The organism is Candidatus Clostridium helianthi (assembly GCF_045310795.1).
GTDB classification, from domain to species: domain Bacteria; phylum Bacillota; class Clostridia; order Clostridiales; family Clostridiaceae; genus Clostridium; species Clostridium helianthi.
Map to the genome: position 1 here is coordinate 173,014 of NZ_JBJIAB010000002.1, position 57,671 is coordinate 230,684.

49 protein-coding genes (1 of these 49 running past the window's edge) are annotated in these 57,671 nt (G+C 29.8%); 6 read left to right on the top strand and 43 right to left on the bottom strand.

Annotation, left to right across the window (positions count from 1 at the left end; genetic code table 11):
• The 7 genes from ACJDTP_RS02400 to ACJDTP_RS02430 form a co-directional block, all read right to left on the bottom strand.
• Positions 1-979: the 5' portion of a PTS transporter subunit EIIC gene (locus ACJDTP_RS02400; protein ID WP_406760390.1), read on the bottom strand. 617 nt of this gene lie to the left of the window's left edge; the window shows 979 of its 1,596 coding nt (coding positions 1-979); its start codon is at positions 977-979; its stop codon lies off the left edge, out of view.
• Positions 980-1,218: 239 nt separating this feature from the next.
• Positions 1,219-1,944, bottom strand: coding sequence for a MurR/RpiR family transcriptional regulator (locus tag ACJDTP_RS02405; protein ID WP_077838603.1), 726 nt, complete (start codon positions 1,942-1,944; stop codon positions 1,219-1,221).
• Between the two features lie 184 nt (positions 1,945-2,128).
• Complete coding sequence (locus tag ACJDTP_RS02410; protein WP_406760391.1) at positions 2,129-3,892, bottom strand: sensor domain-containing diguanylate cyclase/phosphohydrolase; 1,764 nt, start codon at positions 3,890-3,892, stop codon at positions 2,129-2,131.
• Positions 3,893-4,192: 300 nt separating this feature from the next.
• Positions 4,193-5,380, bottom strand: a complete 1,188-nt coding sequence (locus tag ACJDTP_RS02415; RefSeq protein ID WP_406760392.1) for an amidohydrolase — start codon at positions 5,378-5,380, stop codon at positions 4,193-4,195.
• Between the two features lie 50 nt (positions 5,381-5,430).
• Positions 5,431-6,459, bottom strand: a complete 1,029-nt coding sequence (locus tag ACJDTP_RS02420) for a CPBP family intramembrane glutamic endopeptidase (protein ID WP_406760393.1) — start codon at positions 6,457-6,459, stop codon at positions 5,431-5,433.
• Between the two features lie 23 nt (positions 6,460-6,482).
• Complete coding sequence (locus ACJDTP_RS02425) at positions 6,483-7,280, bottom strand: carbon-nitrogen family hydrolase (RefSeq protein ID WP_023975961.1); 798 nt, start codon at positions 7,278-7,280, stop codon at positions 6,483-6,485.
• A gap of 100 nt (positions 7,281-7,380) precedes the next feature.
• Positions 7,381-7,725, bottom strand: a complete 345-nt coding sequence (locus tag ACJDTP_RS02430) for a phenylpyruvate tautomerase MIF-related protein (protein WP_406760394.1) — start codon at positions 7,723-7,725, stop codon at positions 7,381-7,383.
• Positions 7,726-8,272: 547 nt separating this feature from the next.
• Between ACJDTP_RS02430 and ACJDTP_RS02435 the strand changes: the two genes are divergently transcribed.
• The 3 genes from ACJDTP_RS02435 (at position 8,273) to ACJDTP_RS02445 (ending at position 12,037) form a co-directional block, all read left to right on the top strand.
• Entirely contained in the window at positions 8,273-8,662 is a 390-nt protein-coding gene (locus ACJDTP_RS02435; RefSeq protein WP_406760395.1) for a response regulator, read from the top strand.
• Between the two features lie 98 nt (positions 8,663-8,760).
• Positions 8,761-11,631, top strand: coding sequence for an ATP-binding protein (locus tag ACJDTP_RS02440; protein ID WP_406760396.1), 2,871 nt, complete (start codon positions 8,761-8,763; stop codon positions 11,629-11,631).
• Between the two features lie 43 nt (positions 11,632-11,674).
• Entirely contained in the window at positions 11,675-12,037 is a 363-nt protein-coding gene (locus ACJDTP_RS02445; protein WP_103698059.1) for an Hpt domain-containing protein, read from the top strand.
• A gap of 126 nt (positions 12,038-12,163) precedes the next feature.
• Here the strand turns inward: ACJDTP_RS02445 and ACJDTP_RS02450 are convergent, their stop codons facing one another.
• The 9 genes from ACJDTP_RS02450 to ACJDTP_RS02490 all read right to left on the bottom strand — a co-directional run bounded on the left by ACJDTP_RS02450 (position 12,164) and on the right by ACJDTP_RS02490 (position 20,795).
• The gene (locus ACJDTP_RS02450) at positions 12,164-12,721 is read right to left on the bottom strand and encodes a bacteriohemerythrin (RefSeq protein ID WP_241394424.1); all 558 of its coding nucleotides are present in this window, start codon (positions 12,719-12,721) and stop codon (positions 12,164-12,166) included.
• A 93-nt stretch (positions 12,722-12,814) separates the two neighbouring features.
• On the bottom strand, positions 12,815-13,042 hold the full coding sequence (locus ACJDTP_RS02455) for a hypothetical protein (protein WP_077838595.1): 228 nt from the start codon (positions 13,040-13,042) through the stop codon (positions 12,815-12,817).
• A gap of 27 nt (positions 13,043-13,069) precedes the next feature.
• Complete coding sequence (locus ACJDTP_RS02460) at positions 13,070-13,483, bottom strand: bacteriohemerythrin (protein ID WP_161222777.1); 414 nt, start codon at positions 13,481-13,483, stop codon at positions 13,070-13,072.
• A 118-nt stretch (positions 13,484-13,601) separates the two neighbouring features.
• On the bottom strand, positions 13,602-14,009 hold the full coding sequence (locus ACJDTP_RS02465; RefSeq protein ID WP_023975967.1) for a response regulator: 408 nt from the start codon (positions 14,007-14,009) through the stop codon (positions 13,602-13,604).
• Between the two features lie 26 nt (positions 14,010-14,035).
• Positions 14,036-15,508: an ATP-binding response regulator gene (locus ACJDTP_RS02470; RefSeq protein WP_406760397.1), complete on the bottom strand. Its 1,473-nt coding sequence runs from the start codon at positions 15,506-15,508 to the stop codon at positions 14,036-14,038.
• A gap of 40 nt (positions 15,509-15,548) precedes the next feature.
• Complete coding sequence (locus tag ACJDTP_RS02475) at positions 15,549-17,153, bottom strand: methyl-accepting chemotaxis protein (RefSeq protein ID WP_406760398.1); 1,605 nt, start codon at positions 17,151-17,153, stop codon at positions 15,549-15,551.
• 15 nt (positions 17,154-17,168) lie between these two features.
• Positions 17,169-17,666 carry a chemotaxis protein CheW gene (locus ACJDTP_RS02480; protein ID WP_103698061.1) on the bottom strand — a complete coding sequence of 166 codons (498 nt, stop codon included), beginning with the start codon at positions 17,664-17,666 and terminating at the stop codon, positions 17,169-17,171.
• A 34-nt stretch (positions 17,667-17,700) separates the two neighbouring features.
• A complete protein-coding gene (locus ACJDTP_RS02485; protein WP_406760399.1) occupies positions 17,701-20,325 on the bottom strand; it encodes a methyl-accepting chemotaxis protein in 2,625 nt (874 codons plus the stop codon).
• A gap of 98 nt (positions 20,326-20,423) precedes the next feature.
• Positions 20,424-20,795 (bottom strand): response regulator, encoded by a 372-nt coding sequence (locus tag ACJDTP_RS02490; RefSeq protein WP_406760400.1) that lies wholly within the window; start codon positions 20,793-20,795, stop codon positions 20,424-20,426.
• Between the two features lie 443 nt (positions 20,796-21,238).
• Between ACJDTP_RS02490 and ACJDTP_RS02495 the strand changes: the two genes are divergently transcribed.
• Positions 21,239-21,895, top strand: a complete 657-nt coding sequence (locus tag ACJDTP_RS02495) for a response regulator (protein ID WP_406760401.1) — start codon at positions 21,239-21,241, stop codon at positions 21,893-21,895.
• An 11-nt stretch (positions 21,896-21,906) separates the two neighbouring features.
• Here ACJDTP_RS02495 and ACJDTP_RS02500 read toward each other — a convergent pair whose 3' ends face one another.
• From ACJDTP_RS02500 to ACJDTP_RS02610, 23 genes are all read right to left on the bottom strand, one after another.
• Positions 21,907-22,932, bottom strand: a complete 1,026-nt coding sequence (locus ACJDTP_RS02500; protein WP_173709269.1) for a protein-glutamate methylesterase/protein-glutamine glutaminase — start codon at positions 22,930-22,932, stop codon at positions 21,907-21,909.
• Between the two features lie 42 nt (positions 22,933-22,974).
• The gene (locus ACJDTP_RS02505; protein WP_171772854.1) at positions 22,975-23,790 is read right to left on the bottom strand and encodes a CheR family methyltransferase; all 816 of its coding nucleotides are present in this window, start codon (positions 23,788-23,790) and stop codon (positions 22,975-22,977) included.
• 15 nt (positions 23,791-23,805) lie between these two features.
• Positions 23,806-25,527, bottom strand: coding sequence for a methyl-accepting chemotaxis protein (locus ACJDTP_RS02510; protein WP_406760402.1), 1,722 nt, complete (start codon positions 25,525-25,527; stop codon positions 23,806-23,808).
• Between the two features lie 52 nt (positions 25,528-25,579).
• On the bottom strand, positions 25,580-27,649 hold the full coding sequence (locus ACJDTP_RS02515; RefSeq protein ID WP_406760403.1) for a chemotaxis protein CheW: 2,070 nt from the start codon (positions 27,647-27,649) through the stop codon (positions 25,580-25,582).
• Positions 27,650-27,907: 258 nt separating this feature from the next.
• Positions 27,908-28,642, bottom strand: coding sequence for a flagellar motor protein MotB (locus ACJDTP_RS02520; protein ID WP_173709272.1), 735 nt, complete (start codon positions 28,640-28,642; stop codon positions 27,908-27,910).
• 17 nt (positions 28,643-28,659) lie between these two features.
• Entirely contained in the window at positions 28,660-29,445 is a 786-nt protein-coding gene (motA, locus tag ACJDTP_RS02525; RefSeq protein WP_039773013.1) for a flagellar motor stator protein MotA, read from the bottom strand.
• A gap of 425 nt (positions 29,446-29,870) precedes the next feature.
• A complete protein-coding gene (locus ACJDTP_RS02530) occupies positions 29,871-31,595 on the bottom strand; it encodes a methyl-accepting chemotaxis protein (RefSeq protein ID WP_406760404.1) in 1,725 nt (574 codons plus the stop codon).
• 287 nt (positions 31,596-31,882) lie between these two features.
• Positions 31,883-33,325 carry a glycoside hydrolase family 1 protein gene (locus tag ACJDTP_RS02535; protein ID WP_012060985.1) on the bottom strand — a complete coding sequence of 481 codons (1,443 nt, stop codon included), beginning with the start codon at positions 33,323-33,325 and terminating at the stop codon, positions 31,883-31,885.
• A 431-nt stretch (positions 33,326-33,756) separates the two neighbouring features.
• The gene (locus ACJDTP_RS02540; protein ID WP_077838580.1) at positions 33,757-34,452 is read right to left on the bottom strand and encodes a manganese catalase family protein; all 696 of its coding nucleotides are present in this window, start codon (positions 34,450-34,452) and stop codon (positions 33,757-33,759) included.
• Between the two features lie 321 nt (positions 34,453-34,773).
• Positions 34,774-35,880: a DUF362 domain-containing protein gene (locus ACJDTP_RS02545; protein WP_077842005.1), complete on the bottom strand. Its 1,107-nt coding sequence runs from the start codon at positions 35,878-35,880 to the stop codon at positions 34,774-34,776.
• Between the two features lie 304 nt (positions 35,881-36,184).
• Entirely contained in the window at positions 36,185-36,976 is a 792-nt protein-coding gene (locus ACJDTP_RS02550; protein ID WP_406760405.1) for an AAC(3) family N-acetyltransferase, read from the bottom strand.
• 25 nt (positions 36,977-37,001) lie between these two features.
• Entirely contained in the window at positions 37,002-37,853 is an 852-nt protein-coding gene (locus ACJDTP_RS02555; RefSeq protein ID WP_078114246.1) for an AraC family transcriptional regulator, read from the bottom strand.
• Between the two features lie 46 nt (positions 37,854-37,899).
• On the bottom strand, positions 37,900-38,949 hold the full coding sequence (locus ACJDTP_RS02560; RefSeq protein ID WP_406760406.1) for a Gfo/Idh/MocA family protein: 1,050 nt from the start codon (positions 38,947-38,949) through the stop codon (positions 37,900-37,902).
• 31 nt (positions 38,950-38,980) lie between these two features.
• Entirely contained in the window at positions 38,981-39,952 is a 972-nt protein-coding gene (locus ACJDTP_RS02565; protein ID WP_406760407.1) for a sugar phosphate isomerase/epimerase family protein, read from the bottom strand.
• Between the two features lie 34 nt (positions 39,953-39,986).
• Positions 39,987-41,087 (bottom strand): Gfo/Idh/MocA family protein, encoded by a 1,101-nt coding sequence (locus ACJDTP_RS02570; RefSeq protein ID WP_406760408.1) that lies wholly within the window; start codon positions 41,085-41,087, stop codon positions 39,987-39,989.
• Positions 41,088-41,967: 880 nt separating this feature from the next.
• On the bottom strand, positions 41,968-42,090 hold the full coding sequence (locus tag ACJDTP_RS02575) for a hypothetical protein (protein WP_406760409.1): 123 nt from the start codon (positions 42,088-42,090) through the stop codon (positions 41,968-41,970).
• Positions 42,091-42,378: 288 nt separating this feature from the next.
• Positions 42,379-43,464, bottom strand: a complete 1,086-nt coding sequence (locus ACJDTP_RS02580; RefSeq protein ID WP_406760410.1) for a DUF3800 domain-containing protein — start codon at positions 43,462-43,464, stop codon at positions 42,379-42,381.
• A gap of 150 nt (positions 43,465-43,614) precedes the next feature.
• Positions 43,615-44,862 carry a hypothetical protein gene (locus ACJDTP_RS02585; RefSeq protein ID WP_406760411.1) on the bottom strand — a complete coding sequence of 416 codons (1,248 nt, stop codon included), beginning with the start codon at positions 44,860-44,862 and terminating at the stop codon, positions 43,615-43,617.
• 101 nt (positions 44,863-44,963) lie between these two features.
• Positions 44,964-46,475: a TnsD family Tn7-like transposition protein gene (locus tag ACJDTP_RS02590; protein WP_406760412.1), complete on the bottom strand. Its 1,512-nt coding sequence runs from the start codon at positions 46,473-46,475 to the stop codon at positions 44,964-44,966.
• Positions 46,472-47,953, bottom strand: a complete 1,482-nt coding sequence (locus tag ACJDTP_RS02595; protein ID WP_406760413.1) for an ATP-binding protein — start codon at positions 47,951-47,953, stop codon at positions 46,472-46,474. The genes ACJDTP_RS02590 and ACJDTP_RS02595 overlap by 4 nt, the downstream gene beginning before the upstream one ends.
• On the bottom strand, positions 47,946-50,081 hold the full coding sequence (locus ACJDTP_RS02600; RefSeq protein WP_406760414.1) for a DNA-binding protein: 2,136 nt from the start codon (positions 50,079-50,081) through the stop codon (positions 47,946-47,948). The genes ACJDTP_RS02595 and ACJDTP_RS02600 overlap by 8 nt, the downstream gene beginning before the upstream one ends.
• 3 nt (positions 50,082-50,084) lie before the next feature.
• Positions 50,085-50,897, bottom strand: coding sequence for a TnsA endonuclease N-terminal domain-containing protein (locus ACJDTP_RS02605; RefSeq protein ID WP_406760415.1), 813 nt, complete (start codon positions 50,895-50,897; stop codon positions 50,085-50,087).
• Between the two features lie 117 nt (positions 50,898-51,014).
• Positions 51,015-51,578 carry a tyrosine-type recombinase/integrase gene (locus tag ACJDTP_RS02610; protein ID WP_406760478.1) on the bottom strand — a complete coding sequence of 188 codons (564 nt, stop codon included), beginning with the start codon at positions 51,576-51,578 and terminating at the stop codon, positions 51,015-51,017.
• A 474-nt stretch (positions 51,579-52,052) separates the two neighbouring features.
• On the opposite strand from ACJDTP_RS02610, the gene ACJDTP_RS02615 reads away from it, so the two are divergent.
• Positions 52,053-52,355 (top strand): hypothetical protein, encoded by a 303-nt coding sequence (locus ACJDTP_RS02615; RefSeq protein WP_406760416.1) that lies wholly within the window; start codon positions 52,053-52,055, stop codon positions 52,353-52,355.
• 50 nt (positions 52,356-52,405) lie between these two features.
• On the opposite strand, the gene ACJDTP_RS02620 is transcribed toward ACJDTP_RS02615, so the two are convergent.
• From ACJDTP_RS02620 to ACJDTP_RS02635, 4 genes are all read right to left on the bottom strand, one after another.
• Entirely contained in the window at positions 52,406-52,534 is a 129-nt protein-coding gene (locus tag ACJDTP_RS02620) for a hypothetical protein (protein ID WP_406760417.1), read from the bottom strand.
• Between the two features lie 61 nt (positions 52,535-52,595).
• Positions 52,596-53,054, bottom strand: coding sequence for a hypothetical protein (locus ACJDTP_RS02625; RefSeq protein WP_406760418.1), 459 nt, complete (start codon positions 53,052-53,054; stop codon positions 52,596-52,598).
• 93 nt (positions 53,055-53,147) lie between these two features.
• Positions 53,148-54,503 (bottom strand): hypothetical protein, encoded by a 1,356-nt coding sequence (locus ACJDTP_RS02630; RefSeq protein ID WP_406760419.1) that lies wholly within the window; start codon positions 54,501-54,503, stop codon positions 53,148-53,150.
• 641 nt (positions 54,504-55,144) lie between these two features.
• A complete protein-coding gene (locus ACJDTP_RS02635; protein ID WP_406760420.1) occupies positions 55,145-55,735 on the bottom strand; it encodes a hypothetical protein in 591 nt (196 codons plus the stop codon).
• Between the two features lie 1,202 nt (positions 55,736-56,937).
• Here ACJDTP_RS02635 and ACJDTP_RS02640 point away from each other — a divergent pair.
• Complete coding sequence (locus ACJDTP_RS02640; protein WP_406760421.1) at positions 56,938-57,468, top strand: hypothetical protein; 531 nt, start codon at positions 56,938-56,940, stop codon at positions 57,466-57,468.
• Positions 57,469-57,671: the final 203 nt, after the last annotated feature.

The window sequence follows — 57,671 nt, forward strand, 5'->3', positions numbered from 1 at the left end:
GTTCTGTGATACCTGCGATTACTGCTGTTAAAGTTGATGGTATTAATTGTGCCTTTAAATTACTACGCTTTGCTTTTTTAGCAGTGAAGTAAAATGCTAAGGCAACTCCAATTACACCAAAAGTTTTAACTAATCCATATGTTAAAAATCTTGCTGAATCAGGCATAATAGAGATTGTTGAATCATTAAGCAATGCTAAGAAAACTGGTTTTGCTCCAATTACATTCTGACCATTTATTATCATCTGATCACCAACTGCTGAATATAGGAATGGAGACCAAATTAAATGATGTAATCCTGTTGGAACTAAGAATCTATTTAAAAATCCATAAACAAACACTCCAGCCGCCCCTGCAGAACTCATAAATCCAGTAAGAGCTGTGATTCCAGCAGCTATTGTAGGCCATACATATGTGGTACCAATACTTAATATAGCCACTACAGGAATCATGATAACGAATACAAACTTACTATTACCATATGGAGCCATAGCGCCACTAAATTCTTTATCTATATATTTGTTATGAACTATAGCAACCAGTACTCCTAGAATCATTCCTAGAAACACTCCCATATCTGTAACATGAAATCCTAGTTGGATTGTCTGCCCAGTTCCATATAAAGCTGATGCTGTATCACCTTTAATTATTTTTCCAGATAGCTCTAACCACTTACTATTCGCGCCTAGGAACAAAATATATGACATAATAGAAATGAATGCTGCTTCCGCTTTTTTCTTCTTTGACATCCCCATCGCTATTCCGACACAAAACAAAATGCTTAAGTTCCCCATAATCGGTGATAACATTCCATTAAAGAATTTTCCTGTTACCCAAATTGCTCCGCCTTCTTTTACAAACGTTGTATTAGTGAAAACTGCTGTTAATGCAATCAACATACCTACAATAGGTAAGAATAAGACCGGTCCAATCATAGCTTTGGCAAATTTCTGCATACTATTTAAAATCTTATCTTTCATTTAAATATTCCCCTTCACTATTTTATAATTTTCTTTGGGTAATTACCTGTGAGAATAGGATATCATTATTAATAGATATTGTTAATAGTTTTAAACGTTTCAGCAACATGTTGACTCAAAAGTAAACATGTTTACCTTTACACAAAAAAAGCTATCTCATTAGTTAACCTTGAGATAGCTTTATATATATAATTTCGGTAAGTTTCCACATGAGTATGACTAATTTGAATATCTATATTTTATAAATTACTCATTACCTTATCTAGCAAATATTCCATTACAATCATTACCCTAGCATAAAAGTAGTTCGCAGTAAGATTTCTATCATCTAATTCTTTATCATCTAATATCATAAAATTTAAGGTTGCCTTTTTAGCCATATGATTCTCTGACTTGCCAGTAAAAGTTATAATATCCAATTCATTTTTTGATGCATAATCAATCACTTTTGTTATACTTTCCGTTTCTCCACTTTTAGATATTCCAATAACTAAAGCACCTCCTATTTGATTGCTGTCATATACTCCATAAGAATTTGTTTTAATGCATTTAAACCCAAGCACTAACATCTTTCTCCAAAAGAAATCTGCAATCGAATCAGAGAATCCAGTAGCTGTTATAAAAATTATATCTTCTCTATGTCTAATTAGCATAGAAATGAAATCTTCTATTTTCTTATTTTCAATTTCTGATATGAAACTAGTAATATCAGAGGTATGTTCTTGATTGTTTTGATGATTTTTTACTATGAAGTTTAGGCGATATATCATATCTACATAGCCTGTATAACCTAGCTTCTTTGATAGCTTTATTATTGTTGCTGCCGATGTATAGTTAATTGTTGCAACATCTCTTACACCTTTAGTTAAAACAGAATCAATATTAGTCAATATGTATTGCAAAACCTGTCTCTCTGTTTCTGATAGCTTATAATTATCAGCTATTTTATAAATATCAAATTTCATATTACACCTCCAATATAATGTAATTACTTCATATGATATCATACTTATATCTTTATTACTTAATTAATACATTAAAAAATCCCTTAACGTAGGGATTGTAATCAAAATTGCAGCTTTCATTAAGTTACTTATATCTCACATCATGAATATCTTCTCTCTTATTATAAATTCCCAACAGATTTTATTATTCCTCAATTTCTTCTAAGTATTCTATAAATGCCTTAACTATAATTGGATCAAATTGCTTCCCTGAACATCTTTTTAATTCTTCAATTGCTTCTTCTTTATTCAAGCATCTCTTATAAATACCATTGTTCGTCATAGCATCATATGAATCTGCAACACTAACAATTCTGGATACCAATGGTATTTTCTCACCCTCTAATTTAAGAGGATAGCCATTTCCATCCCATCTCTCATGATGAGCTAAAACACCTTTTGCTACATTATCTAGTTGATTTGAGGCTTTTACTATTCTATATCCCTTTTCTGTATGAGTTTTAACTACTTCAAACTCATCTTCTGTTAGCTCGCCCTTCTTAAGTAATATTTCTTCATTTATTCCTATTTTACCTATATCATGGAGCTTAGCAACTATTGTTAACTCATCCATTACTGACATAGGAAGTGATAATTTCTCCCCTATAGCAATAGAATTCGCTAATACTCTATCTGTATGTTCTTCAGTTTCCAGACTCTTGGCTTCTAACCCCATTTGCAAAGAATACATTATAGAACTATTAAGACTGGTTTTTTGCAACAACTTTTGCCTATATACCTTATCATCTGCTTCCTTTAATGCTTCATATATACTCTTATTCAGGCTATCCGCTACTGATGCACCCAAAGATATGCTCACATTGATTAAATCGTGCTTATACATTTTGCAACGATCAAATATATTTTTAATAATAATTTCGCATTCCTGTTCAGTTGTATTTTTACTTAAAATTACGAATTCATCTCCACCAGTTCTGAAAATCAACTGTTTTTCACCACATACATCTTTAAGTGCTTGGGCTATTAGTCTTAAAAGCTCATCGCCTTGATCATGACCTAGCGTATCATTTACTAATTTTAATCCATTGGCATCCCCCATTATTACTCCTACTGGAAGATACTCTTCACTTTGAAACTCTTTCACTTTTTCTTCAAAATATGTTCTATTATATAAACCTGTTAAAATATCGGTAAAACTTAATTTTCTTAATTTTTTCTCTGCTTCTTTTTTCTCAGTTATATCTAATACTAATCCTACAATACCTGCAACATCACCATTCTTATCGATTACAGGTACTTTTACTGCTTCTGTATATATTTCCTCTCCATCTCCTGAGTAAAGTATTGTTTCAGCTTTTATACTTCTTTTATTTTTTATTACTTCATTATCTTCTCTTGAATATTTTGCAGCCAATTCTTCCGTTGGATGTATATCAATATTTGTCTTTCCTACTACTTCCTCTATACCATCCTTATTATAGAATTCATCAAATTGCTTATTTACATATACGTATCTGCCTTCTTTATCTTTAAAAAATACTCTTCCTGGAAGTGTATCCATTACAACTTTTAATATGTTTTCTTGTTTCTCTATAATCTTATCTTTTTCTTTTATAATATCTAAATTTGCATATATGCCAGCTACAGCAAATACTTTTCCCTCATCAATTAGCGGAACTATAGTAATTTTTCTGCGCTTTCCATCAAGGTACCCTTCTTCAGTTAATGGCTTTAAGGAGTTTATAACTTGATTGCAATATTTAATACATTCCTCTCTTACAACACCATCAAATATCTCTGCATCATTTTTTCCAATAAATTCTTTATTTATATCTTTATATATAGCTTTGTATTCTTTATTTACATATATAAATCTCAATTCAAGGTCTTTTATCCATATAGGCTGTGGAAGATTATCTGCTAATGATTTAAATAGCTTGTACTCCATCTCCTCATTTTCCCTCCTTTGAATTCCAATCTGCCGTAATAATTCTCAGAAATGATTCATCATAATAATCTCTAATAAACTATTTGGAGCATTTATGCAACTATTTCCTCAAATTTTACTAATTACAACCAACTTATCACACTTTGTAATTTCTTTCAATCATTGCAATCATTTGTTAGGGACTTATTTTAAAAATTGAAATTCAATTTCTTTATTAAACTTAATCACTAGTAATGTAGCTTTAAAACTTTTAATTCTTTACTATATTACAAAATAAATATTTAAATTAAGTACCTTTATCTACTTAATCTTATGTTTATATTTCTTATCTATTATCTCTTTTAAAGCACCTTCTGCTAGTTGTGCAAAATATTTCGAACAATTTAAAATTGCCTTCTCATCAACTTTATATTCCGGGTGATGGTGCGCATAAGATTTTCCTGTTCCTACAATTATAAATGCACCTGGTATTTTTCTTTGATAATACGCAAAATCTTCACCCTCTAGACCCATAGATATTCTTCTAACATCATATCCAGCTCGTTTTCCAATTTTAGTACTAAACTCTACCCATTCTTCAGTATTATTTGTTGCCGGAGAACCTGAATGCCAAATAAGCTCTGCACTTCCACCAAAAGATTGTGCTATTCCTGATACCATTTCATTCATTCTCTTAGCTATTAATTGACGTATATTCTCATCTAATGTTCTTACTGTCCCCTCAAGATATGCTGATTCTGGAATTACATTCCAAGTATTTCCTCCTTCTATATGAGTCACACTTAATAGCGCTTTTTCTGTTGGACCTATATTACGACTGATAATTGTTTGAAGTGATGTAACTATGTTACTGGCAATTATAATTGGATCTATTCCTTTTTCCGGCTTAGCAGCATGGCTACCAATCCCTGTAATATTTATTTCAAACCTATCGACAGCAGCTGTCATTGCTCCAGTTTTTATTCCCATTATTCCAACTTCTGAATCTGAAACATTGTGTATTCCAAAAATTGCATCCACATCATCTAAAACACCTGTCTCTAAAATTTTTTTAGCTCCATCCGCACTTTCTTCACCCGGCTGAAATATAAATTTTACTGTTCCTATTAATGACCCTTGATGCTTTTTAACTAAATATGCTGCACCTAAAATCACCGCCATATGAAAATCATGACCACAAGCATGCATCATACCATCAACTTTAGACTTATAACAGAGACTTGTCTCTTCTTTGATTGGTAATGCATCTATATCACATCTGATAGCGACGACAGGACCATTAGGATTTCCTTTTACCTGTGCTACAAGGCCTGTATCCAAAGGTAAATCAAGAATATCTATATCTGCTCTTTTTAGCAAATCTTTTATCAGTTGTGTAGTTTTATATTCCTCATTAGACAATTCGGGATTCTCATGTAGTTTTCTATATACTTCTATAAGCTCATCATTTAAATTCTCTATTATAGATAACAATATTTTATTCGTCATATTAATCCCCCTTTAAATTCATAAAATAACATTTTACCCTTTATAATAGGCTACTTTGCTAAATTAGTTGCTGCCATAGTTATAACAATAAATATTATATAGAATACTATATAAGCCCTCGACCACGCTCCACTAAAAGAATATCTTACTTTCTGGTGAGTCTTTAATATTCTTGTATCCTCTTTTACTATTTCTAAAAATTCGCTTTTATACTTACTAATAAATAGCAATAATGCAGCTACACCAACTAAAAAGTACAAAGTTCCAAATGTATACTCCAATATAGGCATCTTTAATAAAGATATTCCTGTTGTAGCAAAAGTTATCGTATTATTAAATATATGAGCTATCATCGACGGTATAATAGATTTTGATTTAATTGCAATAAATGCTAAAACAATTCCCATAAGTATTGGATTTATGAATTGAACTAGGTTTAGATGAAACATGGAAAAAAGAATTGAAGAAACAATCATTGCTGTTAGATTCCCATACTTCTGCATGCTTCTGAGTATAAATCCCCTAAATATAATTTCTTCTAAAATTGGTCCCACTAAACATACATATATTAAAAATAATATTAAAAAAGTGTTTTGTTTAGGGAAACTAAAATCTGGCTGTGGAATGTTTAATCCTAAAATCTTAAAAATTGTTGAGTATATCATATATACCATGCTTGAAATCATTCCTACCCCTATACAAGAAGTTGCTCCTAATAATACAAACATCTTATTTGACTTATTCTTTGAAAATATTTCTTGCCTAAATTTCACCTTTATAGTTTTTATTGCTATGAGAATTGCTATAAGATCCCCAACTATACATGTAAAATATCCAGCAAAAAAATTATATGCGTCACTTGAAAGTCCTAAAATTATATTTTCCTTTAGATTAGTTACTGCATTGAATCCTATCATTGGTCCTATAAATTTTATAGAAAATGTCATTATAAACACTAATCCATATGTTGATAATACTAACGCAAGAAGTATCCTTGCACAGTTTCCGCCACTTTTTTTAATATCCTTTTTTAATGCGAGCTTTCTATATTCAATTTCTTCTTGAAAATCATTTATCATAGCTTTACCTACCATTCATTACTTTAATGTAAAATAGAATTGCAATTACTTATAGCTTCATATAAATCTTCTCTTCTATCCTTCTTTATATCAAACTGTTCTTTAACCGCTCTTATCATATCTATTTTTAACTCTTTTATAATTAATGTTTCTTTCTCACTTATTTCATTAAGTATATCACCATCTGGACTTACAAAAATTGATTTTCCATTATAATGAAGATCATTTCCTATTCCCATTCTATTTATCCCTATTATATAGCATTGATTTTCTATAGCCCTAGATTTCAATAAGGTTATCCAATGCTTCTCTCTTTCTTTAGGCCAATTAGCCGCTATAGTTATTATTTGAGCTTCTTTAGATGCTATTTGAAATATTTCTGGAAACCTTAGATCATAGCAAATAAATGGAGCTATTTTAAATCCATCAATCTCACATGTGAGTATCTTATCTCCTTTATGATATTTATCATCCTCACCACTGTAGGAAAATGGATGTATTTTCGTATATTTAGTTAAGCATTTCCCTTCTCTTGACATAATAATATATTTATTGCTACCCATTTTATCACTTTTTACCGCAACACCAATTCCTATATTTATATTATTATCCTTAGCATTTTTTCTAATCCATTTTATTATTTCATCTTCAGATAATACAAGCTTGTTTATATTCATGGTAAAACCCGTTAAAGCCATCTCAGGAAATAGGATTAAATCAACCTTATTTTTCAAAGCTCTTTCAATGAATTCTTCAACTTTCTTCATGTTTTTATTAATATTCTCCCAGATTATATCCATCTGTGCAATTCCTATAATCAAGTTGTACCTCCTTTAATATTATAAATAAAGGATACTATGTGCATTGTTACATCAGAGTACCCTTTACTTTAGGTCGCCTATATCTAATTACCAGTCGTGGTTAAAAATTCTTTCCATTCCATCCCCAATTTGCAACTTCCTCATACTTGACGTATATCTTATCTTGAGGTATGTCTAATTCCTTTTCATATATGTTACAAATTTCTGCTGTTAAAGCATCATATGCATCCTTACTTGATTTTCCAAATATTTTCACTTCTATAAATGCACCCTTTTCTAATTTTTCTCCTCCGAAATATAATGAATAGTCATCTTCGAAGCCTACCATCAAAAAGGTTTCACTTTTTCCTGGAATCAATTTTATTGCTTCCCCTAATTTTTTCTTTATAATTTCCTCTTTTTCCTTTGAAATTTTCACACTAACTTTTGATCCTATAAATGGCATCTCTTGTTATCTCCTTTCTACATATACATATATAAATATACTAAATTATACCATAATTCTATATATTTGATTATTATTTGCAAGTACATACTTAATTTATATCATAATTCCTAATATCACATTCATTTCTATTACTACAATAAATACCACATTAAAAATTGATTATTTAGTTTTAATTATATCACATCTTGTACTCGACCTTGCTACTATGTTTGATTCACCCTTCTTAAGTTTTATAAGGATACTATATTAACTTAGGAATACTATAAATATTCTAACCTCTTACCTTCTAAATATAGTATGTATATAATTTAAATATGTAATTTATTCCTTTTGTATATATTCATCACTTCTCTTATTTTTTAGTTGTTGAACTTCGTTTGTTAATCTCATAATTATTTTAATATTAGATACTGAAATAATTATAAGAAAAAACTAAAATTTGGTTAAACTTTTTTCTAAAATATGTTATATTATTCATAGTAGGTATTAATTTTGTAAGTATTTAGGTGTTGACTTTTAAGTTTTTTTGAGAGGGGATTAAATTATGAATGTCGATAAATCAATGTCAAAAATTTTGATAGTTGATGATAATATTGCTAATGTTTTACTACTTGAAAGAATGCTTAACATATCTGGTTATAATAATATAAAAACATTAACAGACTCTAGAGAAATTTTAAGATTATATTCTACATATAAACCTAATTTGATACTATTAGACTTTAGGATGCCATTTGTTGATGGACTTCAAATTATAGATGAACTAAATCTTATAAAGGATGATAATAAACTATCTATAATTATGATCTCTGCTGAAAACGATAAAGAATACTATGATAAAGCGTTGGCTAAAGGTGCTGCTGATTTCATTACTAAACCATTTAATTATAATGATATAATTTCAAAAATTACGAGTACCTTGGACTGTTTATGATTACCAGGCATAGTGGATGAGGTGATATTATGAATAAAACAAATACTAATAAAAATATTTCTCTTTATAAATGGATTTGGCAGTCCTATATTCGTAATGTGTTAATTCCATTGATAATTATTGAAATAATTTTTATTTGTATATATTTCATCTCAAATTACTGGTCTCATAAAAGTTCAGTTGCCTTTTACAAAGATCAATCAAAAAGTGAACTTAATAAAATCATTAAACAAGAAATCAACTTAATTGATCAGCACTTATCATCTATTTCAAATTCTACAATGTTTTTCAGTTTGCAAATGGGACATGCTTTATCAACTCCAGCTTCTTTAACTCCTACAGAATACAGTAGGTTATCATATTTAAATGATAATATTTACTATACTAAAGAGAATAATTCGGCTGATGAGGCAGCGATTTTTTATAATAATTTTCTGCCTGCTACAAGAGATGATAAAGAAAAGAAAATAGCCAAGGTATTAACACAACAAAAATTAATGGCAAATATTAAGAATTCTTGTCCATTAGTTAATTCCATATATTTTAACACCTTTGATTCCTTAAATATAACTTACCCATACGTTGATGTTTTTAATAGCTATAATTCTTCTTTACAATCACCTTCTAGCAAATTTTATTATGAAGCTGATGCTAACCATAATCCAGATCAAAAAGTAAAATGGGTGACTCATGATTTTAATTCAAGTAACAACAATTTTATAAGTTCTGCTATATGTCCTGTTTATAACGGCAATTTTTTGGAAGGTGTTGTAAGCATTGATATAAATATGGATTCAATTGTTGATAAGATTTTAGAAATTGATATTCCTTGGAATGGTTATAACCTATTGATTGGAAAGGATGGCAATATCCTTTCACTTTCTGATGCAGGAAAAAATGATTTAAATTTAGATCAACTCGTTTTAAAATACGGAAACGGGTATTATCATTATAACTTGTATAACAACAATGATTTGACCACATTAATGGATGAAATTCAAACTAGTGAAACTGGATTTTCAAATTTTACACTTAAAGAAGAACCTAGAATTGCATGTTGGTCCGCTATACCTAATACGGATTTAAAATTATTAATAGTAGTTCCAACAAAAAATATACACTCTAATGCTGATATGCTAAAAAACAATTTGTTAAGAATCGGAATAATTACAGTATTAGGATTAATTTTATCATATTTTTTACTTTTCTTAATCACTTATAAGAAAGTGAAAAATATGAGCTATATTGTTTCTGATTCCTTGTTAAATATTAATAATATTGTTCAGGAGATTAGTAGTGGCAAATATGATATAGATGATCCACTATTAAAGATCTCAGAATTAGAAGATATAGCATTAAATTTGATCGAAATGGGACATCATATCGGTGAAACAAATAAAAATTTATTAGTTACCCAATCTGAACTCAGAAAAAAAGAAGTTGATTTCAGGTCACTTGTTGATTCAATTAATGACATAATCTCAGAGATAGATATAAACGAATATATCACTAAGTTATGGTCCAGCGTCCATACTTATTTGTATAAACTACATATGCACGGTCATCTTAATTCTATCTATGATATTTTAGATGAAAGTACATCTAAAATTGCTAAAGAAAAGATAAATTATGTAATTAAATCAAGAAAATCTACTACTATGGATTTTAATATCCAATCCAAGGATGGATTAAAATGGTTTGAGGCATGTGTCTCTCCGCATCTAAACTATAAAGATAGAGTAGTAGTTCTAACTCGTGATATTACAGAACAAAAGAAAATGGCTCGTTCTATTATTACGGCAAAAGAAGAGGCTGAAAAGGCTAGTAAAGCAAAATCCGAATTTTTATCTAGTATGAGTCATGAGCTTAGAACACCATTAAATGCCATATTAGGATTTTCTCAAATCTTAGAATTAGACCCTGAATCTCCATTAACACCTTCTCAGAGTCAGAGTGTTAAGGAAATATCAAAAGCTGGCAATCACTTACTAGAATTGATCAACGAAATACTGGATTTAGCTAAAATCGAATCAGGGAAACTGAGCATTTCAATTGAATCTGTTCCAATTAAACATGTAATAGAAGAGGCTATCTCCATAATAAAACCATTTGCAGATAAACATAAAATAAAAATTATTAATTATCCTATAGATAATTCAGATGAATTTGTTTCGGCTGACCATACACGATTAAAACAAATTTTGCTCAATTTACTATCTAACGCAATTAAGTACAACAAAAAAGATGGCCAAGTAATCTTTTATCATGATAAGGTTAATGATAAGTATAGATTTCATGTTATTGACACTGGCATTGGCTTATCTAGTTCTGATTTAGAATTGATTTTCAAACCATTTTATCGTCTAAACAGAATTAATAATTCAATTGAAGGGACTGGTATTGGGCTTGCAGTTGCTAAACAACTAACTGAATTAATGAATGGTGAAATATTTGTAACTAGCGAAAAAGGTGCTGGCAGTCACTTTTGGATTGAACTTCCTTGCATCGAATCATCTATTTTGCAGACTTCTGAAAATATGATGACATCTGAAAATAGAACTTATTTCCCTAACGATAAATTTCGTACAATATTATATGCTGAAGATAATCCTGCTAATTTACGACTTGTTGAACGTGCTCTACACCAAATTAGTAATTTAAAAATGCTTTCAGCAAATTCTGGTGAATTGTGTTTAGATTTAGCTGTTTCCCATAAACCAGACATTATATTACTGGATATAAATTTACCTGGGATAGACGGTTATGAAGTCTTCAAAAGACTCAAAATGCATAAGGAGACTAAAGATATCCCAATAATCGCTGTTAGTGCTCATGCAATGCCTAGAGATATAGAAAAAGGATTATCATTAGGATTTTCTGATTATATTACTAAACCAATTGATATTCCAAACTTTATCGAAAAGGTGTGCATAATATTAGCTAAAATTAACAAAGAAGACATCGATTAATAAGACATAATACTATATTTAAGAAAGAGGCGTTATCTAATTTATGAATTATGACAAAGATTATGACATAATTGGTTTTTCAAATGATTTAGGACTTAATCTTCAACAGGTATCTGAGCTTTATGCCGAATTGATTAATGAATTTAATATAGCATTATCAGATTTAAAGGCCTCCATGATGGAAAGTGATTTAGAAAATATTCAAAAAATAATTCATAACTTGAAGGGTCTTTCCGGAAATTATAGAATAACTGATGTCTATGAGGAAACTACCCAAATTAATAATTTATTGAAAAATAGCAATTATAATAATATCCAACCGCATTTAAGTAATATACTTACTGTCATCTCCATAGCCTTAAAAAAAATCAGAAGCTTCTTTTATGAGATGTCTATACTCATATAACTATATAATAAAAAAGACAGTACTAAAGAATTATTATTTAAACTGAACCTATGAAATAGCTCTTTTAAGAATGGCTATTTCATAGGTTTTATTTTAATTCTTAGTACTATCTTTTTAAATTATCATCTAATTTCTGCGACTACTTATTAGAAATTCTCCTAAATCTTTATCTGCGTTTAGCATATGTTTTCTACACCATTTAAATATTTTTTGTTGCATATGTATAATAAATAATGTTGATATTTCCCTAGTTTCTAAGAAGCTTCTTATGTCCCTTAAACACTCTTTGAATTCTTCATGCTGCATCTGCTGAATCTCTAATCCTGGATAGTTATTTTCCTTTTGAATTGCTTCTTCTTCATTAATATGACGAATTGCATGTTCTTCAAGAGAATCCAACGCCTTAATAATCTCTACCTTGCTTTTTTCTTCATTCATGGCACTTACCAAATTATTAATTAATCTAAATATTTCTTGATGCTGTCTATCAATGTTATCAACTCCAGTGGATAACACAGCATCCCAATTTGAATTCATAAAATGCATAAGTACCTCACCACTAATATTGATTCTGCTAATATCCATAATAACCGAATCATTATCTTCATGAGTAAACTTTACCATTGATGACGCTATTTTATTATTTATTAATCCTCTTTCATCCTTTTTCAATACTTCATACATATTTCATACACCCTCTCATAATTTATACTTCTATACCCAAATATCATTATCTATATATAATCCTTACCCTAAGATTTTAAATTTTTAGCATAATTAATCTACACAAATATATTCATTAACAATTTCTTCTGGTAATTCTTTATAATCAAATGGTGATATATCATCAATTTCAAATTTGACTAACTCCATAACCTTTATTAATACCCTATCCATTTTTACTAGAAATTCTTCCTTTTCTTCTGCCTTAATAACAAAACTATTGAAAGGAACATTATATTTATTTACAAACTTTAAATTTAAATTTACAACCCAACTTCTCATATATGTATCCCCCTTATCAAAAACACCTTAGTATTGTTTAGAATTTTCTATTAAAAAGTTTCCTAAATCCTTATCTAAATCTCGTATATGATTCTTCCACCAAGTTGACATTCTATTTTGTACCTTTATTACAAATAATGCAGATGTTCCAGTAGTTTCAAATGTCCTCCTCAATTCTTTAAGTTCCTCTTTAAACTCTTCATGCTGTTTATGTTGAATGCTATATTTAGGATAATTATTTTTCTTTTGAATTTCTTCTTCTTCAGTAAAATGCTTTATAACATAATCTTCAAGGAAATTTAAAGTTCCTATAACCTCATCCTTACCCTTACCTTCTTTCATAGCAGTCAATAATTTATTAATACGATCAAATAATTCTTTGTGTTGATTATCAATATTTACAATTCCCGTTGCTAAATTATTGTCCCAATTTAAATTCATAATAAAACACCCTCTCATAAATTACTTTTAATAAGATTCTTTCTTTATATAAAGATATCTTCTATACGAATACAATTTAAAACACCCTTGCCTATACCAGATACCTATATAATTCAAATTATTTTTTATCATCTATATCTAAATTTAATTTCTTCATAACTTCAATTAATTTATCAGTATTTATTGGTTTAGTTACATACACTTCACAGCCTAGTTCAAAAGCATTTTGGACATCTTTTGCATTATCTAGGGCCGTAATCACAAATTTTTTTGACAAATTCTCATAAGTTATTTGTTTTTCTTTTTCAATTGAATTAATCATCTTCAGCGCCTTTAACCCATCTAACTTCGGCATCATTATGTCAAGACATATAACATCATATGGATCTTTCTCCTCCACTGAAAACATAAATGCCTGGACTGCTTCCTCTCCGTTAACTACCATATCACAATCACCATATTGTGAAAAAAACTTAAATAAAAATCGTCTATTTACGTAATCATCTTCCGCAATAAGAATTCTCATATACCAACCTCTTTTCAACCCAAATTTTATATATTCATTAAACTAATAATGCGTTCTCTTAATTGCTCAAAAGTTATTTTCACTTTTTCCTCATTTCCCCTTCGTGCATTTGCTTTCAACTTAAACCCCATCATTACTAGTTCATCAAACTTAGAAATAACTATAGAGTTATTTATAATCTCTGCTATCTTTTCAATTTTAATTAGATCACTATTTGCCTCGTCCATTTTTTCAACTAATCTTTTTAATTCTGTATTTAGATCTGTGCTTCTATTTATTTCATTCGCATTTTTGAAATTTCTTTTCTCTTGTAATTCATGTGAATTAATATTCACTTTTCCTCTCTTTGCTAGTCTGAAAGCTGCTGTAAAACTAAATGTACTTCCTAGTCCCATATGGCTTTCAACACAAATCCCTCCCCCCAATATTTCAACCAATTGTTTTGACAATGCAAGTCCTAATCCGGTTCCATTATATTCACGGGAATAGGAATTATTTAATTGACTAAAACTTTTAAATAATAAATTCCTGTCTTTCTCATTAATTCCTATTCCTGTATCTTTAACTAAAAACCTTAAAATAATCTTTTCCCCTATTATTTGCTCCCTTTTAATTATTAGCGAAATTTTTCCTTCCTCTGTGAATTTTATTGCATTACTTATCAAGTTATTAAGTATTTGTTGTAACTTTTCAGAATCTCCGTATAATAAATCCGGAATTTCATCTGAACCATTGTATTCTAAAGTAATTCCTTTTTTTCTTACATCGTATGAATAGATTTTAAGTACGTTATGTATTAGATTTTTAAGATTAAAATTCGATTCCCTCAATTCCATTTTTCCTGCTTCTGATTTTGAAAAATTTAGTATTGCATTCACAATATTAATCAGTGAATAAGCACTATCTTTCGCAATTAGAAGATTCTCTCTCAATTCATCCTTTAACTCACTATTCATTAATGTAAGTTCAATCATTCCTATAACACCATTAAGTGGCGTCCTTATCTCATGACTCATATTTGCAAGAAAATTACTTTTTGCTTTATTTGCTGCTTCTGCTTCTTCCTTTGAACTTATAAGAAGATTTCTCATCTCTTCCTCTACTCTTTTTCTCTCAATTCTTTCATGCAAATCCTTAAGTTCTCTTTTTACAACCATTCCAAGACGTGCCATTTTATCCTTCATTATATAATCCTTACATCCAGCACGCATGGCTTCAACAGCTGTCTCCTCTCCTATTTCACCTGATACTATAATAAATGGTATATCTAACTTTGTTTCATTTAATATTTTTAACGCTTCAATAGAATTAAAATTCGGCATTACATGATCAGATAAAATTATGTCCCATTCCTTACAATTTAACGCCTTTCTTAAATCTTCTGCATTTTCTATTTGTTCATAGTTTACATTAAAACCACTTCTTTTAAGTTGTGCTACCTCAAAATTCAAAGAGGCTTTTGAATCTTCTATTATCAAAACTCTAATATCATTTATCATAGGCTTCACTCCACAGAACAATTTTAAATCATTCATATTTTTACATTGTATCTAAATTAATATTTCTAATTGAATCATTTACTAAACAGCTTTTAGTTTCCCTTAATTTAAATTTTGAAACTTGATCTTTTAACATCTCGGCTTGAGAAGCTAACTCTTCACTTGCGGATGCACTTTCTTCTGCCGTTGCTGAATTATTTTGCACCACTGCTGATATCTGAATAACTCCTTGATTAATTTGCGCTATTCCTTCTGCCTGTTCATTTGAAGCTACTGATATTTGATTTATGAATTCAGCAACTTTCACAGTGTCTTCTACAATTTTATTTAGTGCTTCAGATGTCTGTTTTGCTATCTTGGTTCCCATTTCTGCCTTTCTAATAGCACCCTCAATCATCTCTGCAGTTTCCTTTGCTGCTTTTGCAGATCTTGCTGCTAGATTTCTAACTTCCTCTGCAACCACTGCAAAACCTTTTCCATGCTGCCCTGCCCTAGCTGCTTCAACCGCCGCATTTAAAGCTAAAATATTAGTTTGAAATGCAATTTCATCAATAACTTTTATGATCTTATATATACTTGTTGAAGCATTGTTTATATCTTCTACCGCCATTTTCATTGCTTTCATTTGTTCATAGCCTTCTTCAGCATTTATTTTTGCGCTAACAGCAATTTCATTAGCATTTGTGGAGTTCTCTGCATTCATTTTTGTTTGAGCAGATATTTCTTCAATAGATGCCGTTAGTTCTTCAATGGAGCTAGCCTGTTCCATAGCTCCTTCTGAAAGTGCTACACTTGAATCAGAAACTTGTTTTGCTCCTGCTGTAACTTGTTCTGTTGCTGAATTTATATTGCAGATAGTATTGTTTAATTTTTCAGTCATTATCCTAAAAGAAAGGGCTAATAATCCGATCTCATCTTTGCTCTCTATATTAACACTTATATTAAAGTCTCCATCTGCAATTTTATCTGCTATTCTTATTATCTTATTAACTGGTCTACTTATGGATAAAGAGATAACTACTCCTGTTAGTATTGATACAGTTACTCCTATAATTAAGATTATTGTTGTTAATAGTGTTGTTTTATCTGCTGTTTTACTGTTCCCGTCCGAAGTTTCTCTAGCTATCTTTAGCTTTAAATCTGTATATGTTTTTAAATTTAATTGCAACTTTTCTAAAATTGGCTTTCCTTCTGAATATAAATTATTAACTGCTTCTTGATTTTTATTTTGATTCTTTAGTTGAGTTATTTTACTTATAAGATTCATATATTCTGATTTAGAAACCTTTATATCCTCAATAGCTTTTTTCCCTTCAATAGTTAAGGTTGTTTCTGACAATTTATTTAAGCTATAATCAAACTTATCGCTATTGTCCTTAATTTGACTAATATAATCCTGAATTTCCGCTGTATTATCTGAAAGCAAAATGTCTCTGGTGTTAGCTCTTATATTATTAAAATCATTAGAAACCTCAATAACATCTCCTAATGGCTGAGTCATTTTATCATATAATTTAGTATCTAGGTCATTAATTTTATTTATATTTGAAATACAATAAATACCCGTAATACCTGCAATAAAAGCTGCAACTAAAAATCCTAGAAGTATTTTCAAACCTATTTTCATATTTTTGAACCATTTCATAATAATGTCCTCCCTCTATTGTTCAATGTTATTTAGAGTTTCAGCCTCCTCATCATTTATTAACTTATTACAATCTAAAATTAATTTAACTTGATTATCTATTTTTCCTATTCCCTTTATATACTTATTGCTAACTTTGCTTAGATTAGGTGGAGGTACAATGTCTTGATCTGGTATTATCAGAACTTCTGAAACACTATCAACAATAAGACCTATTGATAATTCATTAATATCTATCACGATTATACAAGTCCTGTCATTATACTCCCTAAAATCCTTCTTAAATCTTAGTCTCACATCCATTACGGGAATTATCTTTCCTCTTAAATTAATGATTCCTCTTATATAATCTGGAAGTTCTGGAACTAAAGTTATAGGTTGTATTCCAATAATCTCTGTAACATTATTAATTCCTATACCATAAGATTCATCATCAAGTATGAATGTAAGGTATTTCCCCTTCTGAGTATCTTCTTCCATATCTGCATTATCATTAATTATATTTGTATTCATGCTAACACTTCCTCTCTTCTACTAAAAATCAATACTAATACTTTCCAAACTCTGTGTCATCTAAATTAATACTAATTTTTTTTCTTATGTTAGATACTTGTCCAAAGTCTCTCTCATCTATAGCATTTTCTAGCCTTGATGCTTCCTTTTCTTCTATGCTATCTAAAAATATTTTATTTGAATTTCTCTTTTTTAGATTGAATTGAGCAACCCTTTGTTTCAAAGTTTCTGCCTGACTAGACATCTCTTCACTCGAAGAGGCAGTTTCTTCGGATGTCGCAGAATTTATCTGAGTAACTCTCGATATTTGTTCAATCGCTTCATTTATTTGTGATACTGCAGTCGCCTGTTCATTACAAGATGCTGCTATTTTTCTTACTATTTCAGAAGTGCTACTAATATCGTTAACTATTGAATTTAGTGATTCTGCTGTATTGTTAGCTATTTGAGTTCCAGAATTCACTTTTCTTATTGATCCTTCTATCAAAGCGGTTGTTTCTTTAGCTGCATTTGCACTTCTACCTGCAAGATTTCTAACCTCTTCAGCAACTACCGCAAATCCCTTCCCATGCTGTCCTGCCCTTGCGGCTTCTACCGCTGCGTTAAGAGCCAATATATTAGTTTGGAAAGCTATTTCATCTATCACTTTTATTATTTTAGAAATATTTTCAGATGCTTCATTAATCTCATTCATAGCCTTTAGCATAGTACTCATTTCTGTATTTCCATTAATAGCATTAGTTGTGGCTTTTGTAGCCAACTCATTAGCTTCATTAGCACTTATAGCATTTAATTTTGTTTGTTCTCCTATTTCTGAAAGCGAAGCAGTTACTTCCTCCACAGCACTTGCTTGTTCCGCAGATGCTTGCGATAGATTTTGGCTTGCATTTGAGACTTGTACTGATGCCGAAGCCACCTCATTTGCTGATATATTTATATCAGTTAGCACTTGATTAATTTCTTGTACTGATAAATTTAAAGCATTCATTATATTTCCATAATCACCTTTATAGGAATTCTCAATGCGAACATTGAGATTACCTTTTGACATTTCTTCTAAAACACTTTTTATTTCTCCTATTGGCTTAGCAAAAGCATCCATGGCTTTATTTATTATACTTATGAGTTCTTTAAAGCTTCCTGTATATTTTTCACTTTCACCTCTAATATCTAAATTTCCTTCAGCCGCTGCTGAAAGAACCATTATTTGTTCGTCAACAACTTTAAGAATATTAGATTTTAATCCATACAGACTTTCATTTGCAATTCCGTATCTTCCCGGCAACTTTTCAAGCTCAACTGAGAAATCTCCTTCTGAATAAGATTTTAATACCGCAAATATTTTTATTAATACATCAATAGATATCCACATTCCATCATTAACGCTTTGGGCCATTTGCCTATATACCCCATCGAATTTTGAAACATCTATTCTATCTCTTGTATTACCTAATTTAAATGTATCATTCATCCAATTGACTTCTTTAACAAATAAATTTAACGTATCAATTAATGTGTTCAAATTGTTCTTTATTTTATTAAATTCACCTTGGTATTCATTTTTAATCTTTTCTGGTACATCCCCATTACTTATCCTTTTCACATAATCAGCTGTGATATTAATAGGTTCAATAAATGCTTCAATTACATCATTAATTCCATCAATCATTTTAGCCCATGATCCATTAAACTTGGATGAATCTATCCTTTTTGCTAAATTTCCTGATTTAATTTCATTGGCTATGTTAATCTGTTCCTTAGATATATTTAATAAATTATTTCTTAAGTCTTCTATATGCTCATTTACTAATCCATACCTTCCTGGGAATTTTTCAAGCTCAACTGTAAAATCTCCTTTTGAATATGATTTAAGCACTGCAAATAACTTAATAAATACTTCTATCGATATCCATGTAGTATCATTAATACATTCCACCATTTCTTTATAAGAACCTTGAAATTTTGTAGCATCTATTTTATCTCTTGTATTCCCTAATCTAAAGCTTTCTTTGAACCAATGAATATTTTCCATTAGATTATTGAAGTTATCTATAAGTTTATTAATACTTGTTTTTATTACATTAAATGATCCTATTTCCTCTCTGGTGTATTTCTCACTAAATTCTCCTTTACTTATCTTTTCTATGTAATGTGAGGTTGCTTTAATATTCTTTATAAACATATTCATTGTTGCTAAACTCTTCCTATGTACATTTCCCCACGCCCCTGAGTATTTTGATAAATCTAAAGCTATATCAAAATTACCTTTTTTAATGCAATCTTCAATCAAATTAGAATCATCAATCAAATTATTTATATTTTTTTGTATCTGTTTAAGTGAATTAGCCAAATCACCGAATTCATCAGTAAAATCTGCCTGTATATCTTCATCAAATTCTCCGTTAGCAATTTTCCTTGCAATATTATTAATTTTTCTCATATGCTTGTAAATAAAATTTATTAGTAATAATCCCATGATTGCTGTGATTATTATAGACAATAGTAGTATCATTATCATATTAATTCGCATTTCTTTTATATCTGCCGCGTTTCCTACTTCAATATTAAATGCGACAAACAAAGCAATTTCCATAGCTATAATACCTATAAATATTAACCCAATTTTATTTTTTATTTTCAGATTACTTACCTCAAACATCTTAATCCATCCCATCTAACAAAATTTACTCTTATGATGTTATCTTAAATTTCAAGTTAATTTCCTAATACTTTCAATTACATGCTTATCTTAAAGTTTTATTCGCTAATATTTCTTTCTATATTTAATAGTTGTTTAGATACAAGGTCTTCCCTGAAAGGTTTTACTATAAAAGATATAGCTCCTGCTAACATAGCCTCCTTAACTTGGATTTCATGCGCTAATGATGAAATAACTATAATCTTTGCATTTTCATCTATTGATTTAATGATCTTTATTGCCTCTACTCCTCCAAGTTCTGGCATGGTCAAATCCATTGTCACAATATCTGGTTTTAATAAATTATATAGTTTTACGGCCTTTATCCCAGTATCAGCTTCACCTATGATCTCAAATCCGCAATTTTGTAAAATAGATTTTAACGCCAATCTCATGAATTCCGCATCATCTACCACTAAAACTCTTTTCATATAATTTCACCCCCATGAAATGCTATAAAAATACCACTTTTCCTTTAATTTTATTTTAAATGTTTTTAAAATTGGTTTGTAGTACCACAAGTCATGTAGTATCATGCAAATTGCACGATTAATTTGTATAAATATGCCGATTGCATTTTTATTTAAAATCCGCTTCATATAGTTGACACTTATAAACTATTTTTACCGCGAATAGTGACCTAACCTTTATAATTTAATTCAAAAATTAAATTAATAAATCTCTACACATAAAATTTTATTAGTTTAATTAAGATTAGCTTTATACATTGTTCATGTATTTGTAAAATGTTATAATTTATATTAGAATCTACAAACGATTAATCTGTGTTTTCATTAGATTTAATAAATATTATTTGTCTACTTTTCACGAAAATTTAATATATTGCTTATTTGGGTAAAGAGAGGGTTCGTATATGACAAGAGTAATTATTGCAGAAGACCAGAAACTTTTACGAGAAAGTTTTAAAAACATAATTGAAAATAACAGTGATATAAAAGTTGTAGCTTGCGCTACTAATGGAAATGAAGCATATAATCTATGTAAAGAATATATGCCTGATGTTGTTTTAATGGATCTGTCTATGCCTATATGTAATTGTACGGAAGCCACAAAACTAATAAAAGCAGAACTTCCATCGGTTAAGGTACTAGTTTTAACTGCATCTAATGATAAATCTGATGTCACAGATGCTATAAGTAATGGTGCTGACGGATATATCTTAAAAGATATAAGTACTGAGGAACTTATACTATCTATAAAAAGCACCTCACTAGGACTTGGCATAATTACTAAAGATATCTTAAGTCCTATGATATTAAATCTGCGTAAAGAAAATAAAAAAGCTAAGAAAAAAATTATTGATATTAATGGTATAAATATATCATTAACTGAAAGAGAACTAAAAATAGTATCTATGATTGTTGATGGAAAAGATAATAAAGAAATTGCATCATCTTTATTTATTGCCGAAGGTACTGTTAAAAATATTATTACAGAAATAATTTCAAAGCTTAGTTTAAGAGATCGTACTCAACTTGCAGTTTATGCTGTAAAAAATGGACTAGTATAAATAGTCCATTTTTATTTTAACATATCACAAATAACATTAGGTATGTTTGAAATAGCTACTTGCTTTTCAACAGCTCCAATTTCAAAAGCAACTTTTGGCATACCATATACAACAGAGGATTTCTGATCCTGCCCTATAGTTCTTGCCCCTGCTCTTCGCATTGACATAAGCCCCACTGCTCCATCATGCCCCATTCCTGTTAGAATAACTCCTATGGCATTTTTCGATGCTACCTTAGCCACTGATTCAAAAAGTACATCTACAGATGGACAATGTCCATTAACTTTATTACCTTGAATAGTTTCTACAATGTACTTATCCGCAGCCTTCTTAAGTTTCATATGTTTATCTCCTGGTGCTATCAAAACTTTACCTGGCTCAATAGTATCTCCCGTCTGAGCTTCTTTAACAGTAAATTGTGTTTGCAAATTTAATCTATCTGCAAACATTTTAGAAAACACTGGAGGAATATGTTGCACTATAATTATTCCAGGAATATCTTTTGGAAGATTTTTTAATAGATTATAAATAGCTTCTGTTCCTCCAGTAGATGCTCCTATAGCAATCACTTTATTTTTAGCATTTATGCTCTTTTCCATTCCCCCATTGCTACCACTCTTTGAAATCTGCCCTAAATTAGCAGATAGATTTACATTTGCTGCTCCTCTAATTTTGACTATCAACTCATTAATAAAAATTTCAAATCCATTAGGAGTTCTAGCATCAGGCTTACTTAAAAAGTCTACTGCTCCTGCATCCATAGCATCGAAGACTACATCGCTTATAGAACTTACAACTATTATTGGAATTTTATATTGAGGAAGAAGCCTTTTAATAAATTCTACACCATTTAATTTTGGCATTTGTACATCACAAATCATAACATCAGGATTTAATTCTAATAGTTTATCTCTAGCATCATAGGGATCTACCGCCTTTCCAACAACATCTATATTAGGTGCCGTCGATATTCCTCTTGATATTGCTTCCCTAAATACTATACTGTCATCAACTATTAAAACTCTAATTGATCTCATTAACTTCACCTTCTTAGCCCTTTAAATTATCTTAAGATAACCCTATTCCTTTCTATATACAGATGGCATTATATACTTAAATCCAGCTGTATCACCACTTAGTGATTCCGAATGCCCTATAAAAAGATATCCACCGTACTCCATGCTGTTATAAAATTTACGGATTAGCTCATTCTTTGTTCTATTATCAAAATAGATCATTACGTTTCTACAGAAAATTACATGAAACTTTTTCTTAAACGGAAATACTTCTTCCATTAAATTAAATTTTCTATATATTATTTCATTTTTAATATTCTCTGAAAATACGAAATTTTCCTCATCATATTTTTTTAAATAAGTCTTCTTCCACATCTCCGGTAGTGGTGCGATTTGTTCTTTATGATATATTCCATTTTTAGCAATGCTTAATACCTTTTCGGATATATCTGTCGCTAGTATTTTTTTATCCCACCATAACTTTTCTTGTTTAAAGAATTCGCTTAATATCATGGCAATAGTATATGCCTCTTCGCCAGAAGAACACCCAGCTGACCATATTCTTAAATCTTTATCCCTTACTGAATTAACCAAATAAGGAAGTACCTTTTCTCTCAAGTAGTCAAAATGTGCTTTCTCACGCATAAAATATGTATGATTTGTTGTAATTTTATTGAGAAGCGTACTAACTGCCTTTCCACTCTTATCAGAAACTACATATTGATAATATTGAGAGAAATCTTCTATATTATGCTCTGCTAACACGTTATGGAGCCTTCCAATTACCAACATTTTTTTCTCTTCTCTGAGATTAATCCCATAGTTCTCCTTTATATAATTGGATAATTGAGCAAATTCTTTTTCTGTAATTGAAATCATATAATCACCTTATCTCTAATATTTTCCAAATTCATTATCACTAAGTATTATCTTTTTAGTATTTGATGCTTTTTTCTCTAAATATTTATCATTTTCCTCAATTAAGTTTCTTGTACTTTTACTTATATCATTATGAGCACTATGGTTAATATAATCATTGTTAAAATTAGACACCGAGCCTCTATCACTTGCTAATCTAAACATTTGAACTTGTTCTTTTAAAACTTCTGCCTGACCTGCTAATTCCTCACTTGCAGCTGCACTTTCTTCTGAAGTTGCTGAATTACTTTGTACAACTTGTGATATCTGTATTATTCCTTGTGATATCTGTGAAATTCCTGTAGCTTGTTCTTCAGAGGCATCTGATATACCATTAATTATTTTTGCAACCTCTTCTATATCACTAACAATACTTTCGAGCGCATCTGCAGTTTGATTTGCTATATTAGTTCCATCTTGAATTTTAATAATTGATTCTTCTATTATTTCTGTAGTTTCTTTAGCTGCCTTTGCTGATCTTGCTGCTAAGTTCCTAACTTCTTCAGCTACCACAGTAAATCCTTTTCCATATTGACCTGCTCTAGCAGCTTCTACAGCAGCATTTAAAGCAAGTATATTCGTTTGAAATGCAATTTCATCAATCACCTTAATAATTCTTGATATACTATTAGAAGAAACGTTAATTTCATCCATTGCCTTAAGCATTAATTTCATTTCATTATTTCTTTTCCCTGCATTTGTTTTAGTACTATCTGTTATAATATTGGCCTTTTTAGCATTTTCAGCATTTACTGATATTTGAGAAGATATTTCTTCGATAGAAGCTGTTAATTCTTCAACAGCACTTGCTTGCTCTGTAGCCCCTTGTGATAAAGCTATAGTTGAATCTGCTATTTGTCTAGATCCAACTGTAACTTGTTCTGCTGCAAAGCCTATCTGACCAATTACTTCATTTAATCTATATTTCATTCTTTTCATTTCTTCTGATAATATACCAATTTCATCTTTTGAATTATTAATAATCTCTACATCTAAGTTTCCTTTGCTGATTTCACTTGTTACAGTCATAAGCTTCGATATAGAGTTACTTATAGCTTTTGAAATCATAATGCCAAGTGATAGGGCTATAATTATAGCTGCGACTATTACAAAAATCATAGTCACAACAGCATTATTAACCTCTGCTGAATATTCATTTGATCTACTAAATCCCCCTGATTCCTTTAATTGAAATAAATTATCTACAGAATTATTTATTTGATCAGATAGCTTTTGTGTTGAGTCCTGTCCCATTAAAGCAAGAGCTTCATCTTTCTTGCCTGAAAGAGATAACTCTATAATCGTATCCTTTATTTCATCATATTTGCCTAAAAGTGTATTAAGATTAGAAAACTCGGCTTTTGCTTCATCGCTTTGAAGTGAACCTTCAAATTTTTTTAAACTTTCCTGAATTTTTGCATCATAATTTTTTATTCTATTAGCATAATCACTCATATCTCTTCCATCTCTATACATTGTAATATTATTCAAATTTATCTTAAGTCTTTGAAAAGATATAGATACATTAGCAACATCCGCAATTGATGCTCCATAATTAGTATACAAGTTAGTATAGTTTTGATCTATCTTTTTTATTTTTGTAATTCCTATACCACCAACTATTCCAGCTAATAAAGCCACTACAATAAATCCAATTATTAATTTTGTTCCAACCTTTATATTGTTTAACCACCTCATATTCTTTACCTCCATTAACCACTTATTTTAAATTAAACTTAAATTTTACTATTTATACTGTTGTCATTAATCCGTCCATATCGATTATTAAACTTATATTCCCATCTCCCAAAAGAGTACATCCAGCCAAATCCTTAATATTTCTAATGTTTTTTATATAGTTCGGAAGCGCTTTAACAACTACTTGCTGTTGTCCTAATAACTCATCTACTAAAATGCATACCCACTTTTCATCCTGCTCTATCATTATTAGAATCCCATCTGGCAATTTATCTGTATCAGTTCTTATAGAAAAATGCTCGTTCAATCTAAGTATAGGATAGCATTGACCTCTAACCATAATCATCTCATTATTATCTGGATCTTTTATAATATCGCTTTCTTTTGGTCTAAAAAATTCTTTTATAGAGCTAGTTGGAAGAGTGTATCTGGAATTTCCAACTCTTACATTCATTCCATCTATAATTGCAAGAGTTAATGGTATCTTAATAGTGATACTTGTACCAAATTCCAACACACTATCTATACTGACCGTTCCCCCTATCTTTTCAATATTTTTTACTACAACATCCATCCCTACTCCTCTGCCACTAAACTCTGATACGGCCTCTTTAGTTGAGAATCCCGGCAAAAATATTAGACTAAATATTTCTTTTTTACTCATTTCACTTTCATCTTTAGTAAGTAATCCATTGTTTCTTGCTTTTTCTAGTATCTTTTCTTCATTTAGACCCCTGCCATCATCTTTTACTATAATTAAGACATCGCTACCTGCATTTTTAGCTTCTAACACCAGATTTCCTACTTGCTGTTTTCCTTTATCAATTCTTTCTTCTACTGTCTCTATTCCATGATCAATAGAATTACGAACTAAATGCATTAATGGATCTGATATATGTTCAATTATATTTTTATCTACTTCTGTTTCTTCTCCTATGATCGTTAATTTGACTTCCTTATCCATTTTCTTGCTCATATCTCTAACAATTCTATTCATCTTTTGAAAAGTTGCAGAAAGTGGAACCATCCTTATTGACATTACTGTATCCTGCATTTCTGCTATAATTTTACGAAGTTGCCTTGCTGATTTTTGAAAATTATCTATTTCAAGCCCAATTAAATCTGGATTTTGTGTAACCATTGATTCCGAAATTACTAACTCCCCAATAAGATCCATAAGCCTATCTGCCTTAGCTACACTTAGACTTATAAATCCATGATTAGAAGATGTTTTTTCATTTTTCTTTTCCTCTGCTATATTTTTCTTTTCTTCTTCCTTCTTACTACATTCTTTTTCTATCGCAACCTCTTCAATAACTTCTTTATTATCTAAAAAGGCGTCATCGTCTTCCCCCATTAAGCTAATATCAAGTGCACTTAAAAAAACAGTTTCATTCAGAATTGTTTTTACATCCTCTAGATTTAAATCTGAAGAAAAATATATTTTAAACCCATTCTTCCTGATTTCTTCACAGGCTTTTTCATCATCGTCTATTATATTTTCTGGTGAGCTACATATTATTTCAGCTACTTCTGATAGTTTATGAAGAATACCAAAACACCTTATGTTTTCCATTCCGCAATCTTCTGAAAATTGAATTTTAGCTTTGTATTTTTGATTAGATGCGTCCCTTTTACTTTTTGCGCTGGTTATAAAAAATTTTTGCTGCTCAAATTTATTCTCATTAGGAGCTGTATCACTATCAATTGTTTCTATTCCTTTGAGTTTATTTAAAAACTCCTTTATACTAGTAATTTTATTTGTGCAATCTCCATCTGGCGTATTTCCTTGCTGAATTTTAGAAATTTCGCCTTTAATAAAATCAATTGAATCTAACACAATATCACTTAATATATTATTATCCACTTCTTCTGGCTTATTTTCTCTAAGATAATAAAACAAATCTTCAACAGAATGAGAGAGTCCAGAAATGTTATTAAAAAGCATCATAGCTGATGATCCTTTGACTGTATGCATAATTCTAAATATTTCATCTATCGAATTTGAGAACCCATTTTCTTTTTCTCCATCAATAACTAGTTGCTCTAATTGCTCTATAAGCTGGGTTGTTTCAAAAATATACATATCTAACATAGATTCATTTATAAAGCTTTCTGACATTTTAATTCCCCCCTTTTTTGCATATTTCTTATATAAAACGTTAATCTCTCTATATTCTATATTAAATTTTTTATTGCAATCTTTTAAGTCACTTAAGTCATTGATTTTGATGCAAAATGCACTACTATACTACATATAAATGCAAATTGCACAAAATATCCTGAATTTTATATAAAAAGAGCATTCAATCTCTATAGATTGAATGCTCTGAATTAGCTATATGTAAAATTTCTTATTAATCTCTTAGCTCCTATTTAGTTAATTTGATTTCTCCTCTGTAGGCACTGGGTATTTACGTACCACAAAAATTTCCACTCTTCTATTTTTAGCTCTTCCATCCTCTGTCGCATTAGATGCCTTAGGCATATGTTCTCCATAAGCCTGTATTGATATCTTCTCCTGATTAATACCACCTGTACTAACCATATAATTCAACACATTTATAGCACGCATAGCACTTAAATCCCAATTTGAACGAAACTTCCCATTATTAATTGGCACATTATCAGTATACCCCGCAACTTTTATTTCATTATCTAGCCCATAAAGCATATGCGAAATTTTTAAAAGCAATTGTGATACATCTTTTAATACATCTGCTTCACCTGAATTAAAAAGTACAACATCTTGTATAGAAATTGCTAATCCTTCATTATTAAGATCAACTTTAACTTTATCAGAATAGCCTTCTTTTTTAATTTCCTCTTCTATCATCTTTTTAACTTCAGTCATTTTATCTTCTTCAGTCTTATTATCACTAACACCAGACTCCTCCAAAGGAATTGCAGAGTTACCATCTTGATGCATAACACCAGATCCACCGGCAAATATTATATTAAATTCTTTAGCCATTGACTGAAGTTTTGCCTTATCTGTTTGTCCCATGGCAAACATAACGATAAATAGCGCTAGCAGAAGTGTTAACATGTCTGAATATGGAAGAAGCCATGCTTCATCTACATGCTCTTCATGATGTTGCTTTTTCTTACTCATCACTTTTCTCCTTTTAACTAGTTATCATTATTATTTTCTTCAAATCTTATTCTTTGTTTTGGCTCAAGCATTCCCACTAGCTTTCTTTCAATACTCTTTGGATTATTTCCTGCCTGAATAGCTAAAATTCCTTCAAGCATAATATTCATATTTTTTATTTCTTCTTGGGATTTTCTCTTTAACCTATTTGCAAATGGATGCCATATTAAATATCCAGTAAAGATACCATAAACAGTTGCAACAAAGGCTGATTTTATACTCTCTCCAAGTTTTTCGATATCATTAAGATTTCCAAGAGCACCTATTAATCCTATAACCGCTCCTAGAACTCCAAGTGTTGGCGCGGTACCACCTGCTGTTGTAAACGCTGTTGCGCCAAGACGATGCCTATCCTCCATACTCTCAATCTCTATTTCTAGAACTTCCTTTATAAGATCTGGTTCTAGCCCGTCAACCACCATTTCTAATCCTTTTTTCATAAATTTATTTTCTAATCCTTGTATTGTACTTTCAAGAGATAATAATCCATCTCTTCTAGTTGTCTGAGACATCTCTACAAGCTGTGCTATAATTTCAGCTGGATCTTCTTGCCCCTTAGCACTAAAAAGAACACCAAAAATCTTAGGAAGCTTAGTAAACTCTCCTTTTGGAAAAGAATTTAGCAAGGCTATTACAGTACCACCAATGATTACCAGCATCGCTTCAGCACTCATAAGTACTTGAAGACTTGCTCCCTTTTCCAGCATGGCTGCAACTACAATTATTAACCCTCCAATAAGACCAATTACTAAAAATATATCCATGTTTGTCCCCCTTTATTGTTCTTCGCACGTCATATGATTAAATGTTATTTTTTATTAGCAATATAACATATAATTACATTTTTTGTCGTTTTTCTTAATCATTTGGAATCTACAACCTATAACTATAATACCATAATCTTGAACAATCGAAAACTATATTTTGACATATTATATAACATAAATTCTATATAATTTGACTATATGACATCTTTATTTTCCATTATTCATTTAATTTGTTAAAGATACTAAATTCAGATAAAAACCCCTTTGTTAACGTTGTCTTGATTGTCGAAATATAAAGTACTACCATCATTATGAATTAATGTACAATTCACTTATGGAAAATAATCACTTGAAATAATTAAAATCTTTTATATGAACTGTACATCTATTTCTTAATATTTGATAACTGAAATTCCTAGAAATTATATTTTAAATTTCTTTATAGTCTCTTCTAATTTCTTTGCTAGCATAAATTGTTCTTTTGCAGTAACTGAAATATTATTCATGGAAGAGATTGAATTACTCGAACTATTTTCTATATTGTTAGTACTCTCAGAAGATTTTTGAGACATTTGAGCCATATGTTGAACTGCATCTGATACTTGACTTATTACCTCATTAATTTCTTCAGACATCTTTGCTAATTCAGAGGACATGGAATTTACGAAGTCTGCATCCTTATAATACTGCTTTCCTATATGCGAAAATTCCTCAAACTGTTTATTTACATCCACATCCATGAACTGTAAAAGTTCATTACTACTTAAAGATAGGTCATTGAAAGATTTTTCTACTTTTCCAATAACTTTTTTAACATTTTCAACTGCTTCTGAAGATTGATCTGCAAGTTTTCTAACTTCTTTTGACACTACAGCAAAACCTCTTCCTTGTTCTCCTGCCCTCGCAGCTTCTATTGCAGCATTTAATGATAACAAGTTTATTTGCTCAGCTATTTCAGAAATAGCATTAGCCATAATCCCAATCTCATGCACTACCTTTCCTTCTTCAATGGCTTTAATAATCTTTTCTTCCTTCTCATGATATACTTTACTTATAGATTGAATTGCCTTATTACTACTATTCTCCACGGTATTTGCCCGTGCTTTTATATTTGTGACATTACTTGTCCCATCCATTGCCTTTTCAGATAATATATTAACAGTCAAGTTTACTTCTTCTACAGATGCAGATATCTCCTCTGCAATTGCACTATTTTCTTGAACACTCGTATTTATTTTCTTTGTTTCTTCATTTACTGCAATTAAATTATTACTTATTTCATTTACAGATATAGTCAAATTTTCGCTGGACGAATTTACATTATGTATATTTTCAGTTATTGCACTTATAAGTTCACGTACATTTTGCTGTGCCTTATTCAAAGTATCTGCTGTTTGTCCATATTCATCATACCTCTTTAAAACTAAATCCTCTGAAAAATCGTAATTCGAAAGTCTAGTTGCTAAACTCTTTATTTTAAATAACACTTTTGATGAATCTCTTGATATTGATATTCCAACAAACAAAGTTATTAAAACAGAGAAAATTCCCAACACAACAAATTGAATTTTAGTAAAATCTATGGATTCCTTCATGTTGCCCTGAGTTTCACTTGCTGCCTTTTCCATTACATCTGTTATCTGATTTATGTCCTCCCTAGATTCAGCAAACTTTTTATTAAACTGTTCCTTATTTTTTACCTCTCCTGTATCTACATCAAAACTATCTAACCAGCCTTGATAATTATTTTTAAATTCATCGTAAAGTTCAAACACATTTTTGTTGCTTTCATTATGTTTAATATCTTGTAAAGATGCCTTAATTGGAAGTAACATATTTATAGCATTACTTGTTCTATCTTTTGCTTGACCTATGTTATCTTTTAAATCTTTTATATTCTTATTCTTATCAGATTCACTTATGTTCGCATAACTTAAATTATTCTGAGCAACAAGAGCCTGATACATATCTCTATCTGCATTTAGTATAAGACTATTTACCTTATATAATTTTTCATAATACATATCTGTTAATGTACTATACGTATTTGTGATTTTTAGTATTCCTTCTATAGACAAAAATATAACTGCAATCAATGGTATTATCACCATTAACATCAATTTTGTTCTAATCTTTAAATTCTTCAATACATCCCCCTCCATTTAGCAACATTTTTCTTATTTTATTTCAAAATTTCTTCTATTTTTCTGCGATAATATTAATAAAATAAAATATAGTTACTAAATTCCACATAATATTAATAATTCCTTTCTATTTTTGTATTCTATTTTAAAAATTTAGTATTTCTAATCTTATATACAGTTATTAATCCGCTAATTTTTGACCATTAATTTATAAACTAAAATAGATAAGTTTAAAGGAGTTATTGATAAAATCAACAACTCCTTTAAGCTTATCTATAAACTTACCTATTTTATAATTCTTCTCCATTTGTCTTTATGACATTTTCATACCAATAATAGCTATCCTTTTTATAACGATTCATTGAAGCGCCTTCTTCTTCTTCACGATCTACGTAAATGAAACCATATCTTTTTTGATAGCCATTCAACCAGCTTAATAAATCTGTTATAGACCATGTACAATATGCAATCACTTCTGATCCCTCATTAATAGCTTCTTTTAATTCTTCTATATGTGCCTTCAAGTACGCTATACGATAGTCATCATGAATTTTATTATCCTCAGTCTTTTTGTCAAATGCTCCTAATCCATTTTCAGAAATAACTATTGGTAAATCATATCTACTTGTAATAGTTCTACAGCACATTCTTATACCCATAGGATCTATTGTCCAATCCCAGTCTGTAGTTTTTAAATATGGGTTTGGAGGATTTTTAAATAATCCAGGAGTTCCACTAACTTGTGCTGATCCTTTTTTTCCTGTTGTATTCATTTCAGCCATTCCAACGCCATCAATTGGGTTATACTCAACAACTGCTGTTTGGTAGTAATTAACTCCCATAAAATCTACTTGGGCTGCTGCCTTCATAAGTTCCGCATCCCCATCCTCAAATACAGGTGCTACCCCTTGACCTTGCAGATATTTTAATGCAGCTTTTGGATATCTTCCGTATGCATAAACATCCATCCACCAAAATGATTGCAAATCATCATAATCTGCCTTTGCTATATTGTTTACTGGATTGCAGTCTATTGCATAGCTAGGTGAAAATGCAAAGCTTGCTCCTATCTTACCATCTGGCACTATTTTTCTAAAAGCAAGTACTGCTTTTGCATGAGCTAAATTTGCATGGTGATTTACTTGATAGAACATCTTTAAATCGTTCTTCTTTCCTGGTGGATGCACTGCCATTACCCATCCAAGACTTGTAAATATGTTTTGTTCGTTTAATGTTATCCAATACTTAACTTTATCTTTATATCGTTTAAACAAAGTAATAGCATAATTCTCATAATCATCAATTATGTTTCTACTTTCCCAACCATTATATTCTTCCTGTAAAGCTATAGGTAAATCCCAATGATATATTGTAACCATTGGCTCTATTCCATATTTTAGACATTCATCTATCACATTATCATAGAATTCTAATCCCTTCTCATTAACTTCACCTTTTCCTTTTGGATAAATTCTTGGCCAAGATATAGAGAATCTATATGTTTTTAATCCCATTTCCGCCATTAATGCAATATCTTCTTTATATCGATGATAATGATCAACAGCTACATCACCATTTGTTCCTTTGAATGTTTTTCCTGGGATTCTTACAAACTCATCCCAATTACTTCTTCCTTTTCCATCCTCTTCTGCAGCCCCTTCTACCTGATATGCAGCAGATGCACTTCCCCATAAAAAATCATCCGGAAAACCATGTTTTTCTTTAAAATACATTCTTTTATCCTCCTACCAACAAACTTTATATTACATCTTTATTAAAATTCTTTTAACAAAATACTATCCTTATTATTAACGACTACTTACAACTCTAGACTACCACAAACTTATTACACTTGTCCATATAATTTATAACTTTTATTTTAAAATGTAATATCTTTTACTAAGCAATAGCATCATTTAATATCCACTCATAAAATTCTGTCTATCCTAATATATGTTGTGATAGTAAATTTACATTTAAGTCTCTAGTAATCTACAAGCTCAGTTATTAATATAATTTATAAGCTTAATCGCAATATATATTAATTTTTTAAAGTACCACGTATGGCTTTTGTAATATAATCCATTTACTTCAATCTAATGCAATAAAATAATCCTATGCCAAATTAATAATACATAATTTCAGCATAGGATCTTTATACTTGCTAAGACCTAGAAGTTTCCCTACTATTTTCACGTGGGTTTTTAAAACTAGGAGGTGTTGGTTCAGGATCGTCAAAATACCTTCCAGGCGTTGATAAGTCAAAGTATAATCTAGAATCCTTTGTTACACCAAAATCTTTATTTGATGCTCTATCTTGCACCTTATTTAATGCTTCTCTAAAGAGTGCATTATGTGCTTCCTCTCTATTTAATAGAAAATCTATTGTCTCTTTTACGTATTTATCATTAATTTGACGATATAAATATTCATATACAACCTTTGCTCTTTGCTCAGCTGCTATATCAGATAATAAGTCTGCTGCAATGTCTCCTGTAACATTAACATAATCTGCAGTCCAAGGATGTCCTGATGCATTAATAAGTCCTGGCGCAAGACCTGTCAATACGTGAGTCTCTATTTCTCCTCCAGGAGTTTTAGTATAATCAACTTCATGTCCATTTAGTAAATTTATAGTTTGTGCTACCATTTCCATATGACTTAATTCTTCAGCTGCAATATCTAAAAATAAATCATGAATTTCAGGATCTTTTACCCTAAAACTTTGTGAAAGGTATTGCAGTGCTGCCTTTAGCTCACCATTTGCACCACCTAGCTGTTCTTGCATCAACACAGCATATTGTGGATTTGGCCTCTCTACTTTTACATCTCTAAGTAATGGTTTCTCGTGTTTAAACATTGTACTTGCCTCCATTCATCTCAGTTAAAATTATTTACAAGGTTAGTATTTAATAATCCAATGCTTATTATTCAAAACTCTAAATACATAACTGTGATAAATTTACATTTAGTATTCTAGAACGTTAGCACTTTTAATAAAATTACATTACAGAAACTAAATTATAAAATATATAACGCTTTTCTATTTGATTTGATGCATATTTTTTTTAATTTATAAAAAAATACCTGCATCCCTGCAGGTATAAATCTATATTTTTTTATTTGTAGATTACTAAAATTAAATAATATAATTTCTAAAATTTCAGAAATATGTTTATCTCTAAATTGTTATCAACTCATATTCCTTACTGCCTAAACCTAATTCCACAGCATAGTCAATAGCAACTTTCCAATCTGTTTCTGGACTAACATCAGTAAAGTGATCATTATGCTTACAACCACTCTTTTCAAGAAGGCTACCTTTCATAACTGGCTGCTTATTTACTGCATCTGCACAAGCTACATCTAATGCTACTGGATCAAAGGATGCAAACATACCTACATCTGGAACAATCGGTACATCATTTTCCGCATGACAATCACAATATGGTGATACATCAATTACCAAGCTGATATGAAAATTTGGTCTTCCATTTAATACTGCCCATGAATATTCAGCTATTTTCTTATTTAAAATATCATTTGATTCATCTGACGCTGGCATAACAGCATCCATTGGACAAATTCCTATGCAACGACCACATCCAACACATTTGCTGTGATCGATGAGTGCTTTTTTATCTGTTAAACTTATTGCACTATGTGCACAGTTTTTAGCACACATACCACATCCAACACATTTATCTTCATAAACACTAGGTTTTCCACTACTATGCATTTCCATTTTTCCTGCGCGCGAACCGCATCCCATACCTATATTTTTTAAAGCGCCTCCAAAACCTGTTAACTCATGTCCTTTAAAATGATTTAATGATATGAATATATCTGCATCCATAATCGCATGTCCTATTTTAGCTTCTTTTACATATTTCCCACCAGTAACTGGAACCAATGCTTCATCAGTCCCTTTTAAACCATCTCCAATTAATATATGGCAACCTGTTGAAAACGGACTATATCCATTTTCATATGCTGAATTTAAATGATCTAAAGCATTCTTTCTGCCTCCTACATATAGAGTATTGCAGTCTGTTAAAAATGGATTTCCTCCTAATTCCTTAATAGTATCTACCACAACTTTAGCAAAATTAGGACGCAAAAATGCTACATTTCCTGGCTCCCCAAAGTGAATTTTAATTGCTGCATATTTCTTCTCAAAATCAATTTGATCAATTCCTGCACTCTTGATTAAACGTTTTAACTTCTGTAGCAAATTTTCCTTAGCTGTTGCTTGCATATTAGTAAAATATACTTTCGATTTTTCCATTTTAAGTCCCTCCAAATTATTTATAAGCTAATGTACTAATTTAATTATAGATTTTAGAGTTAACTCTAAGTCAATACATATAATAAAAAAATCTGGTAAAATTAAAAAGTAATATTCTAAAAACTAGTAATGTTAAAGTTGAGGAAATTGTTTTAGATATTAAATAATATTGAAAGAAAAACAATATTTAATTAGACCTATAAGACATTGCAATTTGTATTATTCTATATTAAAAAAATCACGACATTTGATTATTAATTGTCGTAATTTTTTAATTTTCTCATTATAATATTATTCTATATGATTATTTTCTATTTTTTTCAATCCATTCAACTGCAAAATCTACAATTTCTCGTTGTCTCATGAATCTTACATTCGCATTCCCTATTTTTGTATTTTTAACTCTATACTTTTTCTCAAAATCTATTCCTATATCTACAAAATCTTCACCATCAACATATAAAGTTGAATACGTAACCCATTTACGCTCACCATCTTTCATCATTGCACAACTGTTTTCCTCCATATGCTTTGATGGGTAATCAGCTCTTTCATCTGCTAAATGAATAGATGTATTTTTATCATATCCAGTTCCCAATAGTAATACATATCCATCTAAATCATATAATTTCCCAATTGGAGAACTTTCGCCAAAAATATCGCTTAAATCATGGTTGTTTATTAAATATTGTGCATTTTTTCCCCATGCAGCAAAAGACCTTACAGGATGATCACTTCTTAAAACACCTGGCCACTTTCTAAACATTTCTGCTACTGCTCCCATTGTATTTGTTGGAGTAATATCCTTATCATAAGCTGGCCAATTATCTCTTATAATATCCCACCACTCTATTGGTTCCTCCCAATGTACACCATATGTTGGGTCCATGTTTTTCCATGTCTGTGTAGGCATAATTATGGTTCCATCTTTTCCAACTAGCTCTATTAACGCTTCAATTATGATCTGTGGGCCTCCACAAACAAATCCAAAGCTTTTCATTGAAGTATGAACTATGATATTTTGTCCACTTTTTACACCAAGTTGTTGCAGCGCATTTACTATATCTTTTTTAATTACAATTTTTCTGTCACCCATACCCTTTCCCTCTCAACTTTAATATTTAGTTTTTATTATCTCTTCTATATTTCATAGGCGTGCAACCTGCTATATTCTTAAATAGCCTATTAAAAGTTTTAATGCTATTAAATCCACAGTTATAGGCTATCTCTGCAATAGTTTCATCTTCCTCAATTATACGCCACTCTGCTTTTTTAATTCTATAATTATTTAGATAATCTAAAAATGTCACTCCAGTATTTTCTTTGAAAAACTTTGTAAAGTAATATTTACTAAACCCTATAGATTTTGAAATATCATCTAAATCAATATGCTCTTGATAATTACTATCTACATATTGAAATACACTATCCATTTTCTTTAATCTTTCCTTTTCGCGGCTTAAGTCTTCAGATGAATATGCTTGCTTAGGTATATATCTAAGTAGTATACCAGCCAAATCATATAGTCTGGCTTTTATTATTAACTTGTATCCTTCCTCAGCCTTACTATATTCATTGATAATCTCATTTATGTGCCTCTCCATTAGTGCATGGATTTCATTCCCTATAGTTAAATGTATTGATTGATTCCACATAGGTTTTATTATTTTAGTATCTTTCGTTCCAGAAAGAAAATTATCATATATGGAAGTTCTAAATTGTATTACAGCTCTATTACTAAATTTTTTCTCTTTAAAAAAACAATGTATTTCTCCACCACCAATTATAAGTATGTCACCTTGCTTTAAATTATAAGTATCTCTATTAATACATGCCTTTAGGGTACCTTCCACAAGATAAATAATTTCTATATCTTCATGCCAGTGATGTGGTGTATTAGAATATCCATCATTAAAAAACAATCTGAAAGGAAATTCAGGTTCTAATACTGTTTTTTCAAAACTTCCATGCATAAATATCTCCTCCAAAATAATTACAATTAAGCTTCTTTATTAATTTCTATAACTCTACCAATTTCTTCTTGTTAGCTGATTCACGAATACTCTCCATAAGCTTAATAACCCTCATTACCTCTGTATTCTTTACAAGAATTTCTTCTTCTCCTCTTATAGCTCCCATAACATTTCTATAAAAATCCTTAATATCAGAATTAACAATTTTAAGTGCTTCTTCTTTAATTGTTTCTTCTGTCCTAGGCGCCATAGTTTTTGTTAATCCGGCAGCTGTTCTAATAGGAATTGCATCATTTTTACGGCTATCAGTTATACGAACGACTTTGCCTCTTAAATTCCAGTCCTCTATCACAGCTGTGCCATTTTGACCTAACACATACCAGCGTGGTAAATTTATAAAATTGCTTGTTCCAACTTCTACAACGTAAATTAATCCGCTTTCAAATTCTAACTCAGCAGTAAATCCATCATCCACAAGTTCATTGGTAACATGAGTGAATCTAGCATATACTGATTTTATCCTTTCATTAATCATTATGCATGCCTGGTCAATAATGTGAACGCCCCAATCTAAAAGCATTCCACCACCATGTTCTTCTTCTTGTCTCCAATCACCTGGTATGCCACGGGATCCATGTACTCTAGACTCTATTCTAAAGACATTTCCTAAGATAGCTTCATCATATATCTTTTTTACAGTTAAAAAATCCTCATCCCAACGTCTATTTTGATGAACAACCAAAACTTTATCCATTTCTTCCGCTATATCTACCATCTCTTTAAATTCTAAAGATGACATTGCTGCTGGTTTTTCACAAATTACATTTTTGCCAGCTTTTAATGAACTGATTACTATTTCTTTATGTACATCATTTGGTGTTGCACATAAAACAATATCTACTTTCTCATCTTCTAAAAGCTCTTTAAAAGAATTATACGGATTTATTCCATGCTCTCTAGCAAACGCTTGTCTATCTTCTTTAATATCATAAGTACCGCAAACAGTCAAATTATCAATTCCTTCAATTAGCTCACGATGCCAATTTCCCATGCCACCCAATCCAACTATTGCTAAATTGAACATCTCATTACACATTGTTTTATTTCTCCCTATCAAATTTTTATAATTATGCCCAAAACATATCACCTTTAGATTCAAAAATAATTGCATCCTTTAAACAATTTATTGCTTTTATCAACCCTTCTTCTGTTGTCATCAAACTATCCTCATGTTCTATACTCAACGCATGATCATATCCAACCATTCTCAATGCAGAAACAATGTCCTTCCAATAGCCAACATCATGTCCATAGCCGACAGAGCGAAAAATCCAGGAACGTTCAATTTCCTTACCGTAGTGTCCTACATCTAGCACACCGTTTATTGGACAATTGATTTCATCCATCTTTGTATCCTTTGCATGAAAGTGGAAAATGGCATTATGCTTTCCGAGCTCCCTAATTGCTGCCACTGGACTAACTCCTTGCCAAATTAAGTGACTTGGATCAAAATTAGCACCAATTTCTGGCCCTACAGCTTCACGCAATCTTAATAAACTTTTAGGATTATATACACAAAAACCAGGATGCATTTCAAGAGCTATTTTATCAACACCATGAGCCTTTGCAAATTTCACTTTTTCCTTCCAGTAAGGAATTAAAACTTTATTCCATTGATAATCTAATATTTCAATAAAATCCTCTGGCCATGCGCAAGTAACCCAATTTGGTTTTTGGGAAGTCTCACTGTCACCAGGACAGCCAGAGAAACAATTTAATATTCTTACTCCCATTTTTTCGCACATTAAAATTGCATTAGTCAAATCATCATCAAATTTTTTCGCTATTTCCTTATTTGGATGAATTGGATTGCCATGACAACTAAATCCACTGATTTCTAAACCGCTTCTTTCTAAAATAGATTTAAATTCAGCAAACTTTTCTTCATCTTTTAACAAAATTCCTGGGTCACAATGGTGTTTCCCTGGATAACCTCCGCAACCGATTTCAATTGTTTGTACACCTTTACTTACCAAAAAAGAACAAGCATCTTCAAAAGATCTATCTTGTAAAACTGGATTAAATACACCTAATTTCATATAAATTCATCTCCATAAAATATAATATTATTAATTATTTAAAATATACAGCCTTACCAGTTTTAGCAGACTCATATATTGCTTCTAATATTTGAGTAACTATTAAAGCTTGTTCAGGCTTAACCACTAATTTATCACCATTAATGATTGCATTATAGAATGTACTTTGTTCTATATCAGGAGCATTATCTTCTTCTCCATCATAAAAAGCAACCCCAGTAGCATCTAGTGCAGGCTTTTCTATACATTGTTTATTATACTTAACAGAATTTATCCTCAAACCATCTTTCATATCGGCACCAGCTTTTGTACCACATAAAGAAGTTTTAGCTTCATCAATATCAAGACTATTTAGTGCCCAGCTTGATTCTAGATTTATTGTAGCTCCATTTTTCATCTTAATAAATCCAAAAGCTGAATCCTCTACTGTAAACTCATCCTTATCCCAATCTCCCCAAGCATTTCCCGTACATGTTTGATCTCCTAACTTGTGGTATACAGATCCTAATACACACTCTGGTTCATAATTATCCATCATCCAAAGTGTTAAATCAAGAGCATGAGTACCTATATCAATTAATGGACCTCCACCTTGTTCATCTTCATTTAGAAATACTCCCCAAGTTGGAACGGCTCTACGTCTTATTGCATGTCCCTTTGCATAATAAATCTCACCTAAATCACCATTTTCGCATGCAGCTTTCAAATATTTTGAATCTGCTCTGTATCTATTTTGATAACCTATAGTTAAGATTTTGCCAGTTTCTTGCGCTACTTCAAGCATATCTTTAGCTTCAGCGTATGTTTTAGCCATTGGTTTTTCACACATAACATGCTTATCAGCCTTCATTGCATCAATAGATATATAGCTGTGTGATTTATTTGGAGTTAAGACGTAAACGGCATTAATTTCTTTTTCTTTTGTTAAAAGAACTTTGTAGTCAGTATAAATTCTACTTTCTTCTTTGCCATATTTAGCTTTTGCCTCTATAGCTTTTTCTTCTATTAAATCACAAAATGCTTCTATTTCTATGTTGTTATTCTTTTTTATTGCTGGTAAATGCTTTCCGTTTGCAATACCTCCACATCCTATAATAGCAACCTTTAATTTCTTTTCATTGCATGTATTTTCCATAACAGTTCCCGACTTTCATAGCTTAGTAAACCTTAAAGTTTGAAGTCAGTTTTTCACTTCCTTTCATAGTAAATTATCATAGTTTATTACTCTTATGAATGATACGTATCATTGTCTTTCATAAATAATTTTATACTTAATTTTGTCTATTTACTCGCCATTAATTGCTTAGTTATTCTCAAATATTGTTTTGAGTATATTCTTTGAATGCTATGATACATTAATTTACCACTTTAGGTTGAAATCAAAACATTTATTGTCTATATTACAACTATTAATAAATTTGTTACTTTCAAAAAAATCTTTCCTCCTTCCCTCCCCCCAGTCTTTCTTCGTCAACAATTCAAACATAATTTTTCTTTTTTCCTTCACCTAATCCATTGTTTAAAACTACATAAAAAGAAAAACCTTATTTTATTAAAATAAAGTCTTTCTATTCCTCTTATATCTTATTTTTTTTCTTATCCAGCAACTCTTAATTGATAATTAGGCTTTACCCTGATCCTACTAAAATCCTCTTGTCCCCCTGCTATACCTTAAATACCCAATCAACTCTTAACTCTACTTTCGCTACAATGAATAAATAATACAGTTGATATATTTAGATATTCTCTAAAGGGCACTAATAACAAAGGAAATGCTTATTAATAAACTATTATTTTAATTGCCACCGACTGTTTGTTATTGGTGGACAAATAGTCGGAATCGCTTCATCCACTCTTTGAATCGCTCGTAATTCAAGCTATTGTTAGTTTCAAAAAAAGTCTTTCCTCCACACGCCCCTCAATCCCGCTTTCCTCCGTAACCAATTCAAATAAAGTTTTTCCTTACTCCCTCTTCCAATCCGTTATTTAAAACCACATAAAAAGAAAAACCTTATTTAATTCAAATAAAGTCTTTCCTTTTCTCTTGCAAATCTCTTGCCTTCTATTCTGTTTTTTCTTATCCATTGACGCTTGTTCGATTGATGATTGAGCCTTGCCTGATCCTTGCTAAAATCCATCTAAACCCTTGCCATTCCTTTATTCTAACATCTTACTTCTTATCCCTCGAAACGCTCTAACGAGCGAGGCGGATAGCCCCCTTTCTGGTTAAGCTTCAAGCGTTCTTTTCTTGCATTATTCTTGCGTGGAAGAACTATTTTTGAAATATGGAAGAGGTTTATTGGAATTGGAAAGGGATTATTGTGTGGTTACATAGTAGTATTAAGGATAAAACTATTTTTCTAATTTATAAGTTCTTTAATATCAATTTCATCTAATGTAACTCCTCATAACATATCTGTAAAACTTTAATTTTCCTTGCATGACGAAAGCTTAAAAGCATTAGAGATATTACTTGTTACTTTTTCTGAAATCATCCAATGCAAATACCTATAGTTTTTTAATAATGATAAGACCTTCTCTGCCAATCTTTGTGTAGATTCATCTATTGTTAACGACCCATCAACTCCATATTTAAGTATATAATTCCAAGAACCAACTAAAACATCTGCCATTTGTATATATTCAGAATCTACAGATTCAGCAAAATCTAATTTTGTTAATTTATTTTTTATTCCTCTTAATGGATTGTTTTGAAAGTGAGTTACATAATCCTCACCTTTTGTGACAACATTAAACATACTTAAAAATGAAACATCATATGTTTTCTGTTCATCATGTACTATAGAAATAAACTTATTATTTTTATACGCATAATCATCTAAAATACTAATCAAAGTATAAAAAGTAAACCAATTTACACTTTGGATAGCCTTTTCTTTATCAATTTTGTGAGAAAAAATATCATCAGTATTGTCATTATCAGAAGAAAATGCAGGATTACTATTTATAAACCTAAGCGAATTCTCAACAATTTTAGCAAATTGTTTGTATTTGTTAGTATCAAAATATTCTATCATTCTATTTATACAATCTATTATTCCAGAAATATCGTGTTTTGAATAGTTCTTTGCAAAATCATTAATAATGTTATCTGGTAGTTTATAAAACATCATTGCTAAGTCATATTTTGAAATGCTCATTTCATCATAGGTAGCTGAATTAGGAACTAAATCATTATATTTAGGGTCAAGAAGTTCTTCAACCATTCGTGCAGATATTGCAAAACGTTTTTCTACAATACAATATATAGGAATGAAATTATATTCACTTGCCATATTAATTAATTTTAATAGAGTTTCTCTACCTTTTGGGCTTCTAACAAGCTTTGAAGACTTAACCTCATTACCTGCTCTTAAATTATGAAAAGCTGATTTAAATTCGTCATCATCCATGTTATCAGGCTTTATCCACCCTCCTAAAACATAAAAAGGTTGCGTAGTGTCTAAATAATTTGAACCTGTTTGTCCTGATTCATCACAAAAAAATTGCATTATACTTTCCCCCTGTATACTAATCTAATCAAATTTAATAATATTGATTCTATTCTGATAATAAACTTTCACATACTTTATTAGTATATTTTATAATTTTCTTAACATAAAATAGATACATTACAATTAACATCGTATAATTATTATTGTTCATTCTGTAAACATATCGAAAAATAACTTTCTAAATGGTTCGTCTAATGTTAATGAAACCAACTTACTCCACGTAGAAATGCTTATTGTTTCATCTTCAACACACCAAACTTTATAATGTGTTGTGCAATATTTATCAATCGGTACTCCTGTTATATTAACTATATCTGCATATTTCAAAGCATATATTTCCATGCTATATTGATTTACAGAAAAATCAATATGTTTAAAACTTTTAACATTAGGATAGTATTTGGCATGAATAAAATTTGTTAGCACAATCTTATCCTTTATTATATCTTTATTCCAAAGTTCTTCTACTTCGATATGATAAAATCTTTCCCCATCCTCAATGTCAGGTTTTATTATCATTACAATTTTATGAAATGTTTCTGGACAGAAATGAACTATTACTTCTTTATTACTAATCAATTTATCAATATCTGCAAAATCCAGTAAAATCCCCCGATAAACTTGAAAATCTGTACTTGCTGTACTTATCATTTTGTCAGGCATAGTAGCCAAATTTTCGTCTAATCGCATAGCAAATTTACAATTAGGTATTTCATCATTAATTACTTTAATAGTAAACGGAATTTCATCCATCGGTAAACCAATGCTTGTATCGAAAAATATGTTATATAAATAATATTTACTATCATATATAAATCCCTGTCTCATAAACTTTGCATTTTTTATGAGAGATAACCCATATTTATTATGTGTAAATGATAAATCTTCACGAACCTCTATATCTTTTAAATCTCTAATCTCCACCATATCACCATCTAATAGAAAACATACCAGTGCATAAATCGCTTTTTTTTCGTTAATATCAAAATATTTCTCAAAGCTTAATTTACTACTTATTACTTTAAAAATTAATGGACATTTCTTGTTTTCTTCAATATATTCAGTTTTGGGTTGAAGTATTTTCATTCCAACATACCAAAAGCTATTATTGTCAAAACAAAACATTAACAGTTCCTCAATATCTATATTTAAACTACTATATAATGCAAAAGCTTCATCTGTTACTTTTTCTAAAAAATAAGGAATATCATTTCCATCTCTCATAAAAAGCCTAATCATTTGTTTGGGATGATACTTAAAATAATAATTTGGATAATTTATATGAGCAACTCCACCATGCGGTTGTTTTTTCATGCTTAACATATAATAATTTGCTTTCCAAAATGTATCTAACCCTATTATTTTATCTACTAATACATCAAAATCGTTCTTCATTCTATCACCTAAGTATTTTATTTATATACTATTATATCATTATCTGGAAAATAAAAAGTATTTGAAACCTAAAATTCAAATACTTTTTACTATAATTTAAATTAATTATCTATTATCTTTTCAATTTGCTCTCTAAGTTCTTTATTGTTCATACCACCAAATCCTGCATATAACTGAACCTTATAAGGTGTCACCATAATATCTTTATCTATTATTTCTTTAATAGCCCACCTTATTTTTCTCACTCTAAATGAATTAATATCTTCCGTAGCAGAATCAATGTACACTTGTGTTTTTATTAATTTCTTATTGTTTAAATATCTTGTTTCTCCACATTCACGTCTTATTGAACTGCTACGTATTCTTATTGGTTTTCCTGGTTTACTTAACAACATTTTGACTGCATTTTTCACCATATCCAAACACTCTTCATCTCTTTTATTCCAATCAACAACAGCTTCTTTTTCCTTCCTCTTAATATATCTTGGTGTTACTTTTTCATACCACTCTCTATCATATTTATAAATATATGTGTGCAATCCCTTACCAATACGTTTTAACTCGCTTCTTGGAATTGACGGATTATCTTCAATAATTTTTAACCATTCCTTGCGTTTTTGTTTAAGACTAAAAATCGGGCTATGTACCTTCCTTTTATAGCTCTTACCAATTACAATATTACATTTGAAAAACTCTTGTAATTTAACATCCAAAAACTCCATTATCAATAAGTGCCTTAGTACACTTCTGTTCTTATTATTTTTTCTAACGAAAAGCCTTAGCCAATTTGTCTCGTCATCAACATCAAAGTTGCTCTGCATAAGCTTTAAGTATTCTTTTGAATAATAATCTCCAAATTCTTTTTGAAATTCCTTCATATATATATTGCCATTTGAAGAAGCAAGCTTTCTTTCTCTTAACTTATCTATATAGAAATCAATTATAAAATCGAGTTCTTTTCTTTGTACATTATTATTAAACAAATATTCTGTTTCCTCAATATACTTGCTATTTATACTAAAAAAGCTTTTGCTTTTTTCCTCTATATCTTCACATATACTAATTTTGCAAATATCTTCATCAGCACATATGTAATCAATTGTATTATCATTCGTTACAACCCTACTCTCTATAAGTAAAGATTTATGTTTTTTACAGTACAAAACTCCTGGTATCTGATGTAATCTCCTCCAATATGTTTCACCATCTCTATCAATATCTTCTTTACAACATTGGGGACAATATTTTAAGTAATTGCTGAATTTAACTTTAGCTCCACTTAGCCCACTTTTTATAAACAAATTCTCTCTTCTACCTTCAAACATTGTATTATAAATTTCAATTGACTTTTTAGGTGATAAAAAAGAAGTTATATATGGATAAAAGGTATGGTTCTTTATTAAATAATTTTCTGTTATTTTTGAGGTCGGTGGCATATTTCCAACAATAGACTTAAAATGCAATGGAAGATACATAAAAGTCTGTCCTAAACTTGTATTATAGAAATCATTTATAAATGATCTTTTACTAATAATTCCACACATTCTTCTATAACGAGCCACTACGCTATAAAATAATTCATCATCATATAAAATAGGAAAACAGTTCATCATAGTTCAACACCATCCTGAAAATAACTCATATCATCTATATATTCATTTTCATTTAGAATATTATACGGACTTTTACCTTTAAGCCCTCCTTCATGTACAAGCTTTCTCAAGTCATCATCATTTAACTCCTTTACTTTAATACTTTTTATTTTATTAATTAATGGATTTTTTTCTTTTTTATCTACTACAATACTCTTTTCATTTTTTACTGTCTTTATATTAGGTTTCTTCTCTTCTTCTACTGTATTATTAATATCTAACCTTCTTATATCTTCATATTGCTGTATTTTATATGTGTTTCCTGACCTGATTGCCTCAATCATTGGTTTCATTAACCTAAACTCTTGCTCTGCTACTTTTGCAATAAGTTCTTTTGTAATCTCCTCTTTACCAGTAGTTATAGCTACATATTGACAGTTTACAAACAATTTAACAACTAAATCACTGATACCTTGTGTAAAATAATAAAACAAATTTACTATTTCATCAGTTAATGCAACTGGTTTTCTTGTCCATTGATACCTCCAAAGCCCTTTTAATAGCAAACTGAATTCTTCATCGTTATTCATATTGTTCCATATTATTTCACCGTTCCCTGTAACCCTGCGTGAAATCCTTAGCTCACTTTGAAAAATATCATATGAAGCAGGAGTTCCTATGAATAAAATTGGTACTCCAAACAAGTTTATCAAACTAACTAAAAAGTTCATTATTTGGCTTGTCCCGCCTCTGTTGAGATGTTGTAATTCATCAATTATAAGCATACCAAGACCTACATTATTAGCTACCTTCCCTATTAACGACATCATAGAATCAGTAGATAAATTTCTTGATACAGACCTTTTAAAATTGTCAGTTCCTAAAAGTTCATCAATTTTAATGAAAAACTGATGTGCCAATGACTTAGGGCTTGAATTGAATGGTGCTTCAAGTTTAAGCCACGATAATTGTATCTGATTAAAATTCATACCATTATACTCATTATGACAAATTATCTGAGGAATACATGAAACCGTTAGATTAGTAACTGTACTTTTCCCCATACCACTATGCCCCACTAAAAGACCACAACTTGCTGTAGTCCTAAAGCTTGATCTACTATTAATATCAAAAGTTCTATTTATAATCTGTTTGCCTGTTTCATTAACAAATCTTTTGTATTCCTTACTAAATGGATTTCTTGCTACATATCCCTGTCTAATTAGTGTATTAATATTGTTCCAAACTCTAACATGTATAGGTAAAGCCAAAAATACCTTATAAATTCTTTGAATTAAGTGAACCCTTATTGAACTATCAAATTCTCTTTCATTAACATCAAATGGTTGGTTAATCATTAGACTTTTTATAATTTCTTCTTTGTTTTTTATTTGGGGCAAAGCTTGAATATATGGATTACTATTGTATTCAAATATCGGTAGTTCACTATAAATGGCTTTACTTGCTTCCATGCCATTTGGTAAAAATATTTTACTCATATATATCCTCCCAGTATTTTTCTTGAATATTTTCAAACATATCTAATTCATTTTCTTCAATTGCTGTTTCCGTATCCTCTCGTATAGTTTCCTCACTTTCTTCTATAGTTTCAGCTAAAGTTTCCCTATACAATTCTTTTTCTTTTTTATTATTTTCACCAATACCCATTAATCTTTGTCTCTTAGATAAAGTAGTATCTTTATCTTCTTTTGTTACCTGCCTTGCATTATCTACGATAGTTTCAATTTCATTAAAAAGCTTTATTTTATTAGCTAATTCCTTCTCTTTAGCTTTTTTATTCATTTCTATTTCCTGCTTTAAATATTCATCTATCTCAAATTCACTTTTATTCTGGTATTTTTGCAAATGCTCTACTAAAGCTAATGAGTGAAAGACCTTACCCCCATCTTCAACAAAATAGATAACACTCATATCTAAAGGATTGTAAGATACTTTAATGCTCCAACCTCCTTTTGCTCTTGCTTTTGAGAACCATCCATTCTTTAATGTATATTCTGAGGCATACAGCATTTTCTTTAGTAAAACACCCTTAGACGTTACCTTAGCGGTAGTTGTAGGGTACAAATTAATCTTTATAAATTCATCAGGTAATGTACGAAGTATTCCTTTTTTATTATGCACTCCATAATTCCAAATCTTTATTGGAATTTTTTCGATGTTTTCTTCAAACATCATTTCTTGTGCTACGTCATCAGAGAGTACATGGGAATTATTATGAAACAATACACACTTCAGTATAATTTTAGTTAATTCCTCTAACGTAAGTGTTGACTGTAATCTGTAATCAATCTGGCCTCTTTCAATCCTATTTTTTCCGTTAACAACTACTCCGTCAGCAAAAGGTTTGACTTTTAAGTTCATAAGCCGAAAGCTCTGTTCAATTATTCCTTTATAATCGGCTCTATAGGCGGGACTATTCTGTATGGATATACCAAGATTCTGTATAGCTGTCTCTATCTGCGAATTCACTATTTCTCCTCTATCAGCCAATATAGCTTGCGGTATACAATATGGAAAATCATCATCTGTAATATCAATTCCGTATTTTTTGTAATAATCAACTTTACTTGTCATAGCGTTTGTTAATGCTATCATTGCCCCAGAATATGAATTAAAAGATTCAATGGTTACATTTACCCCAATAATAAGTCTTGAATATACATCAATCACCAAGTATAACACAGGTCTGGAAATAATATTATTTCTGTTTAATGAGCTAACAAGGTATATATCAAAGATTGTACTATCAATTTGCCACAATGTTCCTGGTCCAAGTTCTGCTTCTTGTGTGGAACTTCCTATTATGCTTCGATAATTTTGATTATAAATTCTTTCCCCGTATCTTTTTGATACTTCATTTTTAGTATTATTCAATTTGGTAAACCAATAAAAAAACTGTCCATATGTTGGCATTTGAGATTTGTCCATTAATACAGGTATATTTTCGCCTTTTTCCTTAATATATTCCTTAACAAAATTATCCCTAATTATTAACTCATAAGTAATTTTCAAATTATTTTGCTTTTGATTGTAATAATATTTGTTTAGCCCTTTTATAAACATTTCTTTAATTTTGTGGTCTACATTTACACCTTCTTTGTTATTAGCTGATGGTCTGCCTCTTTTTTTATCACTTGAATTTTTTTCAATTCCTTTTAGGCCGCAATTATAATACTTAGGTAGCAATGCGTTTTTAACTTTCCCATACTTGAAATACCTAATTAAATAATTCTTTATAGTCTTATTATTAATTCCAAATATTTTACTCGCTTCTTTTATTAGGGGACTTCTATATTGGCTAAAATAAAGCTCATATCCTTTAGATTTATCTAATAGAAACCTTAAAACTTCCCATGCAAAATCTCGTTTTTCTCTTTCTTTAATAACTATGTCATCGTCTGTTACTTTTCTGATATAATTATCTTCAACAACTTTAGCTTTTTTATTTTCTATGTCAGCGTATATCTTTTCTGCTGAAAAAATGTATGGCATTTTTTCAGCTTCCATATTTATAACAAACAAATTTTTATTTATATTGTCTACATCTATAATTCTTAATACTGCTTTATCATCATATTGAATCAGCATATTCTCACTTATATACACTTCTTAGTCCTCCTCAAAAAACTTTAATAACTTCATAACCGTGATATTAAAATTGATAGGTTGTGTCATATCCATAGTGATTCTTTTTATAGCAAGTAAATATCTAAATAAATACAGTGCAGTTCCTTTAACAACATCATATCTTGATTCAAAATCCTTTAATACGTCCTTAACTATAATGCCTTTATTGTTTGATAGATGAAAATATAATTGTGTTGATAGTTTATCCTTTTCTTCCACTCCCCCTGAATTGTCTAAAAGAGTTTCTCTCACCCACTGAATGTTCTTACATAATTGACGGTCGAGTTCCTTATCAGTTATAACTTTGAATTCTATACCTCTTGCTCGCCAATATCTTTTTTCAATCTCTAATTTCTCAATTGTAATTTTTTTATTTAATTCAGAGCAATTCTTAATAGCTCTCGCTATATATTTTATTTTTTCATCTGGTTCTCTTAAAGTTAATAAGAAGTTTGTTGTAATAACAAATTGATTTCCTGGTTCGCTGTCCGAAAATTTGTCTAAAGCTAAATTATCTTTATCATCAACAGTCTCCATCAAATCTAATAGTGGATAGCATTCTCTAATATCTGTTACCTTGTTACTCCACTCAAAAATAAGGAATGCTCTTAATTGATTGTCTGAATGAAAATGATGTATTCTTTTTGTTTTGATTCCCATTATTCTTGTAGCTCTTCCTTTAGAAGAAAACTCATTAATCTTCGTCCAGGGAATATAATCAGCACCTTCCCCTATTCCACGATCTTCTTTAATATGTTTTCTATACTTATTTGATATTTCAATTTCATTATTCATGGATACTAACCACCTTTACTAAAGTAAATTTGACAATAAAAAATACACTATAGTAAAAAAATCCTCTTTTTTTTAAAAGGGATTACCATAGTGCATTATTTATTCTATTACTTATGATTACAAATTTAAGTTTACATAAATATCATCTAATTCCTCTTGTTCAACTGAAATATAATGCAATACTTCTCTCGGAGAAGAGTGATTTAAAAGTCTCATCAGGAAAGTTATGTCGGTCCCCCTCTTCCATAAATGGTATGCAAATGTCTTTCTCATCCCATGACTGCCAAAGTTTATGTCTGATAAACCACACATATCTAAAGCTTCCGTAAGTATCTGAACAGCTCTCTGTCTTGTAATTGGTTTGTTATCACTTTTTCTGCTTACAAATACATATTCATCTTGTTTTAGCTCATAAGCTTTTACAAACTCTTTTATACTTTTTTGAAGATTTGGAGACGTAGCGAATCTTTTACTCTTCCCCGTCTTTTTCTCCTTCACATCAATATATTCTTTAGGCTTCTTTCCATCATATATGTCGGAAACCTTCAAATTTAATATATCAGAAATTCTAAGTGCGGACGAGATTCCCATTGTAAACATTAGGTAATTCCGAATTGATTTGCTTTTTAAATACATCTTAACTAAATCTATTTGTTTTTTCTCCTTTAACGGATATGTCATCTTCAAAAATACTTTCCCCCCTATCAATTTCTATATTTTATCTCAATTTTACATAATAAGCTTATCAAAGATATTGTGTAAAATTCACCACAAGTTTAAAAAGCATTATTTTTATAATTGGCTTGTTTATTATATTTGTATCTTTCCTCTCTCGGATTCTGTAAAATTCAAAAATGCTAATAAATAATGCAGATAATATAGTAAGTATCCGCATTGTTTTTCTAATAGGTATATGAAAATTATAACATTTTATAAGTAGTGTATTCAATGTAAAAGCTGTACATCCATTGTTGAAGATAGTCAACATAAAAACTTAAATAATTATAATAATAGACCATACTAAAACAGCTATAATTTAATTTGCAACATCATAGATTCATTTTATCAAAAATAATGCTTTATACAAATATGACACTATACTCTACCAATTTATATATATCTTAGATATAATATTCTTTGAATGGTGGTGGTACAATGAATGACTTTGATATTCTTATATCTAATCTTAATGAGTCATTATTGGGCTTATGGAGAAAATATACAACTGAAACTCAAAGGGCTGAAAAAATTTTTAATGATTTTTATGACCTCGTAATTACTATGAGTTTTATGAAAATTCTTCCTGAAAGCCGATTAGCTATGGATATACTACATTTCTATAATCATTACAGACGTTTTAGATATGTAAATTCAAAAGAATATTCTCAATATTTCTCAGAAGAAAAAATTGCAAAAAAAGAATTTAGTAGACTTGTTGACCAAATAAATAAACTGTAAAATAAAAGAGCTTCATATAGCTCTTTTATTTAGAATATAAATTAAACTTATTATTTAGATTCTTCAATTTTTTTCGCCAAATATTCTAATGCTTTATGTATCTTAGACTTTAGGTCTATATTAGTATTTTTTTTAGAGTCTTTTTTTATTATTTTATTATTGTCTTTTATAATAGCCATCTTAACACATCCTCTAACCCTTTATTCCTGTCTTAACTATCCTGCTCCACTTAATTTATACCTATAACTCCTTTTCTATATCTCCCGCTATCCTTTCTCCTTTATCATTTGTATAAAATGCGACCTTAAACCCATGTTTCTTATAGAAATGTTCAAGCCTATCAAAATGGTCTTGATCCACTTCTGATATAGTTCCTATTATTTTCTTAATATCTGAATTTTGGTTTACATATTCAAATAAGTATTTCATCAAAATAGAACCATTGCCCCTATTTTTATTACTAATAATTATATCAGCTATTTTTATAATTTTCTTATCTATATCATTAGGATACCTCTCTGTTATTATATTTAATTTTGAAATATCCCTTTGGTTGTCTATACTTTTTAGGGCTATGAGCGTATATTCATCTTTATCCTTTATTGCACAAGCAAAGAGACACTCCCTTACTTTATTCTTTTCCTCTCCTAATATAATATAGTGACGTTTCAAGTCATTCAAATATTCTAATTTATCCATACATTACTCCTTTAACCATTTACTTTTATTTTCTTATCTTATATATCTATATGCAGTATCCCCATTTTATAAAAAGAGCATTAATGTTCTTTTTTAGAATGGCATATCTGTAAGTTCTTCTTCATTTACAAAACAAATGATGTTAACTTCATCATCTTCTTTCTCTAATATTACATTTCTTTTTTCATCTTTAGTTTTCTCAAATATAGCTTTATTTTTCTTTGGTCTTAACAGTGCATTTTGGTATCTTTTTACCGAAGCACTATATATCTTTTGAGAGAATTCTATACCCATGACTTTCTCTATTTCTATCCTGCTTATATTTTCAAGTGTTATTCCACCTTTAATTATTTTTTTTGCTATTCTTTCAGCTTTTGCAAATATAATGCTGTCATATTCAGGTATAATATAGAAGTATGTATCATAGAAATCTTCATGGGCTTTTTGAGGCATTAAATTAGTCATCCTCTGGGGAACATTTTCAGGATTTACTACCACTAACAATCCCAATACTCTATAAAGAACGAATAATCTTGCAATATAATTATACGACAGCGTTTTAATTTTTTGCTCCTCTTCTATTATTTGTTCTGCAATATCCTTTAGTCTTGCTTCCATATGCCTTGTAGAACAAAAGAACACAGCTTGCTTATCATAACTTTCTTTAGATGTTAAAGTGCTTTCAAGAGCCTTTAAATTCATTTCTTTTAATACAAACAGATTTCTACTTATTAATTGGCTTACGTTAGGGTACGTATCACCTACATTGCTAAGATATAGTATATTATTTGCAAACTTAACTTTCTGTTCTCTTCTATATTTTGTATCTTTATTATTAATCTCTATACCTAACATCTTTGCTAATTCCTCCATAGCTTCGTAATAATTCTTTTTAAACATAGCTCCATATATGTCTATAAAGTTTAGTGATATTTCAAACTCCTCTATTTTATCCGTTCCTATTATTGCACGTTTACCTGTTCCTATAAACATCTTGAAGGCTGTGTATTCTCTTCCATTTATGTCTTTTACTTTTATAGAATTAATATACGCAGGATAAAAGATTCCTAATTCCCTATAATAAAAAAACGTCTGAAAACTCTCTCTTAAATCATATGTTAAATTGAAGAATGGTCTAAAATCAATTTTACATATCAACTTTTTAACTTCATCGAACGTTTTGGCTTTCTTTCCACAATAGGAATACTCTTTTGCTATTTGTTTAAAGTTATCTTCAAAGTATTTATATATCTTATGTTCTTTATATATAATAGCTAAATCCGTTGCTAACCTAAGTGTAATTCTTTTAGAGAGTAGTCTATTTAAAATATCAACTTGTTTTAAGTCATTACATTTCTTAGCTTCACCTATACGTTCTTTAATTGCACTTATGTTTTCTATCTCAGTCAGTGTTTCATCAAAATTAATAAAGTATCTGTCATAATTCATAGTTATCCTCCAAACATTTTCTTCTTCTGTACTTTCATTTATTATTTACTGCAACAATGACTTACAAGTGATACTATCAATATATTGTTTAAGTAATAATAAAGCTTGTTTACTATATAATATACACTTTGAGATGTCTCGTAAATATCTTTTAGGTTCTACATTGCTTGACCAATAAATTTTATATATTTTCGACTAATTTTGAAGATATAAATTACGTAAACCTTAGTAATATCAATACACTTCAAACTTTTAAAACTGAAACAATAACTAACTCTCTATATAGCTTGTTAATTTATATTTTTCAATTATCGGATATATAGTGTACTTTTAACTTATTCCATGCCCTTTTAAGAAGGGCATTACTTTTAAAACATATTCACCCTTCGGGGATATACAGCAAAAGGGATTAACCCTTTTGTATTTTATAATCATTATAGAATGTAACTTTATAAAAATGAAAGACAACATCAATATACATATAATATCATGTCTAAAGAGGTGTCGTTTGTAAATATTTTACATGCAATTATTAAAGAATTTTCATCAATTTAAAAATAAAGTGGGTATATGATATTCTCCATAATCATTTTAAAATATTGTGATTTTTTGATGAAAAAGAAGAGCTACTTGAACTCTTCCTACTCCATAAATATATCTTCATCTTCTATTGTTCTTTTCTTGGTTTCTTTTTTAGCCACAACAGTAGCTTCTTCTACAATTTCTACTGGATACTTCTCCATCAATTCTATAATAGCTAATTCCATTAATTGTTTATTACTAACACTTTTTTGAGCCTGACAGTATGCTTTAAATTTAATGAATACAGAATTAGAAACATAAAATGACCTATTTTGGCTCTCTTCCTTAGCACTTCCTATTCTTTTATCTACAGCCTCTACTATCGTAAGTTCCTTTTGATCTTCATGCGTATCTTCTTTTATCATAACGCTATTTTTTTCTATATATAGCATTTGAATAAATCTAATTTCCTCTGTCGTGAACGGATTAGCAATAATAATTTTTTTTAAGGAAGCTACGTAATAAGCCCCTTTATCCGCTAAAATCTGCGTAACCCATGTCCAACTAAATCCAAGCTCATTTGTTATTTTATTAGTGTCTTGAACCTTCTCCAAAGCTTTATTCACAACTTCTACTTGTCCGTTTAAGTCCAATCCCTTGAACCATTCCTGTCTATCTTTATTTATACTAATTTGCTTTCTCTTCTCCATAATTTTCTCTTCTTTCGTTTACTTATTTTGTGAGGGGCCAAAAGCCACTCAAATATGCTAATCTATAAGACTTTCTTTGTTTATCTTATATTGTATTATAGATTATTAGAGACAGTTTAATAACTTTCATAATCAGAAAGCTAATCAAAAATGCTCCATCAATTTAAATTGACTATTTAGGATTAAGAGATAAGTATATTGACTATGATATTGGTGACATAGTGTATAAAACTTGATATACTAAATTAAATATATCAATCAACTCCCTTTTAAAATATAAAAGAGACCTTATTGATCTCCTATGTATATGAATATGTGATTACAATATGATTTTAGAAACGCTATTTCTAAAACATAAGAACTATGTTCAGCATAAATGCTGTTGCAAATACAGCTATTCTACAAAAGTTTTGATAATTTTCCTGTTTAATATTGTTGCTACCATTTAAACAACCCCTTTCTTATTTTGCTTTTATATATTATAAGCACTTGGAAGGGGTTAATAATTTTTAGAATAGGATTTTGATTAGGTAATTGGTTGTCAATTATAATTGACAACGCAATTGGCTTAAAATACATGATATAATAAAATGTGACTGCAAAGGATACTCTCTTTTGTATATTCTATGGGTTTATTTATCGGAGAAAATGTGGCGAGGAAGGCAGTCGATTAAATGGCTGTCTTTTTCGATTTAATGATTGAAATGTAGATTGAGCTTACAGAAGACCTTATCTGTATGTAGTTGTCATTTAAGGCGATTTAGAGCTAATTAAAGAAAAAGTTTATATGGTAGAATATTGGAATGTTGTTGCTGTAGGAGGAGATATGTGATGTGATGGCATGAGATATAAAAAATAAGCTACCACAAATGTAATATCTCATTATTTATTACCTTCAAACTCATCCCCCTCTATTTACCTCATAACCAAATCATACTAATATAATTACCTTAAAAAAACATATGACTTCCTCTTACATATAGACTATTTTTATTATTTCATTAAAAAAGAGCTATTTCCCCAATAGTTACTTAAACTAAAATCCTTGTCATTAATATAAAAACACACTGACTCTGTATTGATAATATTATAGCTTTTTAAAGATTTATTCGCCATAATTTTCATCTAATATGGTATAATGTAAATAAAGAATTCGTAAAAATAGTGGGGGCATTAGCATTTTATGTAGGAGTGTGTTCATCATGGATGAAAAAAAAATAGTTTGGTATAAAAATTGGTTAGACGTAATATTCAATTTAAGTATAGCACTTACCCCTTTGTGTATTAATGGAGATAATAGTATTCAATACCCTTATTTTCCAATTGTTATGTTTATGCTTACAGTAAGTGGTGTATCATTATATGCTCTAAAAAGAGAATCTAAGTATAACTTAAAAGTTAATACACTATTTTTGTTTCTTAAACCATTTTTACTGGGTGTTGTAATTCAAATAATAACAACACACGCATTTGATCTAAAAACTACAATAGAAAATTTTCTCAATATATGTGTAATAGTAGTGTTATACATGTGGTGTGAAAGACCATTTTTTAGTCTTTACAAGATAATAGGGAAATGGGCTATCTTCGATTTTATCATAATGGCTATCACTCTATTAATAACAGTAGAAGCCCACCTACACTGGCTTATACAAGTAGTTCTATCACTATCAAGTTTCATAATAGCAGTAAAACTAACATGGAAGTATAAATTAAAGAACAAAAACCTCTAAAAAACATAGCCTCCCACCATAAAAATAACCTCCTTGTTTAGAACTTGGAAGGTTATTATTTTTTCTTTTTAAAAGCTGTAATTTATTCTCTGTTTGGATTTCCCTTTAAATCTCTTTAATTCTAACATAAATAATGTATTTGTTATATTGACTAACTACCAGAAAGTCGCATGAGTTATTAAAGTAAAGCGAAGCTTAGAAGT

Coding starts and splice junctions, on each gene's coding strand:
- ACJDTP_RS02405 (WP_077838603.1), bottom strand. CDS start 1,944: ATGAAATTTGATATTTATAAAATAGCTGATAATTATAAGCTATCAGAA.
- ACJDTP_RS02410 (WP_406760391.1), bottom strand. CDS start 3,892: ATGGAGTACAAGCTATTTAAATCATTAGCAGATAATCTTCCACAGCCT.
- ACJDTP_RS02415 (WP_406760392.1), bottom strand. CDS start 5,380: ATGACGAATAAAATATTGTTATCTATAATAGAGAATTTAAATGATGAG.
- ACJDTP_RS02420 (WP_406760393.1), bottom strand. CDS start 6,459: ATGATAAATGATTTTCAAGAAGAAATTGAATATAGAAAGCTCGCATTA.
- ACJDTP_RS02430 (WP_406760394.1), bottom strand. CDS start 7,725: ATGCCATTTATAGGATCAAAAGTTAGTGTGAAAATTTCAAAGGAAAAA.
- ACJDTP_RS02435 (WP_406760395.1), top strand. CDS start 8,273: ATGAATGTCGATAAATCAATGTCAAAAATTTTGATAGTTGATGATAAT.
- ACJDTP_RS02445 (WP_103698059.1), top strand. CDS start 11,675: ATGAATTATGACAAAGATTATGACATAATTGGTTTTTCAAATGATTTA.
- ACJDTP_RS02450 (WP_241394424.1), bottom strand. CDS start 12,721: ATGTATGAAGTATTGAAAAAGGATGAAAGAGGATTAATAAATAATAAA.
- ACJDTP_RS02455 (WP_077838595.1), bottom strand. CDS start 13,042: ATGAGAAGTTGGGTTGTAAATTTAAATTTAAAGTTTGTAAATAAATAT.
- ACJDTP_RS02460 (WP_161222777.1), bottom strand. CDS start 13,483: ATGAATTTAAATTGGGACAATAATTTAGCAACGGGAATTGTAAATATT.
- ACJDTP_RS02465 (WP_023975967.1), bottom strand. CDS start 14,009: ATGAGAATTCTTATTGCGGAAGATGATTACGTAAATAGACGATTTTTA.
- ACJDTP_RS02470 (WP_406760397.1), bottom strand. CDS start 15,508: ATGATAAATGATATTAGAGTTTTGATAATAGAAGATTCAAAAGCCTCT.
- ACJDTP_RS02475 (WP_406760398.1), bottom strand. CDS start 17,153: ATGAAATGGTTCAAAAATATGAAAATAGGTTTGAAAATACTTCTAGGA.
- ACJDTP_RS02480 (WP_103698061.1), bottom strand. CDS start 17,666: ATGAATACAAATATAATTAATGATAATGCAGATATGGAAGAAGATACT.
- ACJDTP_RS02485 (WP_406760399.1), bottom strand. CDS start 20,325: ATGTTTGAGGTAAGTAATCTGAAAATAAAAAATAAAATTGGGTTAATA.
- ACJDTP_RS02490 (WP_406760400.1), bottom strand. CDS start 20,795: ATGAAAAGAGTTTTAGTGGTAGATGATGCGGAATTCATGAGATTGGCG.
- ACJDTP_RS02495 (WP_406760401.1), top strand. CDS start 21,239: ATGACAAGAGTAATTATTGCAGAAGACCAGAAACTTTTACGAGAAAGT.
- ACJDTP_RS02500 (WP_173709269.1), bottom strand. CDS start 22,932: ATGAGATCAATTAGAGTTTTAATAGTTGATGACAGTATAGTATTTAGG.
- ACJDTP_RS02505 (WP_171772854.1), bottom strand. CDS start 23,790: ATGATTTCAATTACAGAAAAAGAATTTGCTCAATTATCCAATTATATA.
- ACJDTP_RS02510 (WP_406760402.1), bottom strand. CDS start 25,527: ATGAGGTGGTTAAACAATATAAAGGTTGGAACAAAATTAATAATTGGA.
- ACJDTP_RS02515 (WP_406760403.1), bottom strand. CDS start 27,649: ATGTCAGAAAGCTTTATAAATGAATCTATGTTAGATATGTATATTTTT.
- ACJDTP_RS02520 (WP_173709272.1), bottom strand. CDS start 28,642: ATGAGTAAGAAAAAGCAACATCATGAAGAGCATGTAGATGAAGCATGG.
- motA (WP_039773013.1), bottom strand. CDS start 29,445: ATGGATATATTTTTAGTAATTGGTCTTATTGGAGGGTTAATAATTGTA.
- ACJDTP_RS02535 (WP_012060985.1), bottom strand. CDS start 33,325: ATGTATTTTAAAGAAAAACATGGTTTTCCGGATGATTTTTTATGGGGA.
- ACJDTP_RS02540 (WP_077838580.1), bottom strand. CDS start 34,452: ATGTTTAAACACGAGAAACCATTACTTAGAGATGTAAAAGTAGAGAGG.
- ACJDTP_RS02545 (WP_077842005.1), bottom strand. CDS start 35,880: ATGGAAAAATCGAAAGTATATTTTACTAATATGCAAGCAACAGCTAAG.
- ACJDTP_RS02550 (WP_406760405.1), bottom strand. CDS start 36,976: ATGGGTGACAGAAAAATTGTAATTAAAAAAGATATAGTAAATGCGCTG.
- ACJDTP_RS02555 (WP_078114246.1), bottom strand. CDS start 37,853: ATGCATGGAAGTTTTGAAAAAACAGTATTAGAACCTGAATTTCCTTTC.
- ACJDTP_RS02560 (WP_406760406.1), bottom strand. CDS start 38,949: ATGTGTAATGAGATGTTCAATTTAGCAATAGTTGGATTGGGTGGCATG.
- ACJDTP_RS02565 (WP_406760407.1), bottom strand. CDS start 39,952: ATGAAATTAGGTGTATTTAATCCAGTTTTACAAGATAGATCTTTTGAA.
- ACJDTP_RS02570 (WP_406760408.1), bottom strand. CDS start 41,087: ATGGAAAATACATGCAATGAAAAGAAATTAAAGGTTGCTATTATAGGA.
- ACJDTP_RS02575 (WP_406760409.1), bottom strand. CDS start 42,090: ATGGATTTTAGCAAGGATCAGGCAAGGCTCAATCATCAATCGAACAAG.
- ACJDTP_RS02580 (WP_406760410.1), bottom strand. CDS start 43,464: ATGCAATTTTTTTGTGATGAATCAGGACAAACAGGTTCAAATTATTTA.
- ACJDTP_RS02585 (WP_406760411.1), bottom strand. CDS start 44,862: ATGAAGAACGATTTTGATGTATTAGTAGATAAAATAATAGGGTTAGAT.
- ACJDTP_RS02590 (WP_406760412.1), bottom strand. CDS start 46,475: ATGATGAACTGTTTTCCTATTTTATATGATGATGAATTATTTTATAGC.
- ACJDTP_RS02595 (WP_406760413.1), bottom strand. CDS start 47,953: ATGAGTAAAATATTTTTACCAAATGGCATGGAAGCAAGTAAAGCCATT.
- ACJDTP_RS02605 (WP_406760415.1), bottom strand. CDS start 50,897: ATGAATAATGAAATTGAAATATCAAATAAGTATAGAAAACATATTAAA.
- ACJDTP_RS02610 (WP_406760478.1), bottom strand. CDS start 51,578: ATGACATATCCGTTAAAGGAGAAAAAACAAATAGATTTAGTTAAGATG.
- ACJDTP_RS02615 (WP_406760416.1), top strand. CDS start 52,053: ATGAATGACTTTGATATTCTTATATCTAATCTTAATGAGTCATTATTG.
- ACJDTP_RS02620 (WP_406760417.1), bottom strand. CDS start 52,534: ATGGCTATTATAAAAGACAATAATAAAATAATAAAAAAAGACTCTAAA.
- ACJDTP_RS02625 (WP_406760418.1), bottom strand. CDS start 53,054: ATGGATAAATTAGAATATTTGAATGACTTGAAACGTCACTATATTATA.
- ACJDTP_RS02630 (WP_406760419.1), bottom strand. CDS start 54,503: ATGAATTATGACAGATACTTTATTAATTTTGATGAAACACTGACTGAG.
- ACJDTP_RS02635 (WP_406760420.1), bottom strand. CDS start 55,735: ATGGAGAAGAGAAAGCAAATTAGTATAAATAAAGATAGACAGGAATGG.
- ACJDTP_RS02640 (WP_406760421.1), top strand. CDS start 56,938: ATGGATGAAAAAAAAATAGTTTGGTATAAAAATTGGTTAGACGTAATA.